Origin of the sequence: Christiangramia qingdaonensis (genome assembly GCF_048381525.1) — a bacterium.
In the GTDB taxonomy this organism is placed as follows: domain Bacteria; phylum Bacteroidota; class Bacteroidia; order Flavobacteriales; family Flavobacteriaceae; genus Christiangramia.
On record NZ_JBLWIM010000008.1, the window covers coordinates 188580 to 243422 of the forward strand.

General features: G+C 39.2%; 45 protein-coding genes. 18 read left to right on the plus strand and 27 right to left on the minus strand.

Features of this window, described 5'->3' with window-relative positions; translation table 11 throughout:
• Window positions 1–54: 54 nt before the first annotated feature.
• The 3 genes from ACNI3T_RS01585 to ACNI3T_RS01595 all read right to left on the minus strand — a co-directional run bounded on the left by ACNI3T_RS01585 (window position 55) and on the right by ACNI3T_RS01595 (window position 4713).
• Window positions 55–1782, minus strand: coding sequence for a hypothetical protein (locus ACNI3T_RS01585; RefSeq protein ID WP_418226338.1), 1728 nt, complete (start codon window positions 1780–1782; stop codon window positions 55–57).
• A 60-nt stretch (window positions 1783–1842) separates the two neighbouring features.
• Entirely contained in the window at window positions 1843–3312 is a 1470-nt protein-coding gene (locus tag ACNI3T_RS01590) for a hypothetical protein (RefSeq protein ID WP_418226339.1), read from the minus strand.
• Between the two features lie 396 nt (window positions 3313–3708).
• Window positions 3709–4713 carry a response regulator transcription factor gene (locus ACNI3T_RS01595; RefSeq protein ID WP_418226340.1) on the minus strand — a complete coding sequence of 335 codons (1005 nt, stop codon included), beginning with the start codon at window positions 4711–4713 and terminating at the stop codon, window positions 3709–3711.
• Window positions 4714–5097: 384 nt separating this feature from the next.
• Between ACNI3T_RS01595 and uvrA the strand changes: the two genes are divergently transcribed.
• The 5 genes from uvrA (at window position 5098) to ACNI3T_RS01620 (ending at window position 15114) form a co-directional block, all read left to right on the plus strand.
• Window positions 5098–7929 carry an excinuclease ABC subunit UvrA gene (gene uvrA / locus ACNI3T_RS01600; protein WP_418226341.1) on the plus strand — a complete coding sequence of 944 codons (2832 nt, stop codon included), beginning with the start codon at window positions 5098–5100 and terminating at the stop codon, window positions 7927–7929.
• A gap of 9 nt (window positions 7930–7938) precedes the next feature.
• Window positions 7939–8628 (plus strand): LOG family protein, encoded by a 690-nt coding sequence (locus tag ACNI3T_RS01605; protein WP_026915679.1) that lies wholly within the window; start codon window positions 7939–7941, stop codon window positions 8626–8628.
• Window positions 8629–8704: 76 nt separating this feature from the next.
• Entirely contained in the window at window positions 8705–11518 is a 2814-nt protein-coding gene (locus ACNI3T_RS01610; RefSeq protein WP_418226342.1) for a metalloprotease, read from the plus strand.
• Between the two features lie 188 nt (window positions 11519–11706).
• A complete protein-coding gene (locus tag ACNI3T_RS01615) occupies window positions 11707–14106 on the plus strand; it encodes an alpha-ketoacid dehydrogenase subunit alpha/beta (RefSeq protein ID WP_418226343.1) in 2400 nt (799 codons plus the stop codon).
• A gap of 132 nt (window positions 14107–14238) precedes the next feature.
• Entirely contained in the window at window positions 14239–15114 is an 876-nt protein-coding gene (locus ACNI3T_RS01620) for an alpha/beta fold hydrolase (RefSeq protein ID WP_418226344.1), read from the plus strand.
• 322 nt (window positions 15115–15436) lie between these two features.
• Here ACNI3T_RS01620 and ACNI3T_RS01625 read toward each other — a convergent pair whose 3' ends face one another.
• The 4 genes from ACNI3T_RS01625 to ACNI3T_RS01640 all read right to left on the minus strand — a co-directional run bounded on the left by ACNI3T_RS01625 (window position 15437) and on the right by ACNI3T_RS01640 (window position 17821).
• Window positions 15437–15766, minus strand: coding sequence for a hypothetical protein (locus ACNI3T_RS01625; RefSeq protein ID WP_418226345.1), 330 nt, complete (start codon window positions 15764–15766; stop codon window positions 15437–15439).
• 80 nt (window positions 15767–15846) lie between these two features.
• The gene (locus ACNI3T_RS01630; protein ID WP_418226346.1) at window positions 15847–16407 is read right to left on the minus strand and encodes a hypothetical protein; all 561 of its coding nucleotides are present in this window, start codon (window positions 16405–16407) and stop codon (window positions 15847–15849) included.
• 63 nt (window positions 16408–16470) lie between these two features.
• Window positions 16471–17310, minus strand: a complete 840-nt coding sequence (locus ACNI3T_RS01635; protein ID WP_418226347.1) for a 1,4-dihydroxy-2-naphthoyl-CoA synthase — start codon at window positions 17308–17310, stop codon at window positions 16471–16473.
• Between the two features lie 103 nt (window positions 17311–17413).
• Window positions 17414–17821 (minus strand): DUF2059 domain-containing protein, encoded by a 408-nt coding sequence (locus ACNI3T_RS01640; RefSeq protein WP_418226348.1) that lies wholly within the window; start codon window positions 17819–17821, stop codon window positions 17414–17416.
• A gap of 132 nt (window positions 17822–17953) precedes the next feature.
• On the opposite strand from ACNI3T_RS01640, the gene ACNI3T_RS01645 reads away from it, so the two are divergent.
• The gene (locus tag ACNI3T_RS01645; protein ID WP_418226349.1) at window positions 17954–18409 is read left to right on the plus strand and encodes a hypothetical protein; all 456 of its coding nucleotides are present in this window, start codon (window positions 17954–17956) and stop codon (window positions 18407–18409) included.
• On the opposite strand, the gene ACNI3T_RS01650 is transcribed toward ACNI3T_RS01645, so the two are convergent.
• The 5 genes from ACNI3T_RS01650 to ACNI3T_RS01670 form a co-directional block, all read right to left on the minus strand.
• The gene (locus ACNI3T_RS01650) at window positions 18403–19251 is read right to left on the minus strand and encodes a CvfB family protein (protein WP_418226350.1); all 849 of its coding nucleotides are present in this window, start codon (window positions 19249–19251) and stop codon (window positions 18403–18405) included. The genes ACNI3T_RS01645 and ACNI3T_RS01650 overlap by 7 nt on opposite strands.
• 101 nt (window positions 19252–19352) lie before the next feature.
• Entirely contained in the window at window positions 19353–19697 is a 345-nt protein-coding gene (locus ACNI3T_RS01655) for a DUF2853 family protein (protein ID WP_418226351.1), read from the minus strand.
• A gap of 68 nt (window positions 19698–19765) precedes the next feature.
• On the minus strand, window positions 19766–21499 hold the full coding sequence (menD, locus tag ACNI3T_RS01660) for a 2-succinyl-5-enolpyruvyl-6-hydroxy-3-cyclohexene-1-carboxylic-acid synthase (protein ID WP_418226352.1): 1734 nt from the start codon (window positions 21497–21499) through the stop codon (window positions 19766–19768).
• Between the two features lie 50 nt (window positions 21500–21549).
• Window positions 21550–22695: a chorismate-binding protein gene (locus ACNI3T_RS01665; RefSeq protein WP_418226354.1), complete on the minus strand. Its 1146-nt coding sequence runs from the start codon at window positions 22693–22695 to the stop codon at window positions 21550–21552.
• Complete coding sequence (locus tag ACNI3T_RS01670) at window positions 22692–23114, minus strand: PaaI family thioesterase (protein WP_141877339.1); 423 nt, start codon at window positions 23112–23114, stop codon at window positions 22692–22694. Before ACNI3T_RS01670 ends, ACNI3T_RS01665 begins: the two co-directional genes overlap by 4 nt.
• Before the next feature lie 48 nt (window positions 23115–23162).
• Between ACNI3T_RS01670 and ACNI3T_RS01675 the strand changes: the two genes are divergently transcribed.
• Complete coding sequence (locus ACNI3T_RS01675; protein ID WP_418226355.1) at window positions 23163–23804, plus strand: alpha/beta hydrolase; 642 nt, start codon at window positions 23163–23165, stop codon at window positions 23802–23804.
• Complete coding sequence (locus tag ACNI3T_RS01680; protein WP_418226356.1) at window positions 23804–25066, plus strand: Nramp family divalent metal transporter; 1263 nt, start codon at window positions 23804–23806, stop codon at window positions 25064–25066. Before ACNI3T_RS01675 ends, ACNI3T_RS01680 begins: the two co-directional genes overlap by 1 nt.
• On the opposite strand, the gene ACNI3T_RS01685 is transcribed toward ACNI3T_RS01680, so the two are convergent.
• The 3 genes from ACNI3T_RS01685 to dnaK all read right to left on the minus strand — a co-directional run bounded on the left by ACNI3T_RS01685 (window position 25033) and on the right by dnaK (window position 30743).
• Entirely contained in the window at window positions 25033–26874 is a 1842-nt protein-coding gene (locus ACNI3T_RS01685) for a cytochrome-c peroxidase (protein WP_418226357.1), read from the minus strand. The two genes, ACNI3T_RS01680 and ACNI3T_RS01685, sit on opposite strands and share 34 nt — an antisense overlap.
• Window positions 26875–26935: 61 nt before the next feature.
• A complete protein-coding gene (locus tag ACNI3T_RS01690; RefSeq protein WP_418226358.1) occupies window positions 26936–28495 on the minus strand; it encodes a PhoX family protein in 1560 nt (519 codons plus the stop codon).
• Between the two features lie 316 nt (window positions 28496–28811).
• Window positions 28812–30743, minus strand: a complete 1932-nt coding sequence (gene dnaK, locus ACNI3T_RS01695) for a molecular chaperone DnaK (RefSeq protein ID WP_418226359.1) — start codon at window positions 30741–30743, stop codon at window positions 28812–28814.
• A 217-nt stretch (window positions 30744–30960) separates the two neighbouring features.
• Here dnaK and ACNI3T_RS01700 point away from each other — a divergent pair, with 217 nt between their 5' ends.
• The gene (locus ACNI3T_RS01700; RefSeq protein WP_418226360.1) at window positions 30961–32394 is read left to right on the plus strand and encodes an L-serine ammonia-lyase; all 1434 of its coding nucleotides are present in this window, start codon (window positions 30961–30963) and stop codon (window positions 32392–32394) included.
• Window positions 32395–32459: 65 nt separating this feature from the next.
• Here the strand turns inward: ACNI3T_RS01700 and ACNI3T_RS01705 are convergent, their stop codons facing one another.
• Window positions 32460–34082 (minus strand): dihydroxyacetone kinase subunit DhaK, encoded by a 1623-nt coding sequence (locus ACNI3T_RS01705; protein ID WP_418226361.1) that lies wholly within the window; start codon window positions 34080–34082, stop codon window positions 32460–32462.
• Between the two features lie 168 nt (window positions 34083–34250).
• Between ACNI3T_RS01705 and ACNI3T_RS01710 the strand changes: the two genes are divergently transcribed.
• Both ACNI3T_RS01710 and ACNI3T_RS01715 read left to right on the plus strand, forming a co-directional pair.
• Window positions 34251–34937: a CPBP family glutamic-type intramembrane protease gene (locus tag ACNI3T_RS01710; RefSeq protein WP_418226362.1), complete on the plus strand. Its 687-nt coding sequence runs from the start codon at window positions 34251–34253 to the stop codon at window positions 34935–34937.
• A gap of 246 nt (window positions 34938–35183) precedes the next feature.
• Window positions 35184–36209 carry a formylglycine-generating enzyme family protein gene (locus ACNI3T_RS01715; RefSeq protein WP_418226363.1) on the plus strand — a complete coding sequence of 342 codons (1026 nt, stop codon included), beginning with the start codon at window positions 35184–35186 and terminating at the stop codon, window positions 36207–36209.
• On the opposite strand, the gene ACNI3T_RS01720 is transcribed toward ACNI3T_RS01715, so the two are convergent.
• The gene (locus tag ACNI3T_RS01720; protein WP_418226364.1) at window positions 36206–36499 is read right to left on the minus strand and encodes a hypothetical protein; all 294 of its coding nucleotides are present in this window, start codon (window positions 36497–36499) and stop codon (window positions 36206–36208) included. The genes ACNI3T_RS01715 and ACNI3T_RS01720 overlap by 4 nt on opposite strands.
• Before the next feature lie 211 nt (window positions 36500–36710).
• Between ACNI3T_RS01720 and panB the strand changes: the two genes are divergently transcribed.
• The 3 genes from panB (at window position 36711) to ypfJ (ending at window position 39192) form a co-directional block, all read left to right on the plus strand.
• Window positions 36711–37529 carry a 3-methyl-2-oxobutanoate hydroxymethyltransferase gene (panB, locus tag ACNI3T_RS01725; RefSeq protein ID WP_141877328.1) on the plus strand — a complete coding sequence of 273 codons (819 nt, stop codon included), beginning with the start codon at window positions 36711–36713 and terminating at the stop codon, window positions 37527–37529.
• A gap of 61 nt (window positions 37530–37590) precedes the next feature.
• Window positions 37591–38295 carry an RluA family pseudouridine synthase gene (locus ACNI3T_RS01730; RefSeq protein ID WP_418226365.1) on the plus strand — a complete coding sequence of 235 codons (705 nt, stop codon included), beginning with the start codon at window positions 37591–37593 and terminating at the stop codon, window positions 38293–38295.
• Window positions 38296–38346: 51 nt separating this feature from the next.
• The gene (gene ypfJ / locus ACNI3T_RS01735) at window positions 38347–39192 is read left to right on the plus strand and encodes a KPN_02809 family neutral zinc metallopeptidase (RefSeq protein WP_418226366.1); all 846 of its coding nucleotides are present in this window, start codon (window positions 38347–38349) and stop codon (window positions 39190–39192) included.
• A gap of 59 nt (window positions 39193–39251) precedes the next feature.
• Here the strand turns inward: ypfJ and ACNI3T_RS01740 are convergent, their stop codons facing one another.
• Both ACNI3T_RS01740 and ACNI3T_RS01745 read right to left on the minus strand, forming a co-directional pair.
• On the minus strand, window positions 39252–40127 hold the full coding sequence (locus ACNI3T_RS01740) for a DMT family transporter (protein WP_418226367.1): 876 nt from the start codon (window positions 40125–40127) through the stop codon (window positions 39252–39254).
• 8 nt (window positions 40128–40135) lie between these two features.
• Complete coding sequence (locus ACNI3T_RS01745) at window positions 40136–41680, minus strand: hypothetical protein (protein WP_322302380.1); 1545 nt, start codon at window positions 41678–41680, stop codon at window positions 40136–40138.
• Window positions 41681–41828: 148 nt separating this feature from the next.
• Here ACNI3T_RS01745 and ACNI3T_RS01750 point away from each other — a divergent pair, with 148 nt between their 5' ends.
• Genes ACNI3T_RS01750 through leuB form a run of 4 tightly spaced genes read left to right on the plus strand, consistent with a single transcriptional unit; the run spans window position 41829 to window position 46132 of the window.
• Window positions 41829–43001 (plus strand): 2-isopropylmalate synthase, encoded by a 1173-nt coding sequence (locus ACNI3T_RS01750; protein ID WP_418226368.1) that lies wholly within the window; start codon window positions 41829–41831, stop codon window positions 42999–43001.
• Window positions 43002–43007: 6 nt separating this feature from the next.
• Window positions 43008–44390, plus strand: a complete 1383-nt coding sequence (gene leuC / locus ACNI3T_RS01755) for a 3-isopropylmalate dehydratase large subunit (RefSeq protein WP_418226369.1) — start codon at window positions 43008–43010, stop codon at window positions 44388–44390.
• On the plus strand, window positions 44390–45007 hold the full coding sequence (leuD, locus tag ACNI3T_RS01760; protein ID WP_418226370.1) for a 3-isopropylmalate dehydratase small subunit: 618 nt from the start codon (window positions 44390–44392) through the stop codon (window positions 45005–45007). Before leuC ends, leuD begins: the two co-directional genes overlap by 1 nt.
• Before the next feature lie 9 nt (window positions 45008–45016).
• A complete protein-coding gene (gene leuB, locus ACNI3T_RS01765; RefSeq protein WP_418226371.1) occupies window positions 45017–46132 on the plus strand; it encodes a 3-isopropylmalate dehydrogenase in 1116 nt (371 codons plus the stop codon).
• A gap of 64 nt (window positions 46133–46196) precedes the next feature.
• Here leuB and argH read toward each other — a convergent pair whose 3' ends face one another.
• The 8 genes from argH to argG all read right to left on the minus strand — a co-directional run bounded on the left by argH (window position 46197) and on the right by argG (window position 54669).
• A complete protein-coding gene (gene argH, locus ACNI3T_RS01770; protein WP_418226372.1) occupies window positions 46197–47474 on the minus strand; it encodes an argininosuccinate lyase in 1278 nt (425 codons plus the stop codon).
• Window positions 47475–47640: 166 nt separating this feature from the next.
• Window positions 47641–48711 (minus strand): M20 family metallo-hydrolase, encoded by a 1071-nt coding sequence (locus ACNI3T_RS01775; RefSeq protein WP_418226373.1) that lies wholly within the window; start codon window positions 48709–48711, stop codon window positions 47641–47643.
• On the minus strand, window positions 48711–49511 hold the full coding sequence (argB, locus tag ACNI3T_RS01780; RefSeq protein ID WP_418226374.1) for an acetylglutamate kinase: 801 nt from the start codon (window positions 49509–49511) through the stop codon (window positions 48711–48713). Before argB ends, ACNI3T_RS01775 begins: the two co-directional genes overlap by 1 nt.
• Window positions 49499–50446: an N-acetylornithine carbamoyltransferase gene (locus ACNI3T_RS01785; protein ID WP_418226375.1), complete on the minus strand. Its 948-nt coding sequence runs from the start codon at window positions 50444–50446 to the stop codon at window positions 49499–49501. Before ACNI3T_RS01785 ends, argB begins: the two co-directional genes overlap by 13 nt.
• A 63-nt stretch (window positions 50447–50509) precedes the next feature.
• Window positions 50510–51664, minus strand: a complete 1155-nt coding sequence (locus tag ACNI3T_RS01790; RefSeq protein WP_418226376.1) for an aspartate aminotransferase family protein — start codon at window positions 51662–51664, stop codon at window positions 50510–50512.
• Window positions 51665–51666: 2 nt separating this feature from the next.
• Window positions 51667–52461: a pyrroline-5-carboxylate reductase gene (gene proC, locus ACNI3T_RS01795; protein ID WP_418226377.1), complete on the minus strand. Its 795-nt coding sequence runs from the start codon at window positions 52459–52461 to the stop codon at window positions 51667–51669.
• Window positions 52462–52519: 58 nt separating this feature from the next.
• Window positions 52520–53485: an N-acetyl-gamma-glutamyl-phosphate reductase gene (argC, locus tag ACNI3T_RS01800; RefSeq protein ID WP_418226378.1), complete on the minus strand. Its 966-nt coding sequence runs from the start codon at window positions 53483–53485 to the stop codon at window positions 52520–52522.
• Window positions 53482–54669: an argininosuccinate synthase gene (gene argG, locus ACNI3T_RS01805; protein ID WP_418226379.1), complete on the minus strand. Its 1188-nt coding sequence runs from the start codon at window positions 54667–54669 to the stop codon at window positions 53482–53484. The genes argC and argG overlap by 4 nt, the downstream gene beginning before the upstream one ends.
• Between the last annotated feature and the right edge of the window lie 174 nt (window positions 54670–54843).

The following is a 54843-nucleotide window of genomic DNA, read 5'->3' on the forward strand; positions in this document are numbered from 1 at the left end:
AAAAATCCCATCCTGAAGTCAATTAAATCTTTTCCAGGATGGAACAATTTTTATCTAATAACAAGCTACTCCATGAACAATTATCCAAAAACTGGAATCGTCACTGGTACGATCTAAAGTGAAATCTAAATCACCTGTACTTACCTCATCATTTCTGTTATACTGACCTGGGCTTTTTGCTATATTTCCAGGGTTATCTTCGCTTAAGTAAACGTGAAGATCATCCAAATTAACTCCTGATTCAAGGTCGATATCAAAATTCACCTCATCTCCATTAACAGTAATAGTTATAGTACCTACAAGTTCTCCTTTGCTAGTATCATTTTGACCAGCTCCAGCCCAGAAATTGAAAGTTTTACTGTTACCGTCAATTGTGGTGTCAAAGTTTTCAGCCCATCCCCAACGGTTACCATTTGAAATGTCTTTAATCTGTGTATCACCAAACATGAATGCTGTTTCACAAGTATCACCTCCATTATCTTCTGGACAACCATCATTATCTGCTGGACCCTGAGTATCCGGACATTCATCTTCACAATCTACTACACCATCATTGTCAGTATCAGTCGTACAATCATCCAATGGACAACCAAAATTCTCAGCTGTTCCAGCTTCATCAGGACACTGATCACAGTCTCCAAACAATCCGTCACCATCTAAATCCTCTCCAGGACATTCATCATCTGGACAACCAAAATTTTCAGCAGTACCTGGAACTTCTGGACACTCGTCATCAACATCTGGCACGCAATCTCCATCCATATCTCCTTCTGTTGGTACACCAGGACAATCTCCTATTGGTGGCTCGCAACCTATAAAGAGGTGTACATAGTCTACAGATTCACCATCATTGCTTAATAATCCGTCAACATCATTCCAGTTCAGACCAACTTCTGCTAATGGTGTATTATCTATATCACCATAAGAATCTGTCCAGTCTAGAGGAGTAACAGTATAGAAAAGATATTCAGTAGTAGGATCTTCAAAAGGAGATTCTGGTACTACTAAACAAAGAGGATCTGCAAAATATTCTCCATTAGTTTCACCAGTTGTTGGTGTTTGTGCTGTAGAATATAGTTTAATACGCTCTTCACCATTATCATAATAAAGATCTACGCTATAATTACCTACATAATGTCTACCATTTACGCTAGGGCAATAGTTTGCGAAGAAGCATAGAGGATATAGTTTTCCAGGTACCAGATCAAAGAAAGGATAGCCATATTCATTGACCATTCTGCGATCAAAACATAAAACTTCAATGTCGATATATGGTTTCGTACCGTCACGAACTTCAAAAGTGAAAGGCAATGGGTTATCCACATATCCATCAAACTGTCCGGGAGTGGTTTCAATTGGAGCTACCCAAATTAACTCGCCATCATCATCTGGGTCACCGTCATAAACCCGAAAACCATTTAATGTCACGGTTACAGAGCTATTATTAGCTACTGGTATTTTTAGATCTTCTGAATATGCTGTATAGAAGTCTGATCCATCATTCAGAATGTCCACATCTACATCATAGTCATTTCCACCATAGCTGAAAGCTATACTAGCTACCGCTGGAAGTGCATCTGAACAATCAGGAATTTGGTTAAAATGATCCTTGTTCACGCTCATGGCCCGGTTTGCCAGGTCATTTAATAAAGCTCCAAATTGTAATTCTACAGACTGTACATCTGTGCCCGTTTCAGAAGAAGATTGATCTTCCTGGCTACATGACATCATCAGCAACGCTAACATTGCTAACAATCCCATACAAATTTTAAAATGTTTCATTTATGTTGTGTTTTAAGTTGATTAAAAAAAGGGACACTTATTTCAAGTGTCCCCTCAATATTATTGAACCAGAGAAAGTTCTCCGCAAGCTACTGGTAAAGTAGCATTGCCATCAAGACCATGAATTACGATCACATTCTTATCAAGAGATGTAAGATTTTCCATTTCTTCCGCTGAAAGTGTGAAAACTCTTTCGTAGATATAATTTCCATTTGCATCTGCGACAGGATATTGATCTCCAGAATCAGACAGACCCAATTGAACAGGACCGTAGAATGGCACACCTTCTGCCAGTGTTAGAATACCGTCAGCGCCAGCAGCGTCCATAGTTGGACAGGTTGCGTCCTGTTGAACTCCCTGTACAGGAGCAAATCCATGAATATGCTGTAGATGACTCATTCCTGCAGTAGTATTAGTAGCAAGTACGGTTACATCAAATTTATTTCCTGTTTTTGCAACAGAAGCCAAGGCTATAACACCAGAATCATTTAATTCTTTAGCACAAGTCTTATAAACCATGGTGTCGTCACGAGGATCATCAAAGATTTGTGGATCATCAGACTCTCCACAACCTTCAAAGAAGTGGTAGTATTCCAAGTTATCATCGCCATCAAAAAATGTTCTAATCTCTAGATCTGTAAGAATTGCAGTTCTAATTAATTCACCTTCGTTAGCGTCATAATCGGGACCATCTTGAATTCTAATTTCAATACGATATCTATCGGTCTCGTCTAATCTATCTGGTAATACGATACATAATGGGTCTGCAGAATACTGTCCATCTTCTTCAACGATCATATTTTCTATACCACCATCATAAAGATCTACAAGATTATTTCCATTTTCATCCACCGTCCAAACATTCACGCTATAAGAAGCAAGGTAGTGTCTACCAGATGGAGGGCAGAAGTTTCCAAAAATACAGAAGTTGATTAGTTCAGTATTTTCAAGTTCAAAGAATACATAACCATATTCATTTACCATACGTCTATCATAGCAAAGAACTTCAATATCAATGTATGGTTTCGTACCGTCTCGAACATCAAAATCGAATGGTAGTGGGTTGTCTACGTATCCATCAAACTGACCTTCTTCAGATGATTTAGGTGCGATCCAGATAATATCTCCATCTGTATCAGGATCTCCGTCGTACACCATAAAACCAGTTAAAGTAACGGTAGTAGTCCCATTATTTGCTACTGGGATCTTTAGTGCTTCAGAGTAATCTGTAAAGTATGCAGTTCCATCAAACAGAATATCTACATCTGTCGAATAATTCTGCCCTCCATAGGAAAATTCGATTCTTGCTACAGCAGGTGTAGCATCTGAACAGGTTGGAACTTGGTTAAAATGATCCTTATTAACCTGTACGGCGCGGTTTACGAGTTCGTCAAGTGATGCTCCAAAAGTGATCTCAACAAATGCTGAATCTTCACCTGGATTTATTTTTTCGTTTTCATCTTCACTACATCCGGCCATAAGCAACGCAAATACTACGCAGAATGCCAGATAATGATTTAATTTTTTCATGATTAAAAAGTTTTGGTTAAAATTTTGAGAATGGTTAATAAATGTCTGGTCCAGGGAACGATATATGTTCGTGGATAAAGGTTCTTAAGATTTGATCTTACGAGTTAGCTGGTTCAGATTGAACCAGGTGGGAGTGACTATCTACTTCATGATTACAGAGTTTTGGTTAATAAATTTTCGAATGGTTAATAAATAATATATATGGTATCTCAAATGAGATGATTCTTTTCAATTTATAAAGTAGTAGGGATCGGGGGCGATCTTAGTGTAGGAAAGATTTTGTGAAGATGGGGGCAACCTCTTTTAGAAATCTATGTAAATATATATAAATGTGTTCCTCAAATTTATAGGGGAAATCCCCTATTATTTATCTTAAAAACCCTGTTTAACAATGCTTTATGATTTTGGCATTTCAACCAGGTTATGATTGATAGCATATATAATGCTTTCAAGGATCGTATCTGAATTTGTTCTTTTTATAATACTCGATCTATGTTTCTCTATTGTTTTAGGACTTATAAATAGTGCTTCTGAAATTTCCTTGGTCTTATAGCCCTTACATAAAAGTGTAATGATCTCTTTTTCTCTTCTTGTGAAATTCTCCTCTTCCATACATTTTGTCATTGACAGAGAATTTTCAACTTCTGTAGCTGTAGATCCCACGTTGTCTCGGAGACAATATTCATCACCCATAAAATCAATCAGCATAATATAAGTATCCTGAATTTTAGGAGTCAATTTTGAAAGCGTAATACGTGCATTTCTAAGTTTCTGACTGGTGATCCTAAGAGTGGTTTCATTTGTAGCATGCATATGCTTACCTTTTGCAAATTTGCGCAAACATTCCCTTATTGTATTCTTAGCATCTGATCTCACGATATCTGTAATATCCAACATTTCCTCACTGGTCCTGAATGTATTTCTTGCGACATCGTTCATATTAACTATCTGGTCTTTCTCCAGCAGTAGCACGGGTTGATTCATTAAGTGAAATAGACCCATAAAGCATTCATGCCAGTAATTAAGTTTATGTTGTTCTGCAGTGCGAGCGATTCTAGAAACCAATTGCTCTAAACCTGTGGCAGTAGAATGATACTCATCTACAAGATCTTTGTATCGTTTTGCCATCATCTTAATTTCCAATGGACTTCCATAGATTGCAAGATGTGCTCTTTTTAGAAAGTGGGTTGCTTTAAAGTTTTTCAAATTCTTAAAATCTGAAGGTTTACGATAGGAAGTTTTGTCGAAAACAATCGTATCTGGTAATAAGTTAAGTACCCTGTGATAAGCTACATGTATAGATCCTTCTATGGAAACATCAAACATAGTGCTCAAACCCTGAACAAGTTCCTGGATAAGCAATTCATTCTTACTTACAATAAGTAATTGTTTCTTTTGCATTTTCTCTCAAACATTAAATAAATATAAACAAGCTCCAATTGCAACTGAGTAGGGTTACAGTTACACTTCTAAATGATCATGAACAGATCGGGAACATTTTTAGGGATACTCAAATATAGTAGCTGTAAATCCAGAGATAAAATTTTTATAGTAATATTACTCTGACAATCAGTTATATAAAATGTAGGTATTTAGGTTTTCTTAACAATATTAACTTACTTCATCGACTGGAAAACTGAAATCACTCTAAAAATTAAGATTGGCTTAACAACTTTCTGCTACATTCTTTCTTACAAAAAATTACAGGTATCTTAACAACAGTACTTTGACTTCGGCTTTCCTAATAGCGTTACAATAAGTAACTTTGCCATCTTGAAAAAATGTATGGCGAAATTTGAAGACAGTATCGAAGTATTAGGAGCTAGAGTTCACAATCTTAAGAATATAGATGTTTCCATTCCCAGAGAAAAGCTTGTTGTAATAACAGGGCTTTCTGGATCTGGAAAGTCTTCACTCGCTTTTGATACCATCTATGCTGAAGGACAGCGTAGATACATCGAAACTTTTTCTGCATATGCCCGCCAGTTCTTAGGGAGCCTGGAACGTCCAGATGTGGACAAAATTGAAGGTCTCTCCCCAGTGATCGCCATAGAACAGAAAACAACCAGTAAGAATCCAAGGAGTACTGTAGGAACGATCACAGAGATCTATGATTTTCTAAGATTATTGTTTGCCAGAGCTGGAGAAGCTTACAGTTATAAGACCGGTGAGAAAATGGTGAGCTATACAGACTCCCAGATAAAGGAACTCATATTACAGGATTTTAAGGGTAAAAAGGTAAATGTTCTTGCACCAGTAATAAGAAGTAGAAAAGGTCACTACCGCGAATTGTTCGAATCTATTGCCAAGCAGGGATTTATCAAAGTTCGGGCAGATGAAAAAGTGGTGGATATTGAAAAAGGCATGAAGCTGGATCGATACAAGACTCATGATATTGAGATTGTTGTAGACCGCTTGAAAATTGAAGAAAAGCCCGAAGCAGATAAAAGACTTGATGAAAGTATTAAAACGGCCATGTATCATGGTGAGGATACTCTTATGATTCTGGACCAGGATAGTGGTGAGGTTCGATATTTTAGTAGGAATCTTATGTGTCCAACTACTGGAATAAGTTATCCTAATCCAGAACCTAATAGTTTTTCCTTTAATTCGCCTAAAGGAGCCTGTCCTAATTGTAATGGGATAGGTACCTTATACCAGGTGAATATTGACAAGATTATTCCGGAGCCTAAGAAATCCATTAAAAACGGAGGTCTGGAACCTCACGGGCCTCAAAAAAAGAACTGGGTATTTTCTCAACTTGAACTTATAGCGGAACGCTTCGATTTCAGCCTGAGTGATCCTATCAATAAGATTCCGAAGGAAGCATTAGAGATGATCCTATATGGAGGAAAGGAAAAATTCTCCAAGGAATCCAAGGCTTTAGGAATCACCCGCGATTTCAAGATCGATTTTGAAGGTGTAGCAAGCTTTATTGAAACAACCTTTAAAAACAACGATTCCACTTCTTTACGCAGATGGGCTAAGGAATACATGGACAAGGTAGATTGCCCGGAATGTGAAGGTTCCCGATTAAAAAAGGAAGCTTTATACTTTAGAATAAATGATAAAAATATTGCCGAACTTGCTAATCTTGATATTTCAGATCTAGCCGACTGGTTCGAAAATATCGAAGCAAAGCTTTCAGCTAAACAATTACAGATTGGTGAAGAGGTCGTAAAAGAAATTCGCGCCCGCATCGCCTTTCTGGTAGATGTAGGTCTTACGTACCTTAATTTAAATCGTGGTTCCAAATCACTTTCGGGTGGAGAAGCACAACGTATTAGACTTGCTACTCAGATTGGATCCCAACTGGTAGGTGTTTTGTACATTCTTGATGAACCTAGTATCGGGCTGCATCAACGCGATAACGAAAAGCTGATCAATTCTTTGGAGTCCTTGAGAGATATCGGGAATACTGTAATCGTTGTGGAGCACGACAAGGATATGATAGAAAGGGCAGATCACGTGATCGATATTGGACCACGTGCCGGGAAATATGGTGGTGAGATCATTAGCGAAGGTCCTCCTTCAGAACTGCTGAATCATTCTACGCTAACTGCAGATTATTTGAGTGGGAAAAAGGCCATCGCTATTCCGGAGAAAAGACGAAAAGGTAATGGGAAGTCGATCGAATTAAAAGGTGCGACAGGAAATAACCTGAAGAATGTGAGCATTAAAATTCCGTTAGGAAAAATGATTGCGGTAACCGGTGTTTCAGGAAGTGGGAAATCCACTTTGATCAATGAGACCCTCTACCCTATTATGAATGCTCATTATTTTAATGGAGTTAAAGTTCCTAAACCTTATAAAACTATAAAGGGTCTGGACCATATAGACAAGGTGATCGATATTAACCAAAGTCCTATTGGACGAACCCCGCGTTCTAATCCCGCTACTTATACCGGCGTATTTTCTGAAGTGCGAAACCTTTTTGCGAAAACACCTGAATCGCTAATTCGTGGTTATAAACCGGGAAGATTCAGCTTTAACGTAAAAGGCGGGAGATGTGAAACCTGTAAAGGTGGCGGACTTCGTGTGATCGAAATGAATTTCCTGCCAGATGTTTACGTAGAATGTGAAACCTGCCAGGGGAAACGCTTTAATCGTGAGACTCTGGAGATTCGATATAAAGGAAAATCTATCGCAGATGTGCTGGAAATGACCATCAATGAGGCTACTCCTTTCTTTGAGAACATTCCGAAGATATTTAGAAAATTGAAGACAATTCAGGATGTTGGACTGGGATATATAAGTTTAGGACAACAATCCACAACACTTTCTGGTGGAGAAGCTCAAAGGATAAAACTGGCGACCGAACTTTCTAAAAGGGATACCGGAAATACTTTTTATATCCTGGACGAGCCAACGACCGGTCTGCATTTTGAAGATATCAGGGTTTTGATGGATGTCTTAAATTCGCTTACCGATAAAGGAAATACTGTCCTTATTATAGAACATAATATGGATGTAATCAAAATGGCAGATCATATCATAGATATAGGATACGAAGGTGGTAAAGGTGGCGGTGAAGTTGTCGCAACCGGCACTCCTGAACAAATAATTAAAAACACTAAAAGTTACACTGCTCGCTTCCTGAAGAAGGAAATGAGTTAAACCAACCATATGAAAGCAGCAAATAGCAATAAAGCCTGGAACGAGATAAGAACGAATGATTCCTGGGCGATTTTTAAGATAATGGGTGAATTCGTGAATGGATACGAGAAACTAAGCCAGATTGGACCTTGTGTTTCTATTTTTGGATCTGCACGAACTAAACCCGATATGAAATATTACGGGTTGGCCGAAAAAGTGGCGAAAAAGATCGTTGATCATGGCTATGGCGTGATCACTGGTGGTGGTCCCGGGATCATGGAGGCTGGTAACAAAGGAGCTCATCTGGCCGGCGGTACATCTGTTGGACTTAATATCGATCTGCCTTTTGAGCAGCATGATAATCCATATATAGACAACGATAAAAGTCTGGATTTTGATTATTTCTTCGTTAGAAAGGTAATGTTCGTAAAGTATTCCCAGGGGTTTGTAGTAATGCCTGGTGGCTTCGGTACGCTCGACGAATTGTTCGAAGCGATCACTCTTATTCAAACACATAAGATCGATAAGTTTCCAATCATTCTTGTAGGAACAGAATTCTGGGGAGGTCTTGTTGAATGGATCAAAACTACCCTTCTTGATAGTTTTCAAAATATTAGTCCTGCAGATATTGATCTGGTGCAGGTCGTAGATACTGAAGACGAAGTAATAGACATCCTGGATAAATTCTACGATGAATATAACTTAAGCCCGAATTTCTAATATTTTCCACTGCTGAAGGTATCAAACTTTGTTTATATTTAGATCTGATTTTTATCAGCACTAAACTTAAATTTCGTTGAAATACCTTCAGTGTTTCTTTCTTATTTTACTATTCCCGTTATGGCTCTCTGCACAAAATGCCATGAAGGTGAACGCCCGCCTGGTTGACAGTCTTCATACTATAGAAGTCGATCAGCAAATCACCTTTGTAAACACTGAAGAAAGGGAACTGGTAAGTATTTATCTGAATGACTGGAATAATGCATTTAGTTCCAAGACTTCTCCTCTGGCGAAAAGGTTTGCTGAAGATTTTGCCCGCCGCTTTCATTTTGCCAGGCAGGAAGAACGTGGTCATACTATTATTGAGTCTATTAATTCTGCTGAAGGATCCTCCCTGGAATGGGATCGTCCCGGCAATATTGAAGACCTCGTACGAGTATTTCTCCCCGAACCATTGGCCTCCGGAGATTCTATCACCTTAAATCTTCAATACGACTTAAAAATTCCTGATGATAAATTCACCCGATTTGGTCGGGACGGCGAAGGGAATTACAAATTGCGTTACTGGTATATGACTCCTGCCCCACTGGATAACGGATGGAAACTTTACAGTCACAAGGATCTCGGCACCCAATATGTAAGCCCGTACAATATTGAGATCAATATCGATATTCCTACTGAATACTATGCAGCTTCAGCATTAGACCTTACCCGCACCCAAACCAGAAAAGGTTTTAAGACCATTCATTTTAGCGGAGACCAACGCGTAGACAGCAAAATGTACTTAACCAACACTTACATTTTTGAATCTCTACCTGCAAACTCGAATAAGGTCATAACCAATATTCGTGATGAAGATATGGAGCTGGAAAACAAAACAAAGCTGCTCTCCCGAACTTTTAGTTTTCTTGAAGATCGGCTGGGAAGCTATCCTAATGAAAATATCTTTATTACCCAGGAAGATTATCAGAATAGTCCAATTTACGGACTAAATCAATTACCAGGTTTTATACGTCCTTTTCCCGACGGATTTCAATATGATCTAAAACTATTCAAAACTGTAACTAATTACTATCTCCAGAATTCGGTTTTTATCAATCCCAGAACCGAGAAATGGGTGACCGATGCTATTCTGGTTTCATTAATGATCGATTACGTGGATACTTATTATCCCAAAATGAAACTTATAGGGAACTTAAGTGACATTATTGGAATTCGCTGGTTCCATGCGGCAGATCTTGAATTTAACGATCAATACCAGTTCCTGTACATGAATGTGGCCAGGATGAACATTGATCAGCCGCTGAATACAAGCCAGGATTCGCTGGTCAAATTCAATAAGAATATTGCAAACGCCTATAAGGCTGGTGTTGGTATCAAATACCTTGAAGAGTTTCTTGGAGACTCGACCGTATCGAAATCGATTGGTGAATTTTATAAAAAGTATAAATTAAAACCTACCAGCGATGTTCAGTTTGCAGAGATCCTTCAGAAGAATGCAGGGAAAGATATTTCATGGTTTTTTGAAGATTACGTAGGAAGCAATACTAAAATTGATTTTAAGATTCAGAAGGTAACAAAAAGAGAGGATGATTCTCTGGATGTTCGAATTCAAAATTTAAGGCAGAACGAAATGCCTATTAGTCTCTACGGACTCAAAGACGGAAAATCGATCTACAAAACCTGGGTTGAAAAGGTTCGGGACACCAAAACCGTTACTATCCCCCGAATGGATATTGAAAGACTTGCCTTAAATTATGAAGCAGAGATTCCCGAGTTCAATCAAAGAAATAATTACAAGAGAGTAAGCACGCTACTCAATAAGCCCATACAATTCAGACTGCTTCAGGATATCGAAGATCCAAGATATAACCAGATCTTTTTTATGCCAGAGTTTGATTTCAACCTATATGATGGTATTTCTATTGGACCTAAACTTTATAATAAAACAGTCCTGAGCAAAACTTTCAACTTTTCACTTTCTCCAAAATACGGTTTTGGCAGTGAAACTCTTGTTGGATCGGCATCATTCTATAACGCCCATCAATTCGAGAATAATGACCTGTACCTTATTTATTATGGGATTGGCGGTTCACGGTATTCTTATGGTTATGATCTATTCTACCAGAAATACAGTCCGTTTCTTGTCTTCGCCTTCAGAAACTCATATTTAAGAAGTAATGAAAGTCAGCGATTATTGATTAGAAATATTAATGTTCATCGAGATCAGAATCCTGATGATCCACTCCTTCAGCCAGACTATAATGTTCTGAATGTAAAGTACAGCTATAGCAATCCTAATTTTCTAAAGCATTTAACCGCATCATTCGATTATCAGCTATCAGATAAGTTCAGTAAAATAGCGGTCACAGCAGAGTACAGAAAATTGTTTACCAATAACAGGCAAATCAATTTAAGGTTCTTTGGAGGAACATTTTTGTATAATGATGCCCGCAATAATGATTACTTCAGTTTTGCGCTGGATCGTCCTACAGATTATCTTTTTGACTATAATTACTACGGAAGAAGCCAGGGAAGCGGATTATTCAGCCAACAAATTATTGTTGCTGAAGGTGGCTTTAAATCTCAACTGCAACCGGAATATGCCAATGAATGGATTACCACTATGAACGCAAGTACCAATATCTGGAAATGGATTTACGCTTATGGTGATGTGGGTATTGTAAAGAATCGGCATGAGAATGGAAAATTACTTTACGATTCCGGCATACGTATGAGCCTGGTTCAGGATTATTTTGAGCTGTTTCTTCCTGTATATTCGAACCTTGGCTGGGAAGTGGCTCAGGAAAATTATGATGAAAAGATCAGGTTTATCGTCTCCCTAGATATTGGAACAATTATCAAACTTTTTACAAGACGCTGGTATTAAATAAATTCCTTACGCTATACTCAGAACAATTTCATATTTGTCAACGAATTCTGAATCTCACGCCTAATATTTCTGAAATAAATAATAAATAAAGGTTAAATTTGAATTATTATCAGTTTTATGGTGAAAATTTGAATTGTGTATAATTTTGATTTTCGCTACATTTGCTTCTATTCAAAATAATGTTCATGCAAAGCGAAACACAAACTGAAAATTCTATTTCATTTGATGAATTCAAGTCTCAGGTACTTGAAGATTACAAAATTGCTGTTACCAGCAGAGAATGTAGTCTTTTAGGTAGACGAGAAGTACTTACCGGGAAGGCGAAGTTCGGAATATTTGGAGATGGAAAGGAAGTACCACAACTGGCGATGGCCAAAGCTTTCAAGAATGGTGATTTTAGATCGGGTTACTACCGTGATCAAACTTTTATGATGGCTATAGGCGCTCTTACTCCGGAGCAGTTATTTGCCGGTTTATATGCAGATACGAATCTTGATAATGAACCAATGTCTGCCGGAAGACAGATGGGTGGTCATTTTATGACGCATAGCCTCGATGAGAACGGAGAATGGAAAAATTTGATGGAACAGAAGAATTCCAGTTCAGATATTTCTCCTACAGCTGGGCAAATGCCGCGATTACTTGGTCTTGCTCAGGCATCCAAGATCTATAGAAATGTTGATGGAATTTCTGCAGAGAAATTCACAGATAATGGTAACGAAGTAGCATGGGGAACCATTGGAAATGCCAGTACAAGTGAAGGTCATTTCTGGGAAACCATTAATGCTGCCGGTGTTTTGCAGGTACCAATGGTGATGAGTGTTTGGGATGACGAGTATGGTATTTCTGTACACGCCAGACATCAAACAACTAAAGAAAATATATCTGAAATCCTTAAAGGCTTTCAGCGTGATGAAGAACATGATGGTTATGAGATCATTGTGGTAGAAGGCTGGAATTATCCTGCGTTAGTAGATGCTTATGAAAAAGCATCCTCCATCGCACGTGCAGAGCATTGCCCGGTTCTAATTCATGTACAGCAGTTAACACAGCCTCAGGGTCACTCAACTTCTGGATCTCATGAAAGATATAAATCTGAAGACAGATTGAACTGGGAGAAAGAACATGATTGTAATGTGAAGTTTCGCGAGTGGATTATTGAAAATAATTTCTCCAATGCTGAAGATCTTGATGCGATGGAGAAAGAGATCAAAAAACAGGTAAGAACTGCCAAAAGTAATGCCTGGAACAATTATTTAAAACCAACTTTAGCTAGAAAGAAGCAAGTGGTAGAACTTCTTGGTAAGGTAGCTGGTAGTAGTTCTAACGGGAACTTTATCAATTCCCTTAAAGAGAAAATTGCCAATGACCGAGAACCTTTGAAGAAAGATCTTATTTCTGTAGCAAGACAAACCTTAAGATATACAATAGGTGAATCTTCTGCTGAAAAAGATGAATTACTTAATTGGTTAAGTGAATTTGGAGAGGAAAACAAAGATGAGTATAGTTCACATCTTTATATCGATGAGAACACATTAACAGAAGTACTTCCAGAATACGATGAGGAAGTAGATGAAGTGGATGCTCGAATTATATTAAGAGAAAATTTTGATCAGATCTTTGAAAATCATGCAAATGCTTTGATCTTTGGGGAAGATGCAGGTGAGATTGGTGATGTAAACCAGGGGCTTGAAGGACTTCAGAATAAATACGGAAAATTCAGAGTTTCTGATGCCGGGATTAGAGAAGCAACTATTCTTGGACAGGGAATTGGAATGGCAATGAGAGGACTACGTCCAATTGCTGAAATCCAGTACCTTGATTACGTAATGTATTGCCTTCAGGGAATGAGTGATGATCTTGCAACACTGCACTACAGAACTAAAGGAATGCAAAAAGCGCCTTTAATCGTTAGAACTAGGGGGCATCGTCTCGAAGGTATCTGGCATAGTGGCTCACAAATGGCCGGTATTCTCAACCTTGTAAGAGGAATGTATGTGCTTGTTCCTAGAAACATGACGAAAGCTGCTGGTTTCTACAACCATCTGTTGGAATTAGATACCCCAGCATTAGTTATCGAGTGCCTTAATGGATATAGACTTAAAGAGAAGTTACCTACGAACCTTAAGGATATCAAGACGCCTATTGGAGTTACTGAAACTTTAAAAGAAGGTACAGATATTACTCTTGTTTCCTACGGTTCTACATTGCGAATTGTAGAAGAAGTCGCGAAGGAATTAACTCAGGTTGATATTGATGCTGAAGTGATAGATGTTCAGTCTCTTCTACCTTTTGATATTAATCATGACATCGTTAAAAGTGTTCAAAAGACAAACCGACTATTGGTTATCGATGAAGATGTTCCTGGAGGAGCTTCAGCCTATATCCTGCAGAAAGTTCTTGATGAACAGAATGCCTACAGATACCTGGACAGTAAGCCGCAAACCTTAACAGCTAAGGAACATAGGCCTGCCTACGGTACAGACGGTGATTATTTCTCTAAACCATCTGCGGAAGATATTTTCGAAAAAGTGTATGCGATCATGCACGAAACCAATCCTAATAAATATCCGAAACTACGATAGTAAAATCTATCTTTTTATACAAGCCGCGAATCGTTCGCGGCTTTTTTGTTTTCCTTAACCACACTTTAAGACGTGCTTTCGAAAGACTTATCTCTAAGATCGTAGCTTTATAGTTATTGAAATAAAATGATTATGAGTAAGGAAATTGAAGACGTGATCAAAAATCACAAACGAGAAGGAAAATATTTTGACATTAACGGTATCAACACATTCGCTCTGGACAAAGGAAGTGGTGAAGTGGTTTTTTGTGTTCATGGGGTGCCTACTTCCTCTTTTCTATACAGAAAAGTTATAGATTCGCTAGTTGAGAAAGGTCACCGTGGTGTCTCTGTAGATCTTCCCGGACTAGGCCTAAGCGACCGGCCAGAGGATTTTGATTATGAATTCAATAATTTCGCCGACTTCCTTACAGACTGTTTAAAGGAATTAAACATTGAAAAGTTTCATTTAGTAGTCCATGATATTGGTGGTCTTGTTGGGTTTGCGCTAGCTGCTAAGAATCTTGAAAAGGTAAAATCAATTACTATACTGAATACGATGATAGATATTCAGAATTTCAAGAAGCCACTGGTAATGCGACCATTCGAGAAAAAAGTTTTGGGTGAAGCTGAGTTAATTTCTATCACTCACGCTACCTGGCCAGTTATGTTTTCTCAAATGGGCGTCAATGATTCTTCATGCTCTTCTTCTGCGGAAATTAAAGCATATGTTGATCTTCTGAAAAGAGAAGATGATGGAAAAGCTTTTCTGAAGCTTATGAGAAATTTCAACCAAACTGAAGAATTTCAGAATTTAGTACAGACTGCTTTGAAAGATGTAGACTATCCAATTCAGGCAGTGTGGGGTGAGGATGATCCGGCTCTAACCTATGATCATTTCAGCAAAGAACTTGAGGAATTAACCGATACTCAGGAAACACATTTACTCTCATCAAGACATTTGTTGCAGGAAGAGGTTCATGAGGAAATTGCTGAAAAGATTGATGATTTGATTAAAAAAACATATTAGATTCCAAACATATCAGGATTAAAAAAAGCCGTGTAAATCTACACGGCTTTTTTTAATATGGTCGTTGATTTATTTATTGATTTTCCCTGCTATAGTACATCATAGGTCCATCGCAGTCTTCTACAGTGTTCTTCAGAATATTTTCTTCATCCTGAAGAACATACAGATATTCTTCCCTACTCAAACAACTTGAAAAGATACCAATATCCTCTGGAGTCGGTTCTCCATCATAAATCAGCGTATAAGCCGAGGTATCATATTGCGATTTAGTTACTTTAAAGTTTCCTTCTACTTTAATAGTATCATTCTGCCTGATCCTGATCTATTCAACCGTTTTATCTTCCCTGAAAGTATAAGTATCCTGGAAATCCATTTCATCTCCTTCTTTTGTACACTCCTCGGTATTACTACAGCTCATTTTAAATAATTTCCAAACTTGAGGTAGTTCTACTTCAATTTCGGTATCTGATTCTTCTTCCTTATCGCCGCTATCAGCGTCGCTTTCAGCTTCGGTTTCAGTTTGTTCCTCAGTAGCTTCTTCAACCACTTCAGGTTTCTCCTTTAGAACTTCCTGATCAAGAATTCCCGGATCTGAATCTTCAGAACACGCAAAAATCAGAAATAATGACATCAGAATAAGCAGCTTTTTCATGTTGAAGTTTTAAGTCGATTTGAAATATAGTTTTAGCCAAGACCGTGAAATTACACTTCAACATCTTGTTTTAAATAATCCTATAACCAGGTAAAGTTAGTCAGCTTAAAACCAACAAAACAATCATCTGCACAATTCTTATTTACATAGCCACAAGTATTGATAACTCCTTCGGAAGTAGTATCAAAATAGATAAGGTTGGAATCAGTATCGATAGTCAGATATTCTGCAAAACAAAGGCTATATAGCTCATCTATGGTCAGAATTTCTGCTCCACTCTCATGCGTTCCAAGATCAGAACCCGCCTCCATGTATTCCTCTACAGTTTCAGTTTCGGCTGGATTCTCTTCCTGGGGCTGGGTAGAGATAAATTCTCTACTTACCACTTCCCCATTTTCAACCTTAATTGTAGTTGAAGTAGCGAAGCCTGTCCAGGATGCTGTCTCTATGGTATACTCATAGCTATCCTTGTTAGTACTTTTCAATGAAATCCATAGATCTTTGCTTTCTGAAGAATTGATGCCACTTTCACCAACGAATTCCTTTTCACTATTAGAATTATCATCGCTACTACAAGAGCTAAAGCTTACAACTGTTAGAAATAGAACAAAGAATTTGTATACTATTTTCGGGAATTCCATAATCATTTAAAGTTTAGTTCTACTATAAAGACGCTCTTTTCCTGAAATGGTTGCGTGAATTCTCTATGGAATCCACTTCTTTTCAAAATTTGGCTTTCTTTTTTCTAAAAATGCATCTCTACCTTCTTTAGCTTCATCTGTCATATATGCCAGTCTGGTGACCTCCCCGGCAAATACCTGCTGCCCTACCATCCCATCATCGGTAAGATTCATGGCAAATTTCAGCATTTTGATAGAAGTCGGCGATTTTTCTAAAATTTCCTGTGCCCATTCAAAGGCAGTAGTTTCCAATTCTTCATGCGGGATCACGGCATTCACCATACCCATTTCATAAGCTTCCTGAGCGGAATAGTTTCTTCCTAAAAAGAAGATCTCTCTGGCCTTCTTCTGTCCCACCATTTTAGCGAGGTATGCAGAGCCATAGCCGGCGTCAAAACTGGTGACGTCCGCATCTGTCTGCTTAAAGATCGCATGTTCCTTAGAAGCCAGCGTAAGATCGCAGACCACATGCAAGCTGTGACCTCCACCTACTGCCCATCCGGGAACCACACAGATCACTGCCTTTGGCATAAACCTAATAAGTCGTTGTACTTCCAGAATATTCAACCTGTGATATCCATCGTCACCAACATAACCCTGGTGGCCTCTCGCTTTCTGGTCTCCTCCACTGCAAAATGCCCATTTTCCATCTTTTGTAGAAGGTCCTTCAGCAGAAAGTAGTACCACACCAATAGATGTATCTTCATGTGCATCCTGAAAAGCATGCAGAAGCTCTGAAGTTGTTTTTGGTCTGAAGGCATTTCTAACATCTGGTCGGTTGAAAGCAATTCTTGCAACCCCATCTGCCTTTTTATAAGTTATATCCTCATATTCACGTACTGTTTTCCAGTTTATCGTAGCCATACAAATAGTTTTCAGTAAAAATAAAGTTTTAAGTTCACTTCAGAAAGTAGATAAAAAAACCTGTTCCAGGGAACAGGTTTAGATCATACTTATCAGTACATAATTATTGCATATATTTTGCCATCATAGGTTGTAATTCCATTCCCCAGGCCTGGCCTATCTCCATAGCTTTTTTCGTTATGTCTGGAGTAAGTTCTACCATCTTCTCTCCTACCGGTGTAGCATAGAATGCAAGGATCTCATCAAGTTCTTCTTCTGTAAACTTTTCAGTATAGATAACCGCCATTTTCTTATACAGTTCCTCAGTGCTGGCAGAAAGTTCTTTCTTAAATTCTTCTCTTTTATCTTCAGCAACCATTTTCACGATTGGCTCGGTCATAATATCGAATTGCTGTCCTGAAGTAAGCTCGATTAATTTAATCGCTTTTGTTTCTTCTGAAGTCATTTGCTCCTGCGCCATAGATGTAAATCCAATAAACGCAACTCCAATACTTAATATTAATTTTTTCATATTTGTGTTCAATTTTATAATTTGGAAGTGAAAATAATCGTTTTTACAAAACTGTTTCAATAATTTCTAAAAGAATTGGAACATATTTAATGTTTTTGCACCATTTTTGATATTCTTCAGAAAAAACTGATCATGAGAATTCTTTACATCCTACTTTTTTTGCTGGCAGGTTTTAGTACTTCTGCCCAAGAATTCGGGTATTGGGATCGTGAGGATTTCGAAATTGGCAATCGTAGTATCCAAAACGACTGGAAAGATTTCAGTTTTAACTGGCAGCAACCTTCAGAATTTAATATTTCTGATGGTTCTTTTATGCATCTTCGGAATGATATTCAGAAAGACCAGATCGATATGCTGGCAATCATAGACAAATCTAATAGAAATAAGATCACTCGAGAAATCGACCTTGGATCTCCGCTTCCGCAGAGAACCAGAGAAAAGAAAATTTTTGAAGTAACGGGAAATATTCAAGCTAGAGATAGAAATGATTCTTTTAGCAACCCATTCTATAATCCGTTTTTGAACAATTACAATCAGCGTAGTTATGGAGTGAGAAGATATAACACTCCATATCGATATATCTATTGACTCTGCTCTTCCTCTTTTAAAGCGATTCCGTCTTCATTCAAATCGATTTGCCTGTTCTTGTAAAGGCTTCCAATTGCTTTTTTAAAGCTCTTCTTGCTCATTTGCAATCTCGATTTGATATCTGCAGGATCAGACTTATCAGTTAGATCAATAAACCCTCCGGACGACTCAAGCTTATCCAGGATTTTTTGCGCATTTGGCTCGATACTTCGATATCCCGGCCTTTGCAACATGATATCAATCTTATTATCTGTTCTAATTTTCTTGATAAAACCTCTTAGAGAATCACCAATTCGTAATTTTTTAAAGACTTCATCGTGATAGATCAAACCTAAGTGTAACTGGTTAATGATCACATTAAAACCAAGGTCGGTTTCGTTACTCACGATTAGATCCACTTCTTCAAATGGTTCTACGGTAAGTTCAGAATTATCCAAAAATGCATGAACTTTGGAAGATGCAGTAAGTCGTTCTGTTTCGAGATCCAGGTAACAGAACACGAGATAGCGCTCTCCTTTCTGCATTGGGATAACCTGTTCCTTAAAAGGTACAAATAGATGTTTCTCCAGTCCCCAATCCAGAAATGCCCCGAATTTACTAACCTCAACACAGGTAAGATTTTCAAATTGATCTAACTTGATCTTCGGCTTCAAAGTTGTTGCTACCGGTCTTTCTGAATGATCCAGGTATACAAAAACATTGATCTTATCATAAACCTTCCAGGTTTCAGGAACGTATTTATTAGGCAAAAGCACCTCATCACCGGCATCGTTCTCAAGATACACACCGTGATCACTTTCTCTAATAATACTTAATTCATGGTATTCTCCTAACCTGATCATAGTCTAAAAATTTAGCATACAAAGATACTGTTAATCAGCAATAAAAAAATCCGTTTATGAGATTATCACACAAACGGATCTTTATATATGGTTGAAGTAATCTATTTGTACATACTTTCCTTACCAAAGTGCTTGGTTAGAAGGTAGTAAATTACCACTCTGTATTTATTACGATTTGATTTTCCGTATTTTTCCATCACCTGACTAATAGCTTCGTCTGCTTCCGCTTCATCGGTAATTCCAAGCTTTTTCATAACGAAGTTATTCTTTACTGTTTCCACTTCAGATTTACTTGAAGCTGCAACAGTTGCAGCATCTGAGTTGTAGATACTTGGACCCATGGATTGAGCCAGTTTCCGCAGAAGATCCACATCAGGATTATCCTCTCCCACTTTGGTTTTAAGGTCATCGATATACTGACCTACTTTTTCATCAAGTTTACTCATGATCTAAATTTTAAGTTTTAGCTCAGGTAAGTTAATAAAAAAGTAAAAAAGAAGCCTACAGCAGCCTACTAAGATTTCATAAAACTGAAATATTCCAACAATACTTTGTCGTTCATCTTACGCGGAGTAAAAATTTCCAGCAATTTCGGTTTTTCAGAAGCATCAAAGAAAGCTTTCAGTTCATGCTCTATTTCCTTTTCATTGGAAGCTTTCGAATAGTAGAAACCGTGAAGCTCACAAACAGGTTTCGCCTGCAATTCATGAGTAGTTTCGAAAAAGGTATCAAAATTCTCTGAATCTTTATTTCCTGGTAATATTCTGAAAATACCTCCTCCGTAATTATTCAAAAGAATTATGCGGTAATTGGATGGTATATGATCATTCCAAAGTGCATTGCTGTCATAAAAGAAGCTTAGATCACCAGTAATGAACAAAACAGGTTTATCTGAAGCTACCGCAGCTCCTACCGAAGTTGAAGTACTACCATCGATCCCACTGGTTCCTCGATTACAGAAAGTGTTAAGACTTCGATCCCATTCAAAAAGCTGCGCATATCTTATCGTAGAACTATTCGCGAAATGCACAATACTGTGATCTGGTACCTCTGGTACGATCAATTGCATCGCTTTAAGATCTGAATATGGGATCTCAGACATATATTCTTCATGACGTTGCTGCCGGTTGGATTTTACATCTTTCCAGAAATTTCCATAATCGCTGTCTACTGTCTCGATAAGTGGCATAAATGAGTGAAAGAAATCATTTACCTCTGTTTCAAAATGTTTGTTCAAACAAAAGAAAGTATTGTACGCCTTTTTAGAATCTACATGCCAGTGATGCTTAGGATTGTAATTTCGCAGAAAGTTTTTGATCTTTTTTGATACGATCATTCCGCCAAAAGTTAGCAAAATATCGGGCTGCAATTTTTTGAATAATTCCTCTTTATTTTCTTCTTTTTCGATTGGTCCTACCAAGGTATCGATCCTGGTAAAGAAATCTGGATGATGTATATTGGATGTAGTTTCAGTAAAAACAATCACGCTGGGATCTTTAGCGAGCATATCCAGAAATTGCTGTTCTATAAGGTTTGGCTGGGCCACCCCGACGATCACCATCTTACGTTTGGCGCTATTCCACTCCTGTACATAGCTATTCAATTGCGCTTCTATATAGTGCTTTTCATTCACCTCGGGAAGGATCTGTAAAGGATCTACTTCTATATGTTCTACCGTATCATAAAGTGGCTCATAGAAAGGTACATTTATATGCACAGGACCCTTGTCTTCTATTGCCTTATTCAAAGCCAGGTTAATTTCCCGTTCGTTATGCTTACGTGCTTCAAATTGTTTCTGCTGAAGCTTGGCATCTTCAGATTGATGTTCCAGTACCAGTTCAGAATAGAGATTTGCAGAATACAGGATATGATTTTCGAAAACGTTCTTCTGTCTGATGGTTTGTCCGTCACCAATATCAATACGCTCTATGGGACGATCTGCGGAAATAACCACCAATGGAATATCACTATAAAATGCTTCAGCGATCGCCGGATAATAATTTAGCAATGCTGAACCTGAAGTACATACCAGTGCCACAGGAGTTCTCTTCTGTTGAGCAATTCCCAACGCGAAAAATGCTGCACAACGCTCATCTACAATACTATAAGCTGTAATATCATCATGATGCGTAAAACCGATCGTTAAAGGTGCATTTCTCGAACCTGGCGAAATTACTACATGCTTTATATTCTTGGCAACGCAAAGAGCTACCACAGATCTCGCTACCGGTATTTTTGAATATTTCATAGACTCCCAAAATTAGTATTTACGTCTAAGCTGGAAAGAGTTTTTGAAGCTTATTTAACAAGAACCCTACGCATGGTGACAGATTTATTTACCGTCTCATACCATTCTTCACCTGCATTGGAATCCTTGGTGATGCCCCCACCAACAAAAATTTTTGCGATATCCTGCTCCAGTTTCATACAGCGAAGGTTTACATACAGGTTAGAAACCCGGGAGATCGAAGCAAATTGCTGATTTTCCTGATTGCGCCGATTCGAATTCCTCTTCACTTCCTTGCTGAGTTGAACTTCGCCGAGATATCCACTATAATATTCTCTATCTATTTCTTCATTCTGAAGGATAAACTGCAATGCCTCAGCCTTCGGAATGCCACAGATCGCCGGTGTAGGATGAAGCGCCGTCACTATTCTGGAAAGTGCAGAACTTGAATCAAAAGATCCCTGGATGTCGGTTCTTATATGCAACAGGTTTCCTGCTTTTACACTATAAGGCTCTCCGATCTTCAGTTCTTTAACTTCTGAAATCTTTTGCAACTCTTTATCGATATAACTGGTTACAATTGCCTGCTCCTCTATTTCTTTTTTTCGCCATGTAATTTCCACATCTTCCTCGAAAACCTGGGTGCCGGCAAGAGCCATCGTTTTAAATCTGTTACGCTCTGAATGAAGAAGTGTTTCCGGGGTAGCCCCCATCCACGTGCCCGTTTCCGGATGGTACCAGAAATAAACGAAAGCATCCTCATACCTGTCGAGTAATCTTCTAAAAATGGGAATGGGATCGGGATCGTGGACCTTAACCTTTTCAGCCCTGGCCAGTACGATCTTATCAATACTGCTATTCTTGATCTGGTCAATACCAGACTGCACTAATTGTTCATGCCTTATCTGGTCCTGAGAATTCCTAGTTGGCATAGGCTTTTCAGGCTGTGGTGGAACTGGTTGATTTACTGGTCGGTTTTGGTAATTACAATTAAAAACTTCAGCTTCAGCCATAGGAATAAGCAGGGATCGATTCAAAGAATCAAAGGCTGCAAATACAAATCCCGGCGTGTCCAGACCTTCGCCACAATAGCTTTCCGCAGAGGTTTGAGAGATGAGCTTTACACTATTCTCCCCAGGTTTTCGATAGGCGACAAATGGAAATTCTTTATCGGACTGAGTTCTTATACTGGCAAATAATTCTTCTTCTGTGATCATTTGGTTTCTTTTGGAAGAGCGATGGTCGTTAACTTCACCAGGGAGATCAGGCGATCCTCCTCATCAGTGATCTTTATTTCAAATAATTGCGTGGTGCGGCCTTTATGAATAAAAGTCGCTTTCGCATAAACCCATCCCTCTTTCACACTTCTAAGGTGATTTGCAGCGATCTCAATGCCCCGAATAAAAAAGTTATCGGTATCCAGAAAAACATAACTGGCCATACTTCCAACACTTTCTGCCAGGGCTACTGTCGCACCGCCATGTAAAACTCCATCAGGTTGATGAACTCTTGAATTCACCGGCATTTTAGCGATCAGGTAATCTTCTCCAATTTCAGAAAACTCTATTTCAAGGGTTTCCATAAGTGTGTTCTTACAGACCTTTTTTGAAAGTTGCAGTACTTCTTCCTTCGTCATCTTTTAAAAGATTGGTTTATTTGTAAAAATACAAAACCTGCGACAACCATGAGTAAGGAGAAAAGTCTTTCTTATACCATTCACAACACCTATTCTACCCTTAATGAACATTCTGAAAAGACCAGAACTGTATGGTTGGTGCTACACGGAATTGGATATTTAAGCAGGTATTTTATAAGACATTTCAATCATCTGGACGCTGAAAATTATATCATAGCTCCCCAGGCTCAATCGAAATATTATCTCAACGGTGAGTACAGACATATGGGCGCATCCTGGCTTACCCGGGAGAATCTTGAAGCTGAGATCGAAAACGTGCTGATGTATCTCGATGCTGTTTATGATGCTGAAGATCTCTCAACTGTTCATAAACTAAATATTCTCGGTTATTCACAAGGTGTTTCTGTGGCTACCAGGTTCGTGGCCAGACGCAAAATTAAATGCGCCAATCTTATTATGCACTCCGGAAAAGTACCACAGGAACTTAATAAGGCAGATTTCGAGTTTCTGAAAGAAACCAATTTTCATTTTATATACGGAACACGGGATGAGTACCTCAAAAAAGGGATCATAGAAGTTGAAGAATCAAGATTGAAGGAAATATTTGGGAAGGAGATCAATATTCATGCTTTTGAAGGTGGACACGAACTAAACCAGGAAATTATCACTAAAATTGCTAAAACGAGCTGATGCCGAAAAGTAGATCAATTTTGAGATCTTTGGGTCCGGGCTTCTTGCTTGCCGGAGCCGCAATTGGAGTTTCGCATTTAGTACAGGCGACCAGAGCCGGTGCAGACTACGGATTCCTACTCATCTGGATCTTATTGCTCGCGTGCATAACGAAATATCCATTTCTCGAATTTGGTCCCCGGTACGCTGCTTCCACGGGTGAACATCTCATCCAGGGTTACAGGCGTCTGGGTAAATTGCCTTATGCACTGTTTATCTTTATTACGGTGGGTAGCATGTTCATAATTCAGGCGGCAGTTACGATCGTAACCGCCGGTCTTGCTGAACAACTTTTTGGAATCGCGTTGGGAACTTTGAGCTGGAGTCTTATCATTTCTGCTATTTGTATCGCTCTACTCCTAATTGGAAGATACCCGGCACTGGACAAATCCATGAAATTCATCGTTAGCTTACTTGGGTTGGCTACTTTGATCGCAGTCGTGTTGGCGTTTGGTGACGGGAGGCTTGATCGTTCGCTATCCATTGCATCACCAGATATCTGGAATACCGCAAGTATAGCTTTTATTATTGCCTTTATGGGTTGGATGCCAATTCCGTTAGATGCCGCCGTATGGCATTCAATCTGGACCAGGGAAAAATCGGTATCCACTGGAAAAATAAGTATCAGGGAAGCATTTGCAGATTTCAACGTGGGTTACCTGGCCGCGGCAATTATTGGTTTGTTGTTTTTTCTAATGGGAGCACTTATAATGTTCGGTTCCAATACAGAATTTTCAGGGAACGGTGTAGAATTTTCGGGACAGTTGGTAGCGCTTTACGGAGCTACTTTGGGACCCTGGAGCGAAACGCTGGTAGCGATCGCTGCCCTTATCGCTATGTTCTCTACTACCCTTGCGGTCACAGATGCATTTCCCCGAGTGCTTTCCGAAGTTTATATGATCGAAAAACCTGAGGCAACAATCTCTGAAAAATGGAATTCCTACCGACTGGCAATTTTTATCATTCCGGCTGTGGCACTGGTAATACTTTCCTATTTTAGTATGACATTTACGGTCCTCATAGATTTCGCTACAGCCTTATCTTTTCTATCAGCTCCCTTGCTCGCATGGTTCAATTATAAACTTGTAACCAGCAATGTTATGAGAAAAGAAGACCAGCCTGGTAAGCAGTACCGAATTTTCAGTTTATGCTGCCTTGTGGTGCTGGTACTCTTCAATTTCGTTTATATCTATACTTTGCTAAATGAAAGATCCTTTTTGTGACCAGTTACCTTAGTATCTGTTAGCGTTTTTAAGTAGGCTACCAGAGCAGCCTGTTCGTCTTCATTGAGTTCCAGATTATCAAAGGGCAAGGTTTGAAGTGGCAGATCAAATCCTAATCCAGCTCCACCTCCTTTATTATAAAAGTCAATTACCTGCTCTAGATTCAAATAAACTCCGTTATGCATGTATGGAGCCGTTAGGGCTATATTTCGCACTCCTGGGGTTTTGAACATTCCTTTATGCTCTTCAACTCGGTAGCTCCAATAAAAACCGGTATCATCGTCCAGTTTATTATTTGCAGCTGTTTCAGGAACACCTATAACCTCCTTTTCGGTTTCAGTATAGAATGGCGGAACGGTTCCATTGGTGAGGGGTAAAAAATGACAGGTAGCACACAGGGCTTTGCCGGCAAATAAATTAAATCCGCGTTTTTCCTGCTCTGTGAAGGTGTTTTCCTTGCCAGAAATATTTCTGTCGAATTTACTATTCATTCCATTAAGTGTGGAAATATATGCAGACAATGCTTTGATAAGTTCTGTATTACCCCGCGGAATACCACCAAAGGTCTGCTGGATCATTTCCTGATAGGTAGAATCCTGTAAAATTTCTTCGGAAAATTCATGCACTCCGGTATCAAATTCTTTTTTATTAGTAAATACTGAAGAGATTTGTTCTATCAAACCTTCAGATCTACCATCCCAGAAAAATCCTCGCTGATAAACCGAATTAATAAGGGTGGGTGTATTTCTACTTAGCTCCATTCCCTGATTGTCTTTACTGAAAGTTAAACCATCTGCATAGGCCTTTTCTGGAAGATGACAGGTCGCGCAGGCCATACGTCCATTTTTCGAAAGCTTTTTCTCGAAAAATAATTTCTCGCCAAGCGCTATTTTCATTCCAGAATTCTTTCTGTTTACATTCTGCATGAAATATTCAGGCTTAAAAGAATCCTCTTCAAAAAATGTTGGCGCATCAAAATTGAAAGGTTGATTGACAGTACTTTCCCAAAGTCCCGAAGTATTTCTAATTTGCAGCCATAAGCTGGTGATATCATTTAAATACTCTCTGGTAAACTCGTAACGATCGAAGGTCTCGAAATCTGTATTTTCTTCCAGATAATTAGCTGAACTTATTAGCTTTTGCTGAAATCTTTTATCTAAATCTATATCCTTCTGCTGGATAATTTTTTGAAGTGTAAGAACATATACTTCATTCAAAGCTTTTAACGAGATAGCCGCTTCCTCTATCCCCAAATGACTAACTGGAGTATCAAATCCAGTGATCGAATGACTAAGTATCCTTAATAATTGTTGCTGTGTTGCAATAAAAAAGCGTTCTGTGGTGAGCTCTCGCTTGACTATATTCTTCTGAAGGTTTCTCATTAATCCCAGCGTAACTTTCAGTTCTTCCTGAAATTCCTGCTCTGTAACTTCCCTGTCATAAATACTTTCCTCTATCTTTTGCAATCCAACCGCCGGCATAAACCTGGAATTATCCTCAAGAAAGACTGGAAGTGCAGGTCCATTTACACGATGTCCCACTGCAGGATTTAAATACGCCGCAAAGGGTTCGGCTTTTTTCCATTCCTGTCTTGCTTTCTTAAAAAGCTCTTTATTAGAAGGATCATCCAAACCATTATTTTTTATTTCAGATAAATGCTGAATACTGTTATTTAACGAATTTTGGTAGAATTTGTGCGCCTGAGTCCAGCCCTGATTATTTTCAGAATTAAGAGCAAGACATTCCGATTCTTGCTTACATGAAAACTGGGCAATTAGAATGATTGCCACAAGTATTTTTTTGAACATATTTCTATAAATAAGAACAGGTCTTCGTAAAAACGAAGACCTGTAGAAACTAAAATTCGAATTATCTAGGTAACCCTCTTAGTAAAACTATTTGTGATGCCTGGTCATCTTCGCGGTCAGCATTTGTATGACCGTCTAAATTCATAAAATCACTGCTTTCCCAATAGTGCGGTTGCACAGCAAGAAGAAAAGTTCCTGGTTCTCCAATTTTGTCTGAAACATCTATTAATGAACCAAATTCACCGCTTAAACCTGTAGAATTTTCCGGATCCAGATCCTGGCGCACTACTAGCTCAAGCACATGCTGAATATTTTGTCCATTGAGATCTGACTGATAAATATAAGCGGAATGTCCTCTACTAAAGCTGTTTGGATCTTCCTGGATGTAGACGAAATTTTCAGTAACACAGATATTATCAGGACTTTGCAGCGCCCCTAAATTCCCATCCATATTGTTGGTATCTGTGTTTCCACTAACAATCTGAGTTAGTTTACCTGAAAGTGGGGAGTTTTCATCCAGCTCAAGTTTATACACAGTACCCCAGTCATTATAAGTACCTCTGCCTGGACCTCTACCGGTAACCGCGAAATAAACATTTCTAGCATTAGAATCGGTTCCTTTCTGGTAATCTACGTCTTCAACTCTCATAAATTGAGTAGCAAGCACGTTGGTGCTGGCTGTTTCCATTTCATCCTTAGTGAGATCCTTACCATTCTCGATCTCAACAAATTCTACTTCGTAGGTTGATTGAAGATCAAAACTTGACTCATTATAGACAACATCAGATTCTACAGCTTTTTTTCCATCCATCCCATCTGAAACTTCTTTCGCTCGAAGCACGTAGATCTTCCCGTTTTCCAGATCATCATCGGCATTTTCAGAATAATAAAGCACCACCTGTCCTTCAGAACCAGATGAATCATCATCGCCTCCAATGATTACAGTCTTTCCAGAGTACGCATCTTTAGGAAGTGGTACAGCGTTTTCCCAGGAAAATTCACCAAGTGCATCAAGTCCGAAATCTGCCTGCGGAGTTGGATTTTCTACCCATGGATCTATACCTTTTACATCGTAATTAATACTTTCTGAAGCTGATAGGAAAAGATCTTTGGATCCACCATGAATACTGGCTTCCCACATAGTGGCAGAACATTGTCGTGCATAATCTGAAACACCAGAATTTAATAGATAGTCTCCGCTTACTGGGTTCATGAATTGGTCAAATCTAATTCTCGCTACTGCATAACTATCTTCACAGTTCACGACATACATATAACCATCACCGTCTTTTAGAAATCCTGCGCCGTCAGCAGAACCTGCCAGTTGGAAATCATCTCCTACCACGTCTGGTGTACTTAACAAAGAATAAGCCTGAACGAAGCTGAATTGCGAGGACATGGCAACTAATGGATCCACCGCACTTTTATTTTCGAATATTTCCGGAGCTGGAGTAAAATCCTCTCCGTCTTCGCCATCTTCTCCATTTATTCCATCTATACCATCCTGGCCATCGATCCCATTTGTACCATCTACACCGTCTTCAGCTTCGCAACCGCTAATTGCCGATGATAAAGCGGCTAGTAAAAATAGCCGACCCATAAAATTTGTAATTCTGTTCATTTGAAAAAATAATTTAAGTTGTTTAGTTGTTATAAAAATACAGTTTGAACTCAGCCAGGATGTTAAGCCACTGTAGTACTTAAATTAACTTAAAATCACTTTTAGGTTAAGGCGTTAAGTTTGGTTTAATTCGCAAAAAATTGATATTAAGGAAACTTGTATCAGTTTAAAAACCGCTAAGAGAATAGTGCAAATTGAATGAGAACTATTACAGTTAAGGAATATGTTTACGGATGAAAAACACTTTGGTACAGATCAGGCCCAAAAAAAAACCCCGCATTTCTGCGGGGTTTTTCTAAAATATATAAGTTGTGAATTACTTCACTTCTTCAAAATCTACATCTTCAACATCATCTGCACCCTGAGAGGCTCCACCAGCAGCTGCTCCACCTTCAGCGCCTGTAGCACCTTGTTGTGGTCCACCTGGCTGACCGCCCTGAGCTTCTGCCTGAGCTTTATACATCTCTTCTGATGCAGTCTTCCATGCTTCATTCAACTTGTCTAAAGCTGGAGTAATTCGCTCAATCTCCTTAGTTTCGTAAGCTTTTTTCAACTCTTCTAGAGCTTCTTCAACTGGCTTCTTCTTGTCCTCAGAGATCTTATCACCAAATTCATTCAGTTGCTTTTCAGTCTGGAAGATCATGCTATCTGCTTCGTTAAGTTTATCAACTTTTTCCTTAGCCTGCTTATCACTTTCAGCATTCGCTTCAGCTTCTTTCTTCATCTTCTCGATTTCCTCTTCAGTTAATCCTGAAGAAGCCTCGATACGAATATCCTGAGATTTTCCAGTTGCTTTGTCTGTAGCACTTACTTTAATGATACCGTTAGCATCTATGTCGAAAGTAACTTCAATTTGTGGAGTTCCTCTCTGTGCCGGTGGAATACCATCTAAATGGAATCTACCAATCGTTTTATTATCTGCGGCCATTGGACGTTCTCCCTGAAGTACGTGAATTTCAACTGATGGCTGGTTATCTGCCGCCGTAGAGAAAGTCTGTGACTTTTTCGTTGGTATCGTAGTATTCGACTCGATTAGTTTTGTGTTCACTCCTCCCATGGTTTCAATACCTAAAGAAAGTGGAGTAACATCAAGAAGCAATACATCTTTTACATCTCCGGTTAATACACCACCCTGGATCGCTGCACCAATTGCCACAACCTCATCCGGGTTTACACCTTTCGATGGTTTTTTTCCGAAGAATGCTTCAACTTCTTCCTGAATCTTAGGAATACGCGTTGATCCACCAACAAGAATTACCTCATCAATATCACTCTTAGAAAGACCTGCATCGCTAAGTGCCTTCTTCACCGGCTCCATAGATCTTGTTACAAGTTCAGAAGCTAATTGCTCGAACTTAGATCTTGTAATAGTTTCCACAAGGTGTTTTGGTCCACTAGAAGTTGCAGTTACGTATGGAAGGTTAATCTCCGTTTGAGTAGAAGATGATAATTCGATCTTCGCCTTTTCAGATGCTTCCTTCAAACGTTGAAGTGCCATTGGATCTTTTCTTAGGTCGATATCTTCTGCTTTCTGGAAGCTATCAGCCAGGTAATCGATCAATACTTCATCAAAGTCATCTCCCCCAAGGTGAGTATCACCATTCGTAGAAAGTACTTCAAAAACACCATCACCTAGTTCAAGAATAGAGATATCAAATGTACCACCACCAAGGTCATACACAGCGATCTTCTGATCCTGAGATTTTTTATCCAATCCGTAAGCAAGTGCTGCAGCGGTTGGCTCGTTTATAATTCTTCTTACTTTTAGACCTGCGATCTCACCAGCCTCTTTTGTTGCGTGACGTTGAGAATCATTAAAGTATGCAGGCACTGTAATTACAGCTTCCGTCACATCATGTCCAAGATAATCTTCAGCTGTTTTCTTCATTTTCTGAAGCACCATTGCTGAAAGTTCCTGCGGAGTATAAAGACGACCATCGATATCCACACGTGGAGTATCATTGTCACCTTTAGTTACTTTGTAAGGCACTCTTCCAGCTTCCTTTTCAGATTCTGAGAATTTGTTTCCCATAAATCTTTTAATAGAAGCTACCGTTTTAGTCGGGTTGGTTACAGCCTGACGCTTTGCAGGGTCACCTACTTTTATCTCTCCACCTTCTACAAATGCAATTACAGATGGTGTTGTTCTTTTTCCTTCGGCATTAGGTATCACTGTTGGCTCACTACCTTCCATTACGGCAACGCAGGAGTTAGTGGTACCCAAGTCAATTCCAATTATTTTACTCATAACTATATAACTTGTTTTATGTTAGTTTATCAATTTTACACTCACTTGAAGTCAATCATTATGCCAGCGCTTTTCTTATGACAGACTGTCATTTTTAATTTATAACCATGTCATTACTGAGTTATCCTCACTAGATTTCTTCGGAATATTATTTTCGCAATTATATATGGGTAGCTTTATCAAATCCTTACTTTTGTGCTCAAATAATTTTATCTGAATGCGAAAAATCGAATGCATTAGCGTTTTTGATATGCTGAAGGTGGGCGTTGGTCCATCCAGTTCTCATACTCTTGGACCATGGCGGGCAGCACAACGCTGGATCGCTGAGTTGAAATCTAAAGAAAGGTTCGACCAGGTGGAAAAAATTCATGTAGATCTCTACGGATCTTTAAGTCTTACCGGGAAAGGTCACGCTACAGATATTGCCACGGTTCTGGGATTGCTGGGACATGATCCTGTAACTATGGATATTGAGATCCTAGATTCAGAGATTAGCAACGTTCGTGAAAGCGGCAGGTTATTATTAAATGGAGAACGAGAAATAGAATTCTCAATCTCTGAAAATATAAAATTCAATAGAAAATTCCTCGAATTTCACCCTAACGGAATGACATTTCGAGCATGTCTATTCAATAATAAGAAAACTTCTTCTTCGTTCTATTCCATAGGAGGCGGATTCGTAGTTAAAAAAGAACGTAAGAACGCCAGCAAGAAAATGAAGAATTTTCAGAATTTCCCTTTCTCAATTGAAAAGGCAACTGAACTACTGGCGTTTTGCAAACAGGAAAAGAAAACCATTTCAGAAATTGTGCTTGAAAATGAACGTTCTCTTCGTACAGATGAGGAGATCGATGCGAACTTCAAACAGATCTGGAACGTAATGCTGGAGTCCATGTATATTGGATGTCATACGGAAGGAACACTTCCAGGTGGTCTTAACGTGAAACGACGAGCTTTTGAAATGCACCAGCGTTTAATTGGTGACACTTCCTATACCAATGTAGAGGACTGGATTCCTGCGATTAGACAAACCGAAGTGAAATTTCGCCAGATCCTTAAATGGGTTACCTGCTTTGCTTTGAGTGTCAATGAAGTTAATGCATCCTTGGGAAGGGTTGTAACCGCTCCCACTAATGGTAGTGCTGGAACTGTTCCGGCTGTTTTGATGTATTACCTCTGTATCGAAAATCACGACGCTACTTACGAAGAGATCAAAAGATTTATGCTGGTTGCCGGCGAAGTAGGAAGCCTTTTCAAAAAAGGAGCTACCATTTCTGCAGCCATGGGCGGTTGCCAGGCAGAGATTGGAGTTTCATCAGCGATGGCCGCAGGTGGTTTAACCGAATTGATGGGAGGAACGCCAGAACAGGTTTTAATGGCCAGTGAGATTGCAATGGAACATCATTTAGGTTTAACCTGTGATCCTATTGCTGGTTTAGTACAGGTTCCATGTATCGAAAGAAATGCTATGGGTGCGATCAAAGCGATCAATGCTGCTGAAATTGCCATGGAAAGTGATGCAAGTCGCGCTAAGGTTCCACTGGATAAAGTGATCGAGACGATGTGGGAAACCGCAAAGGATATGAATAAGAAGTATAAAGAAACATCTGAAGGTGGTCTTGCAGTAAAAGTAAGCCTTAGTGATTGCTAATATTTAATAGAAAACCCACCCTGATTATACAATATTTCAAGGTGGGTTTTTCATTTTAACTTCAATTATTTAATAGCCGCCAGTTTTTCGAAAACCCTGGCAACAACTTCTGCTCCTGGATCCGAAACATTCTTCAAACTATCTTCTGATAGATAAGAAGACCTACCGAATTTAGTATCGGTGATTTCTTTAGTGGCATCAGCTCCTTTTCGTGCAGCCGACTTTACATCTTCCATACTTTCACCATTAGCGATCGCTTCAAAAGCTGGTTGCAGCGCATCTATCATTGTACGCTCCCCTTGTTTCGCGCCACCATAATCCTTCATTTTATCCAATCCGCTTAATAAAGCTTTTCCCAGATCATCATTTTCTTTCAAAGCATTTCCAGCTCTGGTAAATAAAAGTGAAAAAAGTACACCGCTAGATCCCCCTATTTCTCTGGAAAAAATTCTACCTATACTTATAAATAATTCCCAGTTTTTGGCATATGGCAACCTGTCAATAACTTCCAGTACATTCTTACCAGCGCTTGCAAAGGTAGAACCGGCATCACCATCTCCTACTTTTTCATCCAGAGCATTGATCTCATCTTTCATGTCGATTAATTCTTCAGCAATTTCCTTAAGTAACCTCTTGGTGCTGGCATTTTCCGAAGATTCAAAAGGAAGAGTTTCTGGCAGTTCCGGACTTTCAATAGAGCTGGCTTCTCCAAATTCACTAATGAACCAGGACGCAGGATCACAGGTTGCAAGCAAAGCTTCACTGATCTCCTCATCCAGTTTCACCACAGAAATGGAAAAACCTTTCATGTTCAGTGAAGTCATAAAACTTCCGGGACCTACGAGCAATTTCACATTCTTCGCCATTGAAGTTTTACTAAAAGAATTCAGCAATACGTTCATTTCGACCGGTGTAACACTTCCAAGATTATTCAAAATAAGTGCATACTCAGCTCCATTTGTATATTCCTGAAGTTTTTCCACTGCAGTTTCCATAAGCTTATCAGCTTTCTCAACGGCAATCTTCTCAACACCCGGTTCACCATGAATTCCAAGACCCAATTCAGCTTCAGATTCATCTAAACGAGATTCCTCTTTTCCCTGAAATTTCTGTCCTTCCTCTAACGAAAGACCTATGGAATAAGAATTTTGCGCAACTCTCTTTACCAGCTCTAAAATCTCTTCCAGGGACTTTCCTTCTTCAGATAAATATCCCGCCGATTTATGTACGAATAGCGTTCCGGCTAATCCTCTTTGTTCTGTATCTTCTCCTAAAGCTATATCATCTCCTACTATGATAGTTTCAACTTTATAACCCATTTCCCTTGCCTGCTCTGCCGCAAGACCAAAATTAAGTCTGTCTCCTGTATAGTTCTTAATTATCAAAAGACAACCTTTTTCTCCTGCTGTAGCTATAATCGCAGACAGTACTGCATCTACCGAGGGAGATGCAAATATATCACCGCATACAGCTGCAGTGAGCATTCCCTTCCCAACAAATCCCGCATGAGTTGGTTCATGTCCAGATCCACCACCAGACATAATTGCTACTTTAGATTTATCCCAGTCCTTCCGCAGAACTACACGAACCTCGGGGAAATTATCCAGTCTCGTGAGCTTAGGATTGGTAAGCAATCCTTGTATACCCTCATTTACAACCTGGTCCGCTTCATTTATAAAAAACTTCATAATCCTATTTTTCTTAAAGATAGAAAACACGAAAATCTAAGCTTTTTCCTAAGCCTTAATCTATTCATAAAGTTTTCAGACTAAAGATTAATTTAGAACACATTTACATTTTTAAGGTTTATTTCTGCTATTGCTCTTCTTATATTGCAGACTCAAACGCTACTATAAATGCCGCCAGAAGCCAGCCTGAGGTTTAAAATTTTCAACCTGCTAACTAATTTCGGAAAGATGCTTGGTTGTTATTTCCTTTTCTTCATACTACTGGCCGCTCTTCAATCCACATTTCCATCTTTCGATTACGATAAATATCAGCAAACCGAGATCTTCGAATTATTAAAAAAACAACCATGGAAATTTGCTTTTATGGCGGCCATTTTCGCGCCGATAATGGAGGAAGGTTTATTCCGAAGTTTACTTAAACCTACAGAATTTAGTCTCAAATTCTTTTTTTGCTGTGTTCTATTTATGATTGGTATCGCAATTATCCCGGAAGAAGCTCACTGGAGTCTGAAATACGGTGTACTAGGCGGGACTTTGCTGCTTGCTTTTTATGCCCTGGGGGAATTGATCCCGGAAGATATTTTTAGAAAGACCTGTTACTGGCTACACCGGTATTATTTGATCAATTGGATCCTTGGTGCTATCATTTTCGGTTTTGTCCATATTTTCAATTATGTAGATACTTTTCAAATTGACCTGGTATTATTCATAATGATCTTGCCCCGTATCATCGCAGGCTTTTTCTTCGGAAAAATAAAATTGGAGAATCGCGGATTGATCTGGCCCATGTTAATGCACAGCATGAATAATTCTATGGTACTGCTTTTTATCCTTCCCCTGAGTCTCTCCAATTAAAATCTTTAAGTCTTAGCCAAGAATTTTCCTTACTTCTGAAATTAAAGAAATAAATGTCATGAGGTCGTATGGGTTGTAATCGAAGCTTGAAAAAATGTTGCCAAATGGAAAAAGGGACGTCGTGTCGTAGTTGGCTGGTAAAGGGCTATTGCTTTGAATATAGACTTTGGCGTAAAACCGGATACTAAAGCATTTATTTTCCGGTTTTTTTATGTTTATATTTGAGACTCATTCATCAGGACAAACGTGAAAAACTTCATCTCTATATTCTTATTATCAGGCCTTCTGCTTACATCGTGTAAAGAAGAAAAATCAAGTGGTCCAATCCAGGTAATAGAACCTACCGAAACCCGTCAGGTTTCAGATTATCATAAGCAATATCTAAAGGAGATCTCCTATATCAAAACCAGAGCCGACTCCTCCTCTACCGAAAATATGATCAAACTTGAAGGTGGGGAATATTTGATGGGTGGAAAAACTGATCAGGCTAAAAAAAATGAATTACCAGTTCATAAAGTGGAGATCAAACCTGTATATGTAGATAAAACTGAAGTTACTAATGCCGAATTTGCTCAATTCGTTGAAGCTACCGGTTATGTTACTACTGCAGAAAGAAGTTTTGAGCTTAACGGGAAGACCTACGAACCTGGAGCTTTGGTTTTTGATCCCTATAATCCCGAGTGGTGGTGGAAATTTGTGAAAGGTGCGAACTGGCAACATCCGCAGGGTCCCGACTCTTCTATTGAAGGTAAGGAGAACTATCCCGTGGTGCAGGTTTCCTGGTATGATGCAATGGCCTATGCTAAATGGGCTGGTAAAAGACTACCAACAGAAGCTGAATTTGAATATTTTAATAGTGCAGGTCGTGATTCTCTTACTTACCATTGGGGAAATGATTTTGACATTGCCGCGCAACATGCGAATTTTTACCAGGGCGAATTTCCAAAAAAGAATACTGTAGAGGATGATTTTGAAAAAATAGCACCTGTAAAAAGCTTTCCTGAAAATGATTTCGGTTTGTATGAAACTACAGGAAACGTATGGGAATGGTGTCTGGACACCTATCATGCCGATGCTTACTCCAGAACTTCTGAAATGAAAGATGGATATTTTAAACACTACTACAACATGGAGCAGGAAAAAGTGATACGCGGTGGTTCATTTTTATGTGCTGAAAGTTATTGCAGCGGCTATCGCCTTTCGGCTAGAATGAGTTCGGTTCCGGATACAGGCTTAGAGCATACTGGTTTTCGGTGTGTAAAAGATACTTAATTACAGCTCTGCTTGCTCCGGGAATCCATTAGAAATAAGATCTTCCAGTTCCCGTCCATCTTCACTAAATTGAAAACATTGGTTCCGCAATGTGATTTTTCGCCTTTATAATAGAAGGTATAAGGCGTTGTTACTGTCGCCAGCAGTCCGTTTTCTTCTATTCTATACTCATGTATTTTTTCTTCAAATCTCACATTCTTCGGAATAGAGGCTATACTTTTTACAAATTCTGAATAAGCTGAAGTATTGATAGTTGATTTACCCTCAGCATTCCTACTTACAGATTTCAACTGAAGTGATTCCGTAGCAAAAGCTTTACGGTATCCTGCTCATGAAAAGCCTCGAAAAAATCTATAACCAATTGCTTTGGATTGTTCGATTGTGCATGGCTACTGAAGCAAATAAATATAAACGCCAGAAATATTAAGTTTTTCATAAGTCGAGGATTATTGACAGTGCTCCACGAATTTACTACTTTTACTGAAATTAAAATTTACGCGAATGTCGGTTGCCAAAAAACAGTACAAGAGAATAACAACAAAATCACTGGTAGATATGAAGTCCAACGGTGAAAAGATCAGCATGCTTACGGCATACGATTTCACTATGGCTCAAATCGTGGATGGCGCCGGTATAGACGTGATTTTGGTAGGTGATTCTGCAAGTAATGTAATGGCAGGTCATGAGACCACACTTCCAATTACCCTGGACCAGATGATCTATCATGCAACCAGTGTTGTAAGAGCGATCAATCGTGCCCTGGTAGTTGTGGATCTTCCTTTTGGAAGTTACCAGAGTGATCCCAAGGAGGCCTTGCGCTCCGCCATAAGGATCATGAAAGAAAGTGGTGGACATGCCGTAAAGCTCGAAGGTGGAAAGGAAGTTAAAGAAAGTATCAAGAGGATCATGCACGCAGGAATTCCGGTCATGGGACATCTTGGACTAACACCACAATCCATCTATAAATTTGGAACTTATACAGTTCGTGCAAAAGAAGAGCAAGAAGCAGAAAAACTGAAGGCAGATGCCCTGATGCTTGAAAAAATTGGATGTTTTGCAATTGTTCTTGAAAAAGTTCCTGCAAAACTGGCCAAAGAAGTTGCCGCAAGTTTAACCATTCCAGTAATTGGGATCGGTGCAGGAAATGGTGTAGATGGCCAGGTACTGGTTGTTCACGATATGCTTGGTATGACCCACGAGTTTAATCCAAGATTCCTTAGACGTTATGCAGATCTTCACGGAGAAATGACCAAAGCTTTTCAGAATTACAGAGATGATGTGAAAAGCAGCGCGTTCCCTTCAGATGATGAACAATATTAGACTTAAAATTCAGTACTGATCGATTGATTGGATCGTTCTAATTCTTTACAAAACTTAACTATTGAGTTCAGATAAAATAATTTCCACAAAGGATAATCTGCAGGTGCTGCATGAGGATAATCATATAATTATCGTCAATAAAAGACCGGGTGATATTGTCCAGGGAGATAAGACCGGTGACAAACCACTTTCTGAAGTGGTTAAAAGTTATATCAAAGAAAAATATAATAAGCCAGGAAATGTATACTTAGGCGTGGTTCACAGGCTGGATAGGCCTACCAGCGGGATCGTGCTGTTTTCAAAAACTTCAAAAGCACTTCCAAGACTCAATAAATTATTTCAGGATAAGGACGCGAAAAAAAATTACTGGGCCGTGGTTAAGGAAAAACCGCCAAGAGAAAGTGACGAGCTTATTCATTTTATGAAAAGGAATTCCAAACAGAATAAATCCTATGCCCATAAAAATGAAGTTCCTGATTCTAAAAAAGCGATCCTAGACTATAAATTGATCAAAAAGCTCGATCGTTATTATGTACTGGAGATAGACCTTCATACGGGTAGACATCACCAGATCAGGAGTCAGTTATCCGCCATTGGAAGTCCTATAAAAGGAGATCTTAAATATGGTTTTGATCGTAGCAACCGCGATGCCAGTATTCATCTTCATTCAAGAGAACTCAGGTTTATACATCCCGTGAAAAAAGAAGAGATCCATATCACAGCTCCTCCTCCAAAAGATCCTATCTGGGATGCAATTATGATTTAATTAGAATTTACATTCTGCCTTTTTACTATTTTTAACCAAAATATTTAAAATATGAAATGGCAAGGTCGTAGACAAAGCGGGAATGTAGAAGATCGCAGAGGTTCCTCTGGTAAAGGTAAATTAATTGCCGGTGGAGGAATTATAGGTGTAATTTTCGTTATTGCGCAGTTTATTCTTAGCGATGGTGATGTCTCAGTTTTACAACAACTGGAAGGATCTGGCAGTTCCCAGACTGAAACCCGTGAACTTACTGCGGAAGAAAAGGAAATGGGAGAATTTGTCGCTACTGTTCTTGCTGATACTGAAGATGTGTGGAATGATATATTTGCTGAAAATAATATGAATTACCAGGAACCTGGTCTTGTTCTTTTTAGCGATGCTGTTCAAACAGCCTGTGGTGGTGCGTCTTCTGCAAGCGGACCTTTCTACTGCCCTGCAGACCAGAAAATCTATATGGACCTTACTTTTTTCGATCAGTTGAGACAAAGATTTGGTGCAAAAGGTGGTGACTACGCGGTTGCCTATGTGATGGCTCATGAAGTAGGTCACCATGTTCAACATTTGATGGGAACGGCTGGAAAAGTTCGTAATCTTCAGCGGCAATCGAGTCAAACTGAAGCTAACGAACTATCTGTAGCGCTTGAGCTCCAAGCCGATTTTTATGCAGGAGTATGGACAAAGGAGAATCAGCAGTATTTGAGTGAAGGAGATATCGAAGAAGCGTTGAGTGCCGCGAATGCTGTTGGTGATGACGCGATACAGAAACGAACCAGTGGAAGAGTAAATCCAGATTCGTTTACTCATGGAACTTCAGAACAACGTAAATCCTGGTTTATGCGTGGATACCGAACCGGAGATATAAGACAGGGAGATACTTTTAAAGAAGTCTTAAACTAACTATAACTGAATAATATCGAAAGCCACTTATCCAAGTGGTTTTTTTATACCCGGAAATATTATTTTCTGCTTCTCAGCGAACTAAGACTTTCTATTATAACGGCGCTTATGATCAATGAACCACCAATCATGGTTTTTGCTGAAGGGATCTCGTTCAAAAACATAGCTCCAAGCGCGATACCATAAACCGGTTGTATACTGCTCATGATACTCGCCGCAGTTATACTAAAATTCTTAAAACTCTTCAAGAATAAGGTATGCCCAATACAGGTCGTAAGCAAAGCAAGCGTAAGTAGTGGTTTCCATTGTTCCAGAACTTTGTCAACTTCAGAATAAAAGAAAGCAGGAGACAGAACTAAAGCGACCACCAGTATCTGGTAGAACATTAATGTGGAACCATTATAGCGTTCGATCTCTTTTTTCATTAGTAAATTCCGAAGAGAATAAAATACTGCAGATGCAATTCCGAAGAGTACGGCGATAAATGAGTTATTCTCCAGATCGAAATCGGGACTCAGAAAATACACCCCGAACAGCACTAAAAATCCCAGTGCAACATGGATCTTATTGAATCGGGTTTTAAATAATAGTGGCTCCAGAAATGCTGTGATAACCGGATATGTAAATAAGGATAACAAAGCTATGGCAACGCTTGAATATTTAAGGGAATAGAAATAAGTCACCCAGTGCGCTCCCATAAGCAGTCCTCCAGAAATCACTTTTAGCACATCTTTTGTCGAAGCGATCCTTAGGCTTATTCCCTGCCATTTGCAGTACGCATAAAATATAACAGCTGCCAATACACATCGATAGAAAATGGTGATTATGGGATCTAAAGTGATATATCGACCTAAGGCTCCAGATGTACTTATAAGCAACACCGCCAGGTTGAGCATTAGAATATTCGAAATATTGGTAGACTTTGGTGCGGTCATATCTGAATTTAACGCGAAGATGCAGCAGTTTTCTGCTGAATGATAGTTTTTACCGGAACATTTTCAATATTACTTTCCAGCCAGCTAATGATATCCAGGTATAGAAAAGCCCTTCTTTCATAAGGATGTTGCTCGAAAACTTTGAGAACAGCATGTAGTTTTTTGAATTCATCTCTAATATCAAGAGGAGAAACATCCGGTAGCTTTCTTAGGAATTTGATCATCTCTTTCTGAACCTCATGTAGATCGTTCATTCTAATAAGAAACTTGTAAGTGGACTTCACAAGATGATCCAGATGATAATCGAGTCCAGCCTCATAATGTGCTACAAGATTGAGAATTCGGGAGAAACACATAAGATCTTCCCGCATTCCCAATGATTTGTTAGAGATGATCTTTTTAAGAAAAGCAATACATTTTTTATTATCTCCATCCCCAAAATACAAACAGGCGATCTTGTAATAAAATACCATGATATGGTGCTCATCCAACCTTCCCTTGAATTTTGTGATCTTATCTGTGATCTTTTTGACCAGCTCCTGGTTATCTCCAAACTCACCTTTCATAAACTTTAAATTGAGTTTATTGGAATAGACGTAGAGAAAAGAAAGTGCCGCAATATTATCATTGTGTGGGATCTGTGCATCTCGCAAGGAACTTTCCAATTGGATCAAAGTCTTTTCAAAAAGCTCTGTATGATTCAAATAAAACAATGATTCCAACAGGTAATGATTACCTTTTAGATAAGAAACAGGATGCACGGGGATCATATGATCATATTCTACAAAAAGTTCTTTCCATTTCATTGAATAGCGGTAACAACCCAAAAAATCCTGAATTAAAAAACTATACCACATATGGGATTTATAAACCCATAATTTCTCTCGGAAACCAAGCTCTGAAAATGTATAATCGGGTAGTTGCTTTTTAAAATATTCCTTGATGGAAATTGCTTCTTCTTCAGTACGGCAATAGCCTTGTTTCAGAAAAATTGCATATAATTCCAGGGAAAGATTCGATAGATCTCCCCACAATGAATTTAGCGCACTGATCTCCCGGGTTTGACGAATAAGAATATCTGCCCTGTTATTCATACTCCGGGTGATATATTGCGACTCTATGATCTTCTCAAGCTCCAGAACTTCATAAGCAAGGTTCTTCTCTTCAAAATTTAGTGCCAGCAACTTCACTTTGTCCAGCAACTTTAAACTCTGCTTATATAAACCTTTGTGATATAAGATGTAAGCGAAATCAAGTTGTTCCCGAATTTGAACCGGAATACTCTGGTGTGCTGGATTGAGCCTTAGAGAAATTAAAAGCTGCTTGTATAGATGCGTCTTGACGTTGGAAAGCTGAAGCTTCGTAATACTGGTGTTTTCAAGAATTTCAGCTTCATTATATTTTTTTTGCTTTGAAATAACTTTATATAAATTCAGAAATTTTGAATCTGAATTCACCCCAATTCTTCCAACATAAAGCGAAAACTGTCTTTTTTCTGAAGCAGATAAGGATTTGATTAAAGAAAACAGGTTTTCGGTTAGATCATTGGTCATTGTAAAAGTAGGTTTACTAGTTAATTGTAATTCAGTTAGTTATATACTTTTTACTTTGTTTTAATTACTGTAACATGTTAGGACTGTGACCAGAAAACTTGTAGTGAGACTGATACATTAGTTAAAGATAAAGCAAAATAAATCTCACATGCGTACTGAAAAGGTAGAAATTTTTGACACTACATTGAGGGACGGAGAACAAGTCCCCGGCTGCAAATTGAATACGGAACAGAAGAAGAAGATCGCTGCACGACTCGATAAACTTGGTGTTGATGTTATTGAAGCAGGCTTCCCGGTATCGAGTCCTGGCGACTTTCAATCTGTCACCGAAATCTCAAAACTCGTAAAAAATGCGACGGTTTGCGGACTTACCCGCGCCGTAAAAAACGACATCAAGGTTGCTGCAGATGCGCTCAAATATGCCCGAAAGCCCAGAATCCACACAGGAATTGGAACTTCAGATTCTCATATAAAATATAAGTTCAAGTCCAGTCGTCCAGAAATCATTGAAAGAGCTGGTGAAGCCGTGGCTTATGCTAAAAGCTTCGTAGACGATGTTGAATTCTATGCGGAAGATGCTGGAAGAACTGAAAACGAATTCCTGGCAAAAGTATGTACCGAAGCTGTGAAAAACGGGGCTACCGTAATAAATATTCCAGATACAACAGGATATTGCCTACCGGAAGAATATGGCAGAAAGATAAAATATTTAAAAGAAAATGTGGTTGGGATCGAGAATGTGATCATCTCCTGCCATTGCCATAATGATCTTGGACTGGCTACAGCCAATGCAATCGCTGGTATTACCAATGGAGCCAGGCAAATAGAATGCACCATCAATGGGATAGGAGAACGTGCTGGAAATACGGCTTTGGAAGAGGTCGTCATGATCTTAAGACAACATCCATATCTTGATTTGAATACAGACATTAATCCGCAGTTATTATACGACACCAGTAATATGGTCTCGAGAGAGATGGGTATGTTCGTACAACCAAACAAAGCGATCGTGGGTGCCAATGCATTTGCGCATAGTTCTGGAATTCATCAGGATGGCGTCATCAAGAATAGAGAAACCTATGAAATCATTAATCCAGCCGATGTCGGGGTCACCGAGTCGGCTATTGTTTTAACTGCTCGCAGTGGAAGAGCGGCACTTGCTTACAAAGCCAAGAAAATGGGTTATGATCTAACAAAAATAGAACTGGATCATGTTTACCTTGAGTTCTTAAACTTTGCAGATGCTAAGAAACAGGTGGCAGACACTGATATTCATACGATCATGGATATCTTCAAAAAGAGTTCACGAGCAATTGCCTGATTTGTTATGAAGAAAACATTATTTGATAAAATATGGGATTCCCATGTTGTGGAAAGCATTCCTAATGGACCGGACATTTTGTATATCGATAAACATTTAATTCATGAAGTAACCAGTCCTCAAGCTTTTAATGAGTTAAAGGAAAGAAATATCCCGGTTTTTCGGCCGGAACAGATCGTGGCTACGGCAGATCATAATACGCCAACCCAGGATCAGCATTTGCCGGTCAGGGATCTTTTATCCAGAAAGCAACTAAAGGAGCTGAGTCAGAACTGTGAAGAAAACGATATTACGCTTTATGGCCTGGGACATCCCTATAATGGGATCGTTCATGTAATGGCCCCGGAGCTGGGAATCACTCAGCCCGGCATGACCATAGTTTGCGGTGACAGCCATACTTCTACTCATGGCGCTTTTGGAACGATTGCCTTCGGAATAGGAACCAGCCAGGTAACTCAGGTTTTTGCAAGCCAGTGTCTACTGGTAGAAAAGCCAAAAAAGCTTCGGGTGAATGTGAATGGAAAACTGAAGAAGGGAGTTTTGCCTAAGGATGTAATCCTGTACATTATAAGTAAACTGGGAACAAATTCAGGTACCGGTTACTTTTGTGAGTACGCGGGAGAAGTGTTTGAAGAAATGTCTATGGAAGGCCGAATGACGGTTTGCAATATGAGTATAGAAATGGGAGCACGCGGTGGCCTTATTGCTCCAGATCAAACCACGATAGATTACGTGGAAGGCAGAGAATTTGCACCTAAGGGCGATGATTTTGATAAAATGACCGCTTACTGGGAGACCTTAAAAACTGATCCGGAAGCTGAATTTGACCAGGAATATTCGTTTGAAGCTGAAGATATAGAACCTATGATAACCTACGGAACAAACCCGGGAATGGGAATTAAACTCACCGGTAGTATTCCTGTGGAAGGAAATAAAAGCGATGCCAAGGCTTTAGCCTATATGGATTTCAAGCCGGGAGAAATTTTATTAGATAAACCAATCAACTATATTTTTATTGGTAGTTGCACGAATTCCAGAATTGAAGATTTCAGAGTTGCTGCATCTTATATCAAAGGAAAACAGAAAGCAGAAAATGTAAATGCATTGATCGTTCCCGGAAGCCAGCAGGTAGCCATACAAATTAAAGAAGAAGGACTGGACAAGGTATTTGAAGAAGCCGGTTTTACTTTAAGACAACCAGGATGTTCGGCATGTCTGGCAATGAACGATGACAAGATCCCAGAGGGAGAATATTGTGTATCTACCAGTAATAGAAATTTTGAAGGTAGGCAGGGACCGGGTTCCAGAACAATTCTGGCAAGTCCATTGACCGCCGCAGCGACTGCTATTTCAGGAAAGATTTCAGACTATACGCTAACAATGAACTAATGGAGAAATTTATAACACTTACAGATACCGCCGTTCCTTTAGATGATGAAAACGTTGACACAGACCAGATCATTCCTGCCCGTTTTCTAAAAGCGACAGATAAAGCTGGTTTTGGTGAAAATCTTTTTAAGGACTGGCGCTTTGATAAAAATGGAGATCCAAATAAAGATTTTGTATTGAATCAAGATAAATATTCTGGTTCCATACTGATCGCAGGAAATAATTTTGGATGTGGATCAAGTCGTGAACATGCCGCCTGGGCCATAAAAGCTTACGGTTTTAAAGCTGTTGTTTCCAGTTACTTTGCAGATATTTTTAAAGGCAATGCGTTAAATAACGGACTTTTGCCAGTTCAGGTGAGTTCCGATTTTCTTTATAAGCTATTTACTTCAGTAGAGAAAAATCCGGAAGAAAAATTCAGCATTGATCTTGAAAATCAATTTATAAAAATTGAAAGTTCTGCTGAAAAAGAACATTTTGACATAGATCCCTACAAAAAAACCTGCCTGATCAATGGTTATGATGATATAGATTTTCTAACAAGTAAGCTGCAAGCTATTGAGAAATTTGAGCAGAAACGTAAAGACATAGAACCTGTACCACAGGAAACCTTATAAAAATAGTGTATGAAATTTAATATAGCTGTACTTCCCGGAGACGGGATTGGTCCTGAAATAACACAGCAGTCAGTAAAAGTGCTGAAGGCTGTTGCAGATAGATTTGATCATGAGTTCATTTTTGAAGAAGCTGTAGTTGGCGCGGTGGCAATTGATAAGTTGGGGGATCCATTGCCTGAGACAACACTGGAACTCTGTAAAAGATCTGACGCTGTGCTTTTTGGGGCGATTGGTGATCCTAAATATGACAATGATCCTTCTGCGAAAGTAAGGCCGGAACAGGGCTTGTTACGCCTTAGAAAAGAACTAGGTCTTTTCGCTAATATTAGACCTGTAAAAGCTCACGAAAGCCTTTTACACCAGTCTCCGCTTAAAAGAGAAAATATTGAGGGAGCAGATATGATCATATTCAGGGAACTTACCGGCGGAATATATTTTGGTGAAAAAAGCACTTCAGAAGATGGTCAAAGCGCTTCAGATCTTTGCACTTATTCCGTAGAAGAAATTGAACGCGTAGCTCATCTGGCCTTTAAAGCTGCGGAAACAAGGAGGAACAAATTAACGCTAGTAGACAAAGCTAATGTGCTGGAAACATCTCGTTTATGGCGAAAAACGGTTAATAAAATCGCTAAGCAGTATCCTGAGGTAGCAGTGGACTACCTATTCGTAGATAACGCAGCCATGCAAATGATCCTCAATCCCAGACAATTCGATGTGATTCTAACCGAAAATATGTTTGGTGATATTATTTCAGACGAAGCTAGTGTTATTGGTGGTAGTATTGGACTATTGGAATCAGCTTCCGTAGGAAATGAAAATGCACTTTTTGAACCTATTCATGGATCTTATCCTCAGGCCGCCGGACAGGGAATCGCAAATCCTTTAGCTTCTGTACTTTCTGCTGCGATGCTACTGGATCATTTAGGACTTAAAGCCGAAGCTGATACGGTTAGGATGGCGGTAGATCTAAGCTTAAAACTGAATGTCTGCACTATAGACATCAATAAAGACAATCATTACTCGACCGAAAGGGTTGGAGATTTTCTGGAAAGCGTCATCAGTGACACTGAAAATCATATTGTAAATAAGGAAAACCTGAGTTTAGGGCAAACGACCATTATTTAAATTTTAGTTCATGTTTGTAGACTGCAGCCTCCTGGAAATTTGGTTTTTCAGGAGGCCTGTCGTTTTATAACTGTTGCAATTTTGTCCTGATCATATTTAATGAAAGATTATCCTTACTACCGGAATGAGTATGCTGCATGCCTTCAGTAGCTTCATAAGTGTCATTTTGGACCTGTTCTCCAATGATCTGGTAAGCATCTCGAAATGACTTTCCTCCTATCACGAGTTCGTTGATACTATCCACGCTAAACAGATATTTATATTTCTCATCCCTGATATCGATATTTTTAACAATGATCTTGCTGATGGAATAGGTGAAAACATCTAGGATTTCTTTGATGTTTTCCACCGCGTAAATACTATTCTCTTTAATAAGCTGAAAATCCCTGTGATATCCACTAGGGAGATTATTAGTGATCAGGATCATTTCATTTGCGATCGCCTGCAGCTTATTGCATTTTCCTCTAACCAGTTCGAAAACATCAGGATTTTTCTTGTGTGGCATGATACTGGAACCGGTTGTCAACTCATCCGGAAAAGTGATAAAATCAAAGTTCTGACTCATATACAAACAAATATCCATAGCAAACCTGGAAAGTGTGTTTGCAAGAGATGAGATACTGGAAGTAACCGTTCGCTCACATTTCCCCCTACTCATCTGGGCAGCTACAACATTATATTTCTGAGTTGCAAAGCCCAGTTCCCTGGTGGTAAATTCCCTGTCTATAGGAAATGAAGAGCCATATCCTGCAGCAGAACCCAGCGGATTTTGATCCACGATCTTTTGCCCGGCATCGAGTAAGTATAGATCATCAATTAATAATTCTGCGTAAGCTGAAAACCATAAACCAAAAGAGGAAGGCATCGCCACCTGAAGATGTGTATACCCGGGAAGCAATTTTTCCTTGTGTTCCTCTGCAAGTTTTAAAAGTATATCGATCAAATTCCTGGTTTTTCCAGAAATATCTAGCAGGTTCTCTTTAAAATATAATTGTTGTGCTACAAGAACCTGGTCGTTTCTTGATCGGGCCGTATGAATCTTTTTACCAGTATCGCCCAGTTTGGAAGTGAGTTCATATTCGATCTTGGAATGCACATCTTCAAATTCCTCTTCGATCTCAAATTCACCATTTTCGAGTTGCTGGTTCAATAGCTCCAATTCTGAAACTAATAGATCTACTTCCTGTGATTCCAGAATCCCAACTTGCCCCAACATTTTAGCGTGTGCGGTGGACGCCTGTATATCATATTTAGCTAGATGCATGTCGAGTTCACGATCATTTCCCACAGTGAATTTCTCGATCTGTTTATCTATTGAAATGCCTTTATCCCAAAGTTTCATAGTTTTTATTTTAGTCTGTGTTATCCCGATTTTGTTTGACTTCGCCGAATCTTAGATTTCAGCTTCTCATAGATCCTTAAATAAATTCAGGATGCCCAATATCTATTTTTTTGCTGCACTAAGCTTGTCACACTTCAACAAGCTCAGTGTAGCAATTCCAGTGATTTTATTTCTTAAGTGCTCTCTCAAGCAACTTTATATACTTTTCAATACCTTCTTCGATCTCCTTTACATAAATAAATTCATCTGCCGAATGTGACCTGGTAGAATCTCCCGGTCCTAGTTTTAGTGAAGGACAGCTTAACATCGCCTGGTCTGAAAGTGTTGGGGAACCGTAAGTTTCCATCCCTATCTCTATTCCTGCTTTTACAAGGTCATGATCAAGTGGGATCGAAGACGAATTCAACCTTAAACTTCTCGCAGTGATCTCATCTACTGGTGCTTTTTCTTTTAAAACCCGCTCGATCTCTTCGTTGCTATACTTATCATTTACCCTAACATCGATCACCAGATGTGTCCTAGCGGGCACTACATTATGCTGACTTCCAGCCTTGATCTGCGTAACCGTCACTTTCACTTCTCCAAGACTTTCAGACAATTTGTCTAATTTAAAGTTTTCGAACCAGTTCAGAACTCGCGCAGTTTTATAGATCGAGTTATCAGGATTTGGATGTGCCGCATGGGAAGGAGTTCCCTTTACAACAGCATCGAAAACTATCAGACCTTTTTCAGCCACTGCAAGATTCATCAGGGTTGGTTCCCCTACAATCGCGACATCTATTTTCGGCAAGTTTGGTAATAATTGTGAAATCCCATTCTTTCCGTTGATCTCCTCTTCCGCAGTTCCGGCGAAAATGATATTATAATTTAAATTCTGTTCGGAATATAAATAAGTGAATGTAGCCAGTAGGGATACCAGGCAGCCACCCGCATCATTGCTTCCAAGTCCATACAATTTACCATTCTCAATCTTTGCCTCAAAAGGATCTCTGGTATAAGCTGAATTTGGTTTTACCGTGTCATGATGAGAATTGAGCAATAGGTTTGGTTTAGTATCGTCAAAATGCTCATTCGTCGCCCAGACATTATGAAGACTACGCATATGTGGAATGTTGTGGTCTGTAAACCATTTTTCAAGCCAGTCTGCTGTTTTATCTTCCTCTCCTGAAAAAGACTGGGTCCTAATCAGGTTCTGCAATAGTTGCAACGCTTCCTTCTGAAGTTCTTTGATCTGCATTAGTGTACAATTTTTGTATGTTTTGCACCATTTTTCAAAAGTTCAGCATCTCCTAAATAGACGGTAGAAACTCCTCTGTTGATGGCTTCAAAGCAATTATGAAGTTTTGGCAACATCCCATCTGTGATCACTTTAGATGCTTTCAATTGCTGATAGTTCTCTGGATTCAACTCAGCAATCACTGAATTATCATCATCCATATTCTTTAGAACTCCTTTCTTTTCTGAACAGTAAAAAAGCTGGGTTGTATAGATATTGCTCATAGCAATCGCTATTTCTGAAGCTACCGAATCTCCATTGGTATTCAGCAAAACCCCTTCTTCGGTAGAAGAAATCGCTGAAAATACGGGTACGATCTCCTGCTTTAAAAGTGATTTGATAAATTCAATATTCACTTTTACCACATCCCCAACCAAACCGTAATCAACTTCTTTAACTTCACGTTTTTTGGAAATTAGTACGTTAGCATCTGCTCCGCAAAGTCCGATCGCATTTTGTTTACTTCCCTGTAATTGTGCAACGATACTTTTATTTAAAAGTCCTCCATAAACCATCGTGATCACTTCCATAGAGTTCTTATCCGTAATTCTTCTGCCATCTAACATCTGAGTTTCAATGCCTAATTTTTCTGCGACTTCAGTAGCTTTATTTCCACCTCCGTGTACAAGAATTTTAGGACCTTTAAGCTGAACAAAATCTTTCAGGAAAGAATCTAGCAGCTCTTGGTTTTCAATGAGCTTCCCTCCTATTTTAATGACATTAAGAACATCTGTCGCCGGATTGTGAACTATTTCGAGCATTCCAGTAATTTTTTTAATACCGCTTGTGCTGCATAGGTTCTGTTATTCGCCTGCTGAATCACAATGGAATTCTCACTATCCAGAATATCATCAGCAATCACGACGTTTCTCCTAACAGGAAGACAATGCATCACTTTTGCGTTATTGGTTTTCTTTAATTTAGCCTGATCTACGGTCCAGTTTTCTTCAACCTCGAGTACCTGACCGTATTTTTTATAACTACTCCAGTTTTTTACGTATACAATGTCGGCGTCCTTAAAAGCTTTTTCCTGGTCATGCTCAACACGAACGTCTTTTCGAATTTTTGGATCCAGATCATATCCTTCAGGATTAGCGATCACAAGATCAACTTCCATTTTCTGCATCACTTCAGTAAAAGAATTCGCTACAGATTGTGGTAAGGCTTTTGGGTGCGGAGCCCAGGTCAACACTACCTTAGGACGGTATTTCTCACTTAATTCCTGAATGGTGATCGCATCTGTTAAAGCCTGCAACGGGTGGCCAGTAGCGCTTTCCAGATTCACTATGGGAACTGAAGCGTATTTTTTGAAACTATTCATCACCAGTTCAGTTTCATCCTTCTCCCTGTCTTTAAGGCCTGGAAATGCTCGTACTGCGATAATATCGCAATATTGTGAAAGTACTGCAGCTGCTTCTTTTATATGTTCTGCTTTGTCTGAATTCATAATCGCACCTTCTTCAAATTCTAACGCCCAACCATCTTTGTCAGCATTCATGACCATCACCTCCATACCTAGTAATCTGGCAGCTTTTTCAGTGCTTAGACGGGTACGAAGACTTGGATTGAAAAATAACATTCCCAGAGTTTTACCTTTTCCAGGTTTTTCCTCTGGAGGATTTGATTTCATGGCTCTTGCGTCATGGATCAAAGCTTTAAGATCCTCAATATCTGATAGGTTTATATAGTTTTTCATTCTTATACTTTTCTGAAAACCGAAGTTTACTGACTATGCTAATTATTTTTTCTGAAGTGGTCGTTACGAAGCTTCAGAGCCTATTTTTTGATTTTTCAATGCTTGCCTTAAAGCTTCAAAAAAGATCTGAAATTGTTCTTTCTGAATATTTAATGGTGGAAGGATTCGGAGTAGTTTTTTATTTGATGACGCCCCGGTAAATACCTGGAAGTCAAATAAAAGTTCCTTCCGAAGTGCAGCGATCTCAAAGTCAAACTCCAGTCCTATCATCAAACCCCGACCTTTTATCTTTTTTATTTCTGAAATCTTAGCTGCTTCCTCCCGGATATATTCTGAAACTTCAGTAGCATTATGCATCAGGTTTTCTTCTTTGATAGTATCTAAAACTGAAATCGCCGCAGCACATGCGAGATGATTTCCGCCGAAAGTCGTACCCAGCATTCCGTAGTGAGGAGTAATTTTAGGGTCGATCAAAATTCCGCCGACAGGAAAACCGTTCCCCATTCCTTTGGCCATACTAACAATATCTGGCCTAATTCCATGCTTCTGAAAAGCGAAGAATTCTCCGGTTCTACCAAACCCAGACTGTACCTCATCTGCGATTAGCATGACATTGTACTCCTTACAAATATCGGCTGCGGCCTTGTAGAAACCGGAGTCTGCTTCATCCAGTCCGCCAACACCCTGGATCACTTCAAAAATAACTGCTGCAACATCCCCTTTCTTGAATTCAGTTTCTAATGCAGCTATGTTATTAAATGCCAGTCGGGTAGCCTTATGACCTTTATTGAATGGTGCTTTGATGTTTTCATTATCGGTAATCGCCACTACGCCAGAAGTTCTACCGTGAAAAGCATTCTCGAAGTAAATGATCCTGTCCTTGCCAGTATGAAAAGAAGCGACTTTTAGAGCATTTTCATTAGCTTCAGCTCCAGAGCTACATAAGAACAGCGCATAATCCTTAATTCCAGAAATTTCCTCCAGTTTATCTGCAAGTTCATTTTGCAGGGGATTTTTGATGGAATTGGAATAAAAGCCAAGTTGTGCAACCTGAGTTTGTATGGCCTGTACATAGTTTGCATGCGAATGACCAATGGAGATGACCGCGTGACCTCCATAAAGATCCAGGTACTTCTTGCCGCTTTCATCATAAACATAGCAACCATCACCCTTGACCGGGGTGATATCGTATAACGGGTAAACATCAAATAATTCCATAATTACTGGTCTGATATTGTATTAATCTTTTTAAAAGAGGCTTGTATTCCTTTAATCAGCGAGGAACTCAGGCCGTTATGCTCCATCTCGTTAAGACCCTCTATAGTGCAGCCTCTTGGAGTGGTTACCTTATCGATCTCTTCCTCCGGATGTTTACCTGATTCTATCAAAAGACTGGCGGCTCCCAGGCAGGTTTGCATAGAGAGCTCCTGCGCGTCCTTCGCATCAAACCCAAGTTGCACAGCTCCCTGAGTAGTCGCACGTATTAAACGCAGCCAGAAAGCGACACCACTGGCGCAAATAACCGTGGCTGCCTGCATTTTATTCTCAGGGATGATAATACTGGTTCCCAATCTGTTGAAAATAGCTTCAGCGATCTTAATTCTTTTTTCACCTACTTCATTACTACACAAACAGGTCATGGATTTCCCAACAGCGATCGCCGTATTAGGCATGGACCTGATAATGTAATGATCCTGACCAATGATGGCTTCGATCCTGGGAATCTTAAAGCCGGTAACTGTTGAGATCAAAACATGCTTATCTGTAAGTTCCTCTTTGATCTCCTCAAGAATGCGTTCAAACTGCGTGGGCTGAACGGCAAAGATCAGAATATCAGAATTTCTGACTGCTTTCAGGTTATCTGAAGTTACATGAACCTTTGCATATTCTTCAAATTCCTGGATATTTTCAATCTTTCTTTTACTTAGGTAAAGCGTGGTAAACGCATTACTGAAGATGAGGCCCTTCGCAATAGAAACACCTAGATTCCCAGCACCTATAATTGCTATTTTCATATCACCTTAATTATCATTGGTTCTTGTGTAATAGATAAAATCATCCAATTGTGAAATTTTAGAAATAACTTGCTTTTAGATTCAAACCTGTCTTCTCTTCAAAGCCAAACATTAGATTCATATTTTGAACAGCCTGTCCTGAAGCTCCTTTCAGTAGATTATCGATTACGCTTGTGATCAATAATTTATCATCAAATTTTTGCAACCTCAACAGGCACCTATTAGTATTAACCACTTGTTTTAAGTGCATTTCTTCTTCAGTAATGAAAGTAAACGCGGCATTTTTATAGAATTCGGAATACATCAATTTTGCCTCTTCCAGTTCACCTTCAAATTTTGTGTACGCCGTTGCATGAATACCTCTTGAAAAATTCCCTCTATTCGGAATAAAATTGATCGCAGCACTATGAGTTTCCTGAAGCTGCTTTAGACTCTGCCCTATTTCCTGCAAATGTTGATGCTCAAAACTCTTATATGCTGAAAAGTTATTGTCCCTCCAGGTAAAATGAGTTGTTTTAGAAAGCGAAGTACCAGCACCTGTCGCACCAGTTACGGCATTCACATGAACGTCTTCCAGCAAGAAACCTGCCTGCGCTAATGGAAGAATTGCCAGGCTAATCGCAGTAGCAAAACATCCCGGGTTCGCAATAAAACTGGCAGACTGGATCTTATCCTTATTCATTTCCGGAAGACCATAAACAAAGGTGTGGTCATTCGACTTCATTCTGAAATCTGTGCTTAGATCTACGATCTTCGTTCTTTCTGAAAACTCATTTTCTGAAAGAAACTTTTTAGAATTCCCATGTCCGAGACAAAGAAAAACCACGTCTGCTTCCTTATTGATCAGATTAGTGAACTTCAGTTCAGTCTCTCCAATAAGATCCTGGTGAATACTATGAACAGGCCTGCCGGGTTGAGAAGTGCTGTAGACAAAATTCAGGTTTACTTCAGGATGGTATAATAAGATCCTGATCAATTCTCCCGCAGTATAACCTGCTCCTCCAATAATTCCTGCCTCTATCATGAATCCTGATTTACGTGTTGATATATCTTTCCTGAATTAGAAAGGATCTTAATAAATCCTTTGGCATCTTCGGCTGTCCAGGCTTTGTTCTCTTCACCATAATTCCCAAAACTGCTGTTCATAAGATCGTTCGGCGAGCTAATCCCATCCAGCCTAAAATGGTAAGGTTTCAGGCTTACAAAAACATCACCGGTCACTTTTGATTGGGAGCTTTCTAATTGCGCTTCAAAATCCCTCATCACCGGATCTAGATACAATCCTTCATGCAGATGCATCCCATACCAGTTCGAGGTATATTCTTTATGTTGTAATTGCCATTTGCTTAGCGTATGCTTCTCTAAAAGGTGATGCGCCTTTATGGTGATAAGTGCTGCAGCTGCTTCAAAACCTACTCTACCTTTAATTCCTATGATCGTATCACCTACATGAATGTCTCTTCCAATTGCAAATTTTGAAGCGATCCCTTCAAGGATATCTATATTCTGCACAGGTTCGTTTTCATTTCCATCAATAGCAATGAGCTCACCTTGTTTAAATGTTAACTTAATTTGCTTTGGTTCTTTTTCCTGCAATTGAGAAGGAAATGCCTCTTCTGGCAATGCTTTTTCTGAAGTCAGAGTTTCTGCTCCTCCAACACTGGTTCCCCACAGACCTTTATTAACCGAATATTTTGCTTTATCCCAGTTCATCTCGACCCCTTTACTTTTAAGGTATTCGATCTCTTCCTGTCTGTTTAGTTGTTTGTCTCTTATAGGAGTTATAATTTGTATATCTGGGGCAATGATCTGGAAGATCATATCAAATCGAACTTGGTCGTTTCCTGCACCGGTGCTACCATGGGCGATATATCCAGCACCTGTTTTTTTTGCGTAATTCACGATTTCCATGGCCTGTACGATCCTCTCTGCACTTACAGATAAAGGATAAGTATCATTCTTAAGAACATTTCCAAAAATGAGATATTTTACCACTTTTTCGTAAAAGGAGTTGACCGCATCGATATTTTTATAGCTACTCGCTCCTATCTTTTTGGCATTTTCACCAATATTTTTTATTTCTTCTTCTGAAAATCCTCCAGTATTCACACTTACGGCATGAACTTCAAAACCTTCTTCTTCAGATAAATACTTTGCACAATATGAAGTATCTAAACCTCCACTGTATGCTATAACTACTTTTTTCATAACTAACTTTTGTTCTATGAATCAACCAGCAATAATTCAGGTCGATATAACTTATGTTATATGCTGAAGGATCTTGTTTAGATCCAGTTTAGTTTTTTTTTAAATTCAACCCTTTTCCTTCTTATAGAAAAGTGTCTGCTTGATATGTTTTAATCGCTGAAATGCCTTTTCGTT

Excerpts from the sequence above, each read along its gene's own strand:
- ACNI3T_RS01615 (WP_418226343.1), top strand. The coding sequence starts at position 11,707 with ATGCAAAGCGAAACACAAACTGAAAATTCTATTTCATTTGATGAATTC.
- ACNI3T_RS01640 (WP_418226348.1), bottom strand. The coding sequence starts at position 17,821 with ATGAAAAAATTAATATTAAGTATTGGAGTTGCGTTTATTGGATTTACA.
- ACNI3T_RS01705 (WP_418226361.1), bottom strand. The coding sequence starts at position 34,082 with ATGAAGTTTTTTATAAATGAAGCGGACCAGGTTGTAAATGAGGGTATA.
- argH (WP_418226372.1), bottom strand. The coding sequence starts at position 47,474 with ATGAAACTTTGGGATAAAGGCATTTCAATAGATAAACAGATCGAGAAA.
- ACNI3T_RS01685 (WP_418226357.1), bottom strand. The coding sequence starts at position 26,874 with ATGTTCAAAAAAATACTTGTGGCAATCATTCTAATTGCCCAGTTTTCA.
- ACNI3T_RS01655 (WP_418226351.1), bottom strand. The coding sequence starts at position 19,697 with ATGAGTAAACTTGATGAAAAAGTAGGTCAGTATATCGATGACCTTAAA.
- ACNI3T_RS01585 (WP_418226338.1), bottom strand. The coding sequence starts at position 1,782 with ATGAAACATTTTAAAATTTGTATGGGATTGTTAGCAATGTTAGCGTTG.
- proC (WP_418226377.1), bottom strand. The coding sequence starts at position 52,461 with ATGAAAATAGCAATTATAGGTGCTGGGAATCTAGGTGTTTCTATTGCG.
- ACNI3T_RS01605 (WP_026915679.1), top strand. The coding sequence starts at position 7,939 with ATGAAAGCAGCAAATAGCAATAAAGCCTGGAACGAGATAAGAACGAAT.
- ACNI3T_RS01645 (WP_418226349.1), top strand. The coding sequence starts at position 17,954 with ATGAGAATTCTTTACATCCTACTTTTTTTGCTGGCAGGTTTTAGTACT.
- argG (WP_418226379.1), bottom strand. The coding sequence starts at position 54,669 with ATGAAAAAAGTAGTTATAGCATACAGTGGAGGTTTAGATACTTCATAT.
- leuB (WP_418226371.1), top strand. The coding sequence starts at position 45,017 with ATGAAATTTAATATAGCTGTACTTCCCGGAGACGGGATTGGTCCTGAA.
- ACNI3T_RS01620 (WP_418226344.1), top strand. The coding sequence starts at position 14,239 with ATGAGTAAGGAAATTGAAGACGTGATCAAAAATCACAAACGAGAAGGA.
- ACNI3T_RS01675 (WP_418226355.1), top strand. The coding sequence starts at position 23,163 with ATGAGTAAGGAGAAAAGTCTTTCTTATACCATTCACAACACCTATTCT.
- ACNI3T_RS01750 (WP_418226368.1), top strand. The coding sequence starts at position 41,829 with ATGCGTACTGAAAAGGTAGAAATTTTTGACACTACATTGAGGGACGGA.
- ACNI3T_RS01635 (WP_418226347.1), bottom strand. The coding sequence starts at position 17,310 with ATGGCTACGATAAACTGGAAAACAGTACGTGAATATGAGGATATAACT.
- ACNI3T_RS01625 (WP_418226345.1), bottom strand. The coding sequence starts at position 15,766 with ATGAAAAAGCTGCTTATTCTGATGTCATTATTTCTGATTTTTGCGTGT.
- ACNI3T_RS01710 (WP_418226362.1), top strand. The coding sequence starts at position 34,251 with ATGCCGCCAGAAGCCAGCCTGAGGTTTAAAATTTTCAACCTGCTAACT.
- ACNI3T_RS01775 (WP_418226373.1), bottom strand. The coding sequence starts at position 48,711 with ATGCAGATCAAAGAACTTCAGAAGGAAGCGTTGCAACTATTGCAGAAC.
- ACNI3T_RS01700 (WP_418226360.1), top strand. The coding sequence starts at position 30,961 with ATGCGAAAAATCGAATGCATTAGCGTTTTTGATATGCTGAAGGTGGGC.
- ypfJ (WP_418226366.1), top strand. The coding sequence starts at position 38,347 with ATGAAATGGCAAGGTCGTAGACAAAGCGGGAATGTAGAAGATCGCAGA.
- ACNI3T_RS01740 (WP_418226367.1), bottom strand. The coding sequence starts at position 40,127 with ATGACCGCACCAAAGTCTACCAATATTTCGAATATTCTAATGCTCAAC.
- argC (WP_418226378.1), bottom strand. The coding sequence starts at position 53,485 with ATGATAGAGGCAGGAATTATTGGAGGAGCAGGTTATACTGCGGGAGAA.
- ACNI3T_RS01790 (WP_418226376.1), bottom strand. The coding sequence starts at position 51,664 with ATGGAATTATTTGATGTTTACCCGTTATACGATATCACCCCGGTCAAG.
- panB (WP_141877328.1), top strand. The coding sequence starts at position 36,711 with ATGTCGGTTGCCAAAAAACAGTACAAGAGAATAACAACAAAATCACTG.
- ACNI3T_RS01665 (WP_418226354.1), bottom strand. The coding sequence starts at position 22,695 with ATGATCACAGAAGAAGAATTATTTGCCAGTATAAGAACTCAGTCCGAT.
- ACNI3T_RS01745 (WP_322302380.1), bottom strand. The coding sequence starts at position 41,680 with ATGACCAATGATCTAACCGAAAACCTGTTTTCTTTAATCAAATCCTTA.
- menD (WP_418226352.1), bottom strand. The coding sequence starts at position 21,499 with ATGAAATATTCAAAAATACCGGTAGCGAGATCTGTGGTAGCTCTTTGC.
- ACNI3T_RS01590 (WP_418226339.1), bottom strand. The coding sequence starts at position 3,312 with ATGAAAAAATTAAATCATTATCTGGCATTCTGCGTAGTATTTGCGTTG.
- argB (WP_418226374.1), bottom strand. The coding sequence starts at position 49,511 with ATGCTCGAAATAGTTCACAATCCGGCGACAGATGTTCTTAATGTCATT.
- leuC (WP_418226369.1), top strand. The coding sequence starts at position 43,008 with ATGAAGAAAACATTATTTGATAAAATATGGGATTCCCATGTTGTGGAA.
- dnaK (WP_418226359.1), bottom strand. The coding sequence starts at position 30,743 with ATGAGTAAAATAATTGGAATTGACTTGGGTACCACTAACTCCTGCGTT.
- ACNI3T_RS01670 (WP_141877339.1), bottom strand. The coding sequence starts at position 23,114 with ATGACGAAGGAAGAAGTACTGCAACTTTCAAAAAAGGTCTGTAAGAAC.
- ACNI3T_RS01690 (WP_418226358.1), bottom strand. The coding sequence starts at position 28,495 with ATGAACAGAATTACAAATTTTATGGGTCGGCTATTTTTACTAGCCGCT.
- ACNI3T_RS01630 (WP_418226346.1), bottom strand. The coding sequence starts at position 16,407 with ATGGAATTCCCGAAAATAGTATACAAATTCTTTGTTCTATTTCTAACA.
- uvrA (WP_418226341.1), top strand. The coding sequence starts at position 5,098 with ATGGCGAAATTTGAAGACAGTATCGAAGTATTAGGAGCTAGAGTTCAC.
- leuD (WP_418226370.1), top strand. The coding sequence starts at position 44,390 with ATGGAGAAATTTATAACACTTACAGATACCGCCGTTCCTTTAGATGAT.
- ACNI3T_RS01785 (WP_418226375.1), bottom strand. The coding sequence starts at position 50,446 with ATGAAAAACTATATAAACCTATCAGATATTGAGGATCTTAAAGCTTTG.
- ACNI3T_RS01680 (WP_418226356.1), top strand. The coding sequence starts at position 23,804 with ATGCCGAAAAGTAGATCAATTTTGAGATCTTTGGGTCCGGGCTTCTTG.
- ACNI3T_RS01595 (WP_418226340.1), bottom strand. The coding sequence starts at position 4,713 with ATGCAAAAGAAACAATTACTTATTGTAAGTAAGAATGAATTGCTTATC.
- ACNI3T_RS01650 (WP_418226350.1), bottom strand. The coding sequence starts at position 19,251 with ATGATCAGGTTAGGAGAATACCATGAATTAAGTATTATTAGAGAAAGT.